Annotated in this window: 54 protein-coding genes and 1 pseudogene (1 of these 55 running past the window's edge); 25 read left to right on the plus strand and 30 right to left on the minus strand. The window is 44.0% G+C overall.

Annotated elements, in window-relative coordinates:
* From DVG78_RS20505 to DVG78_RS20525, 5 genes and pseudogenes are all read right to left on the minus strand, one after another.
* Positions 1 to 1,267 (minus strand): annotated as a pseudogene (locus DVG78_RS20505) (hypothetical protein); the annotation flags it as partial.
* Between the two features lie 236 nt (positions 1,268 to 1,503).
* Positions 1,504 to 1,719: a hypothetical protein gene (locus tag DVG78_RS20510; RefSeq protein WP_147277131.1), complete on the minus strand. Its 216-nt coding sequence runs from the start codon at positions 1,717 to 1,719 to the stop codon at positions 1,504 to 1,506.
* A gap of 51 nt (positions 1,720 to 1,770) precedes the next feature.
* Positions 1,771 to 2,856 (minus strand): vitamin K epoxide reductase family protein, encoded by a 1,086-nt coding sequence (locus DVG78_RS20515; protein ID WP_158550065.1) that lies wholly within the window; start codon positions 2,854 to 2,856, stop codon positions 1,771 to 1,773.
* Entirely contained in the window at positions 2,745 to 3,434 is a 690-nt protein-coding gene (locus DVG78_RS20520; RefSeq protein WP_114462916.1) for a cysteine peptidase family C39 domain-containing protein, read from the minus strand. Before DVG78_RS20520 ends, DVG78_RS20515 begins: the two co-directional genes overlap by 112 nt.
* Positions 3,435 to 3,474: 40 nt before the next feature.
* Entirely contained in the window at positions 3,475 to 4,920 is a 1,446-nt protein-coding gene (locus tag DVG78_RS20525) for a glycosyltransferase (RefSeq protein ID WP_114462917.1), read from the minus strand.
* 305 nt (positions 4,921 to 5,225) lie between these two features.
* Between DVG78_RS20525 and DVG78_RS20530 the strand changes: the two genes are divergently transcribed.
* A complete protein-coding gene (locus DVG78_RS20530) occupies positions 5,226 to 5,636 on the plus strand; it encodes a helix-turn-helix transcriptional regulator (protein ID WP_114462918.1) in 411 nt (136 codons plus the stop codon).
* Positions 5,637 to 5,681: 45 nt separating this feature from the next.
* Here DVG78_RS20530 and DVG78_RS20535 read toward each other — a convergent pair whose 3' ends face one another.
* The 4 genes from DVG78_RS20535 to DVG78_RS20550 all read right to left on the minus strand — a co-directional run bounded on the left by DVG78_RS20535 (position 5,682) and on the right by DVG78_RS20550 (position 11,463).
* On the minus strand, positions 5,682 to 6,926 hold the full coding sequence (locus DVG78_RS20535) for a PSP1 domain-containing protein (RefSeq protein ID WP_114462919.1): 1,245 nt from the start codon (positions 6,924 to 6,926) through the stop codon (positions 5,682 to 5,684).
* 98 nt (positions 6,927 to 7,024) lie between these two features.
* Positions 7,025 to 8,314 carry a phosphoribosylamine--glycine ligase gene (purD, locus tag DVG78_RS20540; RefSeq protein WP_114462920.1) on the minus strand — a complete coding sequence of 430 codons (1,290 nt, stop codon included), beginning with the start codon at positions 8,312 to 8,314 and terminating at the stop codon, positions 7,025 to 7,027.
* Positions 8,315 to 8,416: 102 nt separating this feature from the next.
* A complete protein-coding gene (gene recQ / locus DVG78_RS20545) occupies positions 8,417 to 10,657 on the minus strand; it encodes a DNA helicase RecQ (RefSeq protein WP_114462921.1) in 2,241 nt (746 codons plus the stop codon).
* A 332-nt stretch (positions 10,658 to 10,989) separates the two neighbouring features.
* Positions 10,990 to 11,463 (minus strand): DUF4293 domain-containing protein, encoded by a 474-nt coding sequence (locus DVG78_RS20550; RefSeq protein ID WP_114462922.1) that lies wholly within the window; start codon positions 11,461 to 11,463, stop codon positions 10,990 to 10,992.
* Positions 11,464 to 11,670: 207 nt separating this feature from the next.
* On the opposite strand from DVG78_RS20550, the gene DVG78_RS20555 reads away from it, so the two are divergent.
* Complete coding sequence (locus DVG78_RS20555; protein WP_114462923.1) at positions 11,671 to 13,212, plus strand: YifB family Mg chelatase-like AAA ATPase; 1,542 nt, start codon at positions 11,671 to 11,673, stop codon at positions 13,210 to 13,212.
* Between the two features lie 36 nt (positions 13,213 to 13,248).
* On the plus strand, positions 13,249 to 14,946 hold the full coding sequence (locus DVG78_RS20560; protein WP_114462924.1) for a DUF262 domain-containing protein: 1,698 nt from the start codon (positions 13,249 to 13,251) through the stop codon (positions 14,944 to 14,946).
* Positions 14,947 to 14,957: 11 nt separating this feature from the next.
* On the opposite strand, the gene DVG78_RS20565 is transcribed toward DVG78_RS20560, so the two are convergent.
* Both DVG78_RS20565 and folK read right to left on the minus strand, forming a co-directional pair.
* A complete protein-coding gene (locus DVG78_RS20565) occupies positions 14,958 to 16,328 on the minus strand; it encodes a flavin monoamine oxidase family protein (protein ID WP_114462925.1) in 1,371 nt (456 codons plus the stop codon).
* A gap of 78 nt (positions 16,329 to 16,406) precedes the next feature.
* Complete coding sequence (gene folK, locus DVG78_RS20570; RefSeq protein ID WP_114462926.1) at positions 16,407 to 16,895, minus strand: 2-amino-4-hydroxy-6-hydroxymethyldihydropteridine diphosphokinase; 489 nt, start codon at positions 16,893 to 16,895, stop codon at positions 16,407 to 16,409.
* Between the two features lie 83 nt (positions 16,896 to 16,978).
* On the opposite strand from folK, the gene DVG78_RS20575 reads away from it, so the two are divergent.
* The 15 genes from DVG78_RS20575 to kdpA all read left to right on the plus strand — a co-directional run bounded on the left by DVG78_RS20575 (position 16,979) and on the right by kdpA (position 32,103).
* On the plus strand, positions 16,979 to 17,884 hold the full coding sequence (locus DVG78_RS20575) for an alpha/beta hydrolase (RefSeq protein WP_114462927.1): 906 nt from the start codon (positions 16,979 to 16,981) through the stop codon (positions 17,882 to 17,884).
* Between the two features lie 167 nt (positions 17,885 to 18,051).
* On the plus strand, positions 18,052 to 18,570 hold the full coding sequence (locus tag DVG78_RS20580) for an RNA polymerase sigma factor (RefSeq protein ID WP_114463002.1): 519 nt from the start codon (positions 18,052 to 18,054) through the stop codon (positions 18,568 to 18,570).
* A gap of 160 nt (positions 18,571 to 18,730) precedes the next feature.
* Positions 18,731 to 19,291: a hypothetical protein gene (locus DVG78_RS20585; RefSeq protein ID WP_114462928.1), complete on the plus strand. Its 561-nt coding sequence runs from the start codon at positions 18,731 to 18,733 to the stop codon at positions 19,289 to 19,291.
* Between the two features lie 30 nt (positions 19,292 to 19,321).
* Entirely contained in the window at positions 19,322 to 20,134 is an 813-nt protein-coding gene (locus DVG78_RS20590) for a hypothetical protein (protein ID WP_147277132.1), read from the plus strand.
* 20 nt (positions 20,135 to 20,154) lie between these two features.
* Positions 20,155 to 21,603, plus strand: a complete 1,449-nt coding sequence (locus DVG78_RS20595) for a hypothetical protein (protein WP_114462930.1) — start codon at positions 20,155 to 20,157, stop codon at positions 21,601 to 21,603.
* Positions 21,604 to 21,615: 12 nt separating this feature from the next.
* The gene (locus tag DVG78_RS20600; protein WP_114462931.1) at positions 21,616 to 23,073 is read left to right on the plus strand and encodes a hypothetical protein; all 1,458 of its coding nucleotides are present in this window, start codon (positions 21,616 to 21,618) and stop codon (positions 23,071 to 23,073) included.
* 156 nt (positions 23,074 to 23,229) lie between these two features.
* Complete coding sequence (locus DVG78_RS20605; RefSeq protein WP_114462932.1) at positions 23,230 to 24,165, plus strand: homoserine kinase; 936 nt, start codon at positions 23,230 to 23,232, stop codon at positions 24,163 to 24,165.
* A 12-nt stretch (positions 24,166 to 24,177) separates the two neighbouring features.
* Positions 24,178 to 25,674, plus strand: coding sequence for a M28 family peptidase (locus DVG78_RS20610; RefSeq protein WP_114462933.1), 1,497 nt, complete (start codon positions 24,178 to 24,180; stop codon positions 25,672 to 25,674).
* A 42-nt stretch (positions 25,675 to 25,716) separates the two neighbouring features.
* Positions 25,717 to 25,944 carry a DUF8507 family protein gene (locus DVG78_RS20615; RefSeq protein ID WP_114462934.1) on the plus strand — a complete coding sequence of 76 codons (228 nt, stop codon included), beginning with the start codon at positions 25,717 to 25,719 and terminating at the stop codon, positions 25,942 to 25,944.
* Complete coding sequence (locus DVG78_RS20620) at positions 25,941 to 26,351, plus strand: putative toxin-antitoxin system toxin component, PIN family (RefSeq protein ID WP_114462935.1); 411 nt, start codon at positions 25,941 to 25,943, stop codon at positions 26,349 to 26,351. The genes DVG78_RS20615 and DVG78_RS20620 overlap by 4 nt, the downstream gene beginning before the upstream one ends.
* 15 nt (positions 26,352 to 26,366) lie before the next feature.
* Positions 26,367 to 27,239: a UTP--glucose-1-phosphate uridylyltransferase GalU gene (gene galU / locus DVG78_RS20625; protein ID WP_114462936.1), complete on the plus strand. Its 873-nt coding sequence runs from the start codon at positions 26,367 to 26,369 to the stop codon at positions 27,237 to 27,239.
* Positions 27,240 to 27,307: 68 nt separating this feature from the next.
* Positions 27,308 to 28,663 carry a DUF6563 family protein gene (locus DVG78_RS20630; protein ID WP_147277133.1) on the plus strand — a complete coding sequence of 452 codons (1,356 nt, stop codon included), beginning with the start codon at positions 27,308 to 27,310 and terminating at the stop codon, positions 28,661 to 28,663.
* Between the two features lie 37 nt (positions 28,664 to 28,700).
* Positions 28,701 to 30,032, plus strand: a complete 1,332-nt coding sequence (locus DVG78_RS20635; RefSeq protein WP_114462938.1) for a sigma-54-dependent transcriptional regulator — start codon at positions 28,701 to 28,703, stop codon at positions 30,030 to 30,032.
* 279 nt (positions 30,033 to 30,311) lie between these two features.
* Complete coding sequence (gene kdpF / locus DVG78_RS20640; protein ID WP_114070236.1) at positions 30,312 to 30,392, plus strand: K(+)-transporting ATPase subunit F; 81 nt, start codon at positions 30,312 to 30,314, stop codon at positions 30,390 to 30,392.
* A 16-nt stretch (positions 30,393 to 30,408) separates the two neighbouring features.
* On the plus strand, positions 30,409 to 32,103 hold the full coding sequence (kdpA, locus tag DVG78_RS20645) for a potassium-transporting ATPase subunit KdpA (protein WP_114462939.1): 1,695 nt from the start codon (positions 30,409 to 30,411) through the stop codon (positions 32,101 to 32,103).
* On the opposite strand, the gene DVG78_RS30660 is transcribed toward kdpA, so the two are convergent.
* From DVG78_RS30660 to DVG78_RS20655, 3 genes are read right to left on the minus strand one after another with little or no spacing between them, the layout of a single operon-like run.
* Positions 32,090 to 32,284: a toxin-antitoxin system TumE family protein gene (locus DVG78_RS30660; protein ID WP_374755725.1), complete on the minus strand. Its 195-nt coding sequence runs from the start codon at positions 32,282 to 32,284 to the stop codon at positions 32,090 to 32,092. The two genes, kdpA and DVG78_RS30660, sit on opposite strands and share 14 nt — an antisense overlap.
* A complete protein-coding gene (locus DVG78_RS20650) occupies positions 32,242 to 32,445 on the minus strand; it encodes a hypothetical protein (protein WP_114462940.1) in 204 nt (67 codons plus the stop codon). Before DVG78_RS20650 ends, DVG78_RS30660 begins: the two co-directional genes overlap by 43 nt.
* Entirely contained in the window at positions 32,445 to 32,744 is a 300-nt protein-coding gene (locus DVG78_RS20655; protein WP_114462941.1) for a hypothetical protein, read from the minus strand. The genes DVG78_RS20650 and DVG78_RS20655 overlap by 1 nt, the downstream gene beginning before the upstream one ends.
* Before the next feature lie 35 nt (positions 32,745 to 32,779).
* On the opposite strand from DVG78_RS20655, the gene kdpB reads away from it, so the two are divergent.
* The 5 genes from kdpB (at position 32,780) to DVG78_RS20680 (ending at position 39,489) form a co-directional block, all read left to right on the plus strand.
* Positions 32,780 to 34,834, plus strand: coding sequence for a potassium-transporting ATPase subunit KdpB (gene kdpB / locus DVG78_RS20660; protein ID WP_114462942.1), 2,055 nt, complete (start codon positions 32,780 to 32,782; stop codon positions 34,832 to 34,834).
* Between the two features lie 101 nt (positions 34,835 to 34,935).
* Positions 34,936 to 35,496 carry a K(+)-transporting ATPase subunit C gene (locus tag DVG78_RS20665; protein ID WP_114462943.1) on the plus strand — a complete coding sequence of 187 codons (561 nt, stop codon included), beginning with the start codon at positions 34,936 to 34,938 and terminating at the stop codon, positions 35,494 to 35,496.
* Positions 35,497 to 35,529: 33 nt separating this feature from the next.
* The gene (locus tag DVG78_RS20670) at positions 35,530 to 36,606 is read left to right on the plus strand and encodes a porin (protein WP_114462944.1); all 1,077 of its coding nucleotides are present in this window, start codon (positions 35,530 to 35,532) and stop codon (positions 36,604 to 36,606) included.
* A 5-nt stretch (positions 36,607 to 36,611) separates the two neighbouring features.
* The gene (locus DVG78_RS20675) at positions 36,612 to 37,739 is read left to right on the plus strand and encodes a sensor protein KdpD (protein ID WP_114462945.1); all 1,128 of its coding nucleotides are present in this window, start codon (positions 36,612 to 36,614) and stop codon (positions 37,737 to 37,739) included.
* 52 nt (positions 37,740 to 37,791) lie between these two features.
* Positions 37,792 to 39,489: an ATP-binding protein gene (locus tag DVG78_RS20680; RefSeq protein WP_114462946.1), complete on the plus strand. Its 1,698-nt coding sequence runs from the start codon at positions 37,792 to 37,794 to the stop codon at positions 39,487 to 39,489.
* 7 nt (positions 39,490 to 39,496) lie between these two features.
* Here the strand turns inward: DVG78_RS20680 and DVG78_RS20685 are convergent, their stop codons facing one another.
* The 3 genes from DVG78_RS20685 to DVG78_RS20695 form a co-directional block, all read right to left on the minus strand.
* The gene (locus tag DVG78_RS20685; RefSeq protein WP_114462947.1) at positions 39,497 to 40,231 is read right to left on the minus strand and encodes a DUF8737 domain-containing protein; all 735 of its coding nucleotides are present in this window, start codon (positions 40,229 to 40,231) and stop codon (positions 39,497 to 39,499) included.
* 120 nt (positions 40,232 to 40,351) lie between these two features.
* On the minus strand, positions 40,352 to 41,221 hold the full coding sequence (locus tag DVG78_RS20690; RefSeq protein ID WP_114462948.1) for a LytTR family DNA-binding domain-containing protein: 870 nt from the start codon (positions 41,219 to 41,221) through the stop codon (positions 40,352 to 40,354).
* Between the two features lie 29 nt (positions 41,222 to 41,250).
* Entirely contained in the window at positions 41,251 to 42,234 is a 984-nt protein-coding gene (locus tag DVG78_RS20695; RefSeq protein ID WP_114462949.1) for a Gfo/Idh/MocA family protein, read from the minus strand.
* A gap of 403 nt (positions 42,235 to 42,637) precedes the next feature.
* Here DVG78_RS20695 and DVG78_RS20700 point away from each other — a divergent pair, with 403 nt between their 5' ends.
* On the plus strand, positions 42,638 to 44,566 hold the full coding sequence (locus DVG78_RS20700; RefSeq protein ID WP_114462950.1) for a sensor histidine kinase: 1,929 nt from the start codon (positions 42,638 to 42,640) through the stop codon (positions 44,564 to 44,566).
* 58 nt (positions 44,567 to 44,624) lie between these two features.
* On the opposite strand, the gene hemJ is transcribed toward DVG78_RS20700, so the two are convergent.
* From hemJ to DVG78_RS20735, 7 genes are all read right to left on the minus strand, one after another.
* The gene (gene hemJ / locus DVG78_RS20705; RefSeq protein WP_114462951.1) at positions 44,625 to 45,158 is read right to left on the minus strand and encodes a protoporphyrinogen oxidase HemJ; all 534 of its coding nucleotides are present in this window, start codon (positions 45,156 to 45,158) and stop codon (positions 44,625 to 44,627) included.
* A gap of 87 nt (positions 45,159 to 45,245) precedes the next feature.
* Positions 45,246 to 46,679 (minus strand): lytic transglycosylase domain-containing protein, encoded by a 1,434-nt coding sequence (locus DVG78_RS20710; protein ID WP_114462952.1) that lies wholly within the window; start codon positions 46,677 to 46,679, stop codon positions 45,246 to 45,248.
* Positions 46,680 to 46,742: 63 nt separating this feature from the next.
* The gene (gatA, locus tag DVG78_RS20715; protein WP_114462953.1) at positions 46,743 to 48,194 is read right to left on the minus strand and encodes an Asp-tRNA(Asn)/Glu-tRNA(Gln) amidotransferase subunit GatA; all 1,452 of its coding nucleotides are present in this window, start codon (positions 48,192 to 48,194) and stop codon (positions 46,743 to 46,745) included.
* Positions 48,195 to 48,338: 144 nt separating this feature from the next.
* On the minus strand, positions 48,339 to 48,542 hold the full coding sequence (locus DVG78_RS20720; protein WP_114462954.1) for a Sec-independent protein translocase subunit TatA/TatB: 204 nt from the start codon (positions 48,540 to 48,542) through the stop codon (positions 48,339 to 48,341).
* 180 nt (positions 48,543 to 48,722) lie between these two features.
* Positions 48,723 to 49,163 (minus strand): YkvA family protein, encoded by a 441-nt coding sequence (locus DVG78_RS20725; protein ID WP_114462955.1) that lies wholly within the window; start codon positions 49,161 to 49,163, stop codon positions 48,723 to 48,725.
* Positions 49,164 to 49,274: 111 nt separating this feature from the next.
* On the minus strand, positions 49,275 to 49,811 hold the full coding sequence (locus tag DVG78_RS20730) for a YfiT family bacillithiol transferase (RefSeq protein ID WP_114462956.1): 537 nt from the start codon (positions 49,809 to 49,811) through the stop codon (positions 49,275 to 49,277).
* Between the two features lie 39 nt (positions 49,812 to 49,850).
* Positions 49,851 to 50,357 (minus strand): cupin domain-containing protein, encoded by a 507-nt coding sequence (locus DVG78_RS20735; protein WP_114462957.1) that lies wholly within the window; start codon positions 50,355 to 50,357, stop codon positions 49,851 to 49,853.
* A gap of 86 nt (positions 50,358 to 50,443) precedes the next feature.
* On the opposite strand from DVG78_RS20735, the gene DVG78_RS20740 reads away from it, so the two are divergent.
* Positions 50,444 to 51,256, plus strand: a complete 813-nt coding sequence (locus tag DVG78_RS20740; RefSeq protein ID WP_114462958.1) for a UDP-2,3-diacylglucosamine diphosphatase — start codon at positions 50,444 to 50,446, stop codon at positions 51,254 to 51,256.
* 3 nt (positions 51,257 to 51,259) lie between these two features.
* On the opposite strand, the gene DVG78_RS20745 is transcribed toward DVG78_RS20740, so the two are convergent.
* The 6 genes from DVG78_RS20745 to nusA form a co-directional block, all read right to left on the minus strand.
* Positions 51,260 to 51,988: a carboxypeptidase-like regulatory domain-containing protein gene (locus tag DVG78_RS20745; RefSeq protein WP_114462959.1), complete on the minus strand. Its 729-nt coding sequence runs from the start codon at positions 51,986 to 51,988 to the stop codon at positions 51,260 to 51,262.
* Positions 51,989 to 52,041: 53 nt separating this feature from the next.
* Positions 52,042 to 52,875: a phosphatidate cytidylyltransferase gene (locus tag DVG78_RS20750; protein ID WP_114462960.1), complete on the minus strand. Its 834-nt coding sequence runs from the start codon at positions 52,873 to 52,875 to the stop codon at positions 52,042 to 52,044.
* The gene (locus DVG78_RS20755; protein ID WP_114066937.1) at positions 52,856 to 53,068 is read right to left on the minus strand and encodes a putative signal transducing protein; all 213 of its coding nucleotides are present in this window, start codon (positions 53,066 to 53,068) and stop codon (positions 52,856 to 52,858) included. Before DVG78_RS20755 ends, DVG78_RS20750 begins: the two co-directional genes overlap by 20 nt.
* Positions 53,058 to 54,029: a CPBP family intramembrane glutamic endopeptidase gene (locus DVG78_RS20760; RefSeq protein WP_114462961.1), complete on the minus strand. Its 972-nt coding sequence runs from the start codon at positions 54,027 to 54,029 to the stop codon at positions 53,058 to 53,060. The genes DVG78_RS20755 and DVG78_RS20760 overlap by 11 nt, the downstream gene beginning before the upstream one ends.
* A 156-nt stretch (positions 54,030 to 54,185) precedes the next feature.
* Positions 54,186 to 57,449 carry a translation initiation factor IF-2 gene (gene infB / locus DVG78_RS20765; protein ID WP_445508809.1) on the minus strand — a complete coding sequence of 1,088 codons (3,264 nt, stop codon included), beginning with the start codon at positions 57,447 to 57,449 and terminating at the stop codon, positions 54,186 to 54,188.
* A 208-nt stretch (positions 57,450 to 57,657) separates the two neighbouring features.
* A protein-coding gene (gene nusA / locus DVG78_RS20770; RefSeq protein ID WP_114066940.1) for a transcription termination factor NusA crosses the window boundary here: on the minus strand, positions 57,658 to 57,671 show its end. The gene runs 1,231 nt beyond the window's last position; the window shows 14 of its 1,245 coding nt (coding positions 1,232–1,245); its start codon lies off the right edge, out of view; the stop codon is at positions 57,658 to 57,660.

The following is a 57,671-nucleotide window of genomic DNA, read 5'->3' on the forward strand; positions in this document are numbered from 1 at the left end:
TTGACTGTGCAAAATCGTTACGATTTGCTCCTCTGTAAAATTGCTTTTTTTCATTTGGATACCGTTTAAAAGTGAAATTTATAATTTTTTCTACTTTTAAATGGATACGGTTCGGGGAATGAGGACAATTTAGTTTTTTTGACGCAGCCATTTCTGCGCGACATGGCCGACACCAAGAAGCCCAAAAATCTACATATATAATTTTAAAGTTGTTTTTTCTTATTACATTATCCCAAGAGTAAATTATAGTTTTATCATTTATATTTATCAATGATAGTTTATCAAACTTTAATGCCTCAAGCTGAGGTTGATAGTTTTGAATAGCATAGCTCTTAAAAACTGGATGACTAGCATCGTTCAAGTATGATTGATAAATAGGGAATGCCAAACTTTGATTTTCTTTAAAAGCTAATCGCAGGATATCAAAAAGTAAGATTTCTTTTGTGTTACCAGTCAAGTTATTTAGAACAGTATTATAAAGCTTTCCCCAATCAGTAGGTCTCTCTTGTTTTGCCAAAAAAACTACGTAATTTAAAATTGATGAACGATACTCTGGGTGGTAATAAAAAGCTTCATCCATCTTAATGAGTTCAAACATTTTTTTTACAATTAAAGAATCTTCTTTTTTTCGAGAAGTTACATACGGCGAATAGTATGGAAAAGTAATATTACTCAATGACTGATAATAAAAACTGTTTTGAATTTGCAATTTAAAAATATCTCTAATTTTATATTTTAACGAATAATTTTCCAAAAACTCCACTCGTTTTTTGTATAAATTTTCTTGAATATTAATACGCATATTAGATGATGTTGAGAACGGCAATTCTCCTACCATAAATCCTTCAAATTCTCCAACGTTCTCATTCAATTGCCTAAAAAAATCAAGTTCATTAGTTCTTACTTGACTATTTTCACAATAGAATATTGTTTCGTCTTTAGTATTTTTTGAAATAACTACTGTATCATTAGGGTAAACCACAAATGAAGTATATTTATTCGGCCGTGTTCCTTTGCTCCCGTCAACTGTAATGATTCTAATCGGAAAATCAGTTTCAATTGTCTGTATTTTTTTAGTACTCTTTTCAAATACAAACTGTTCTGGTTTCTCGTAAAAAGCATTTGTCCAATAAAATATTAATGGAGAATCACTCTTCTTATAGTCAATAAATAACTTAATTTCTCCATTTTTAACTTTAGATTGCGAGTAACAGCAAAACGAAAGTAAACAGTTAAAAACAACATTTATTAAAAAGTTCTTTTTCATGTGCTTTTTGATTTTAATTTTTTCGAATGAAGCTGTTTAAACTTTTATTTTTTAGTCTAAAATTAGTTAAATATGCACTAAGTTTAGACTAAAACTTAGCTTTCATGTTTTGATAAATAGCGATAATAATAAATATAGACTCAAGCAAATCTTTAAAAATCAGCCTTGAGAAAAGTTCAAACAACTTCGATTAATATATTTTAGGGAAGGTATATTAACCCCTCCCTAAAAATCAATTAGCATCCGCTATCACAACACCAGCCATAACCTGCACCATATTGGAGGTTATATTGTTTCGATTTTTTCTTCGCTTGATTTTTACTCATTGAACCTGGGGCTAAGTGCATTTGGCCATTAGAGTCCAGACTCCATAAATAACAAGCTCCTCCCTTTACACTTTTCATTTCAGCCCTCGTAAGAGCTGAATCCATAAAATTTGATAATCTGTTCATGGTTTTCATTGAGCGGCTTACCGCCATTGTTAAATTGTTTAAAAAATTGATTTATTTGAATTGGCCAATTCCAACATTAGAATAATAAGTACAGAGTTTAGGCAACTCTCGCACTTGGTAAAATTTAGGCAGCTCTACTGCATTTAAAAAAGTAGTAGGGGCTGTCATTACTCCTGCTAATTCAAGCCAACGAATATGTAATTGCAGCTGTTGAATAGCAGCCTCGCTTAGATAATCACCTTTCGTTTGCTCACTCCATTCATCATAATATCTTTCGCTTGTTCCAAACCAATGATGTATTGCGTCTTGCATCTGATCAGTGGGCAAACTCAGTATTTGTCTCGCTACTTTGCTTGCTACATAATCATCTAAAAAACCTGCCGCCAAAATGATTTTCACCTGCACTGTATCATTTGTTTCAAGCCATTTTTTGAGTTCCAAATAATTACGTCGGCAAGCTGCACAGGTGGGGTTTGTGACCATAATCAACGTATTTTCAGCCTCAAGATTCCCCAATGTAATTACCTGCATCCCTTCAAAAATCGGTGGTAATACACGCTGCTTGCTCATTAACCCCTGCAAATAATCCGGGTCAAATTTTAGTTTTTGAAATTCCCGAAATAAGGAATCATAGCGGGTAGATTTCTGTAAGTGTCCTTTAAATAACGCCCAAGGGGCAGGTACAACAGCAAAAGCACCTAACAAATACACTATCGAAGCAGACGAAAAATCAAACATCAGCAAAGGTTGTCCTTCATCGGAGAAAAGGGCAGAAATTCCCAACCCAAACTCTATCCAAAGCAATCCCTGAACCGTCAAACACAACACACACCACTCCCGCGCTACACGCCATTGGTAGTAAACAGACCAAAAGGTATACGGCAAAGAAAGAAGGGTCAAAATGAAAAGTGCTGTGTGTAAAATAGTAAGCTGTATACTGTTCCCTGTCCACATACCTGTTGCCAAAGCTATTAGGCTGCCCGTAAAATAAAACAGCCCTATCTCACTCCAACTCAACCACTCGGTTACTTTAGCAGCGGGTGATTGAAGGATATTTTGGCAATTACTACGGCTATTGATTTGGCATACTTTCTGTAAAAAAGAGTTTTGGGAGTCAATGCCGTACCAAACCAACATCCGCTCACAATGGTTCCTGCTAATTTGGTCGCTAAAAGGCCATAATAGGAAAGATGGGAGGTAAAAGGGAATTTTTGAAGCAAACTCCACAGAACTACACCTAAACATACCAATATCGCGCTCATAATGAATGGAATACGTAAAGACCCAATCCATTCTCGACGACGGTTTTTGGTATACTCACGCTCACCCGAAGTTGCATCGGGTGCTATCAATAAGGCAACGCCCGTCCATTTATGTACAAAATCGTTGTAACTATCTGTTTGCCAACCACGTTGGGAATGCAGCCACTCTACGGTGCTGCCAACTTTTCGGACGGGCACAAACACTCCACTATCAACCTGCAATTGCGCCAAAGCAGGAAGGGGTATTTCAGGCAAACGGTCGGGTGTAAGGCGCGTAGCCATATTGGGTACGTTGAAATCGGTCAATACATCACTCAGCGCACTTAGGCTTGGGAAATCAGGATGTTGCCATAGCGCATTGCGCAAACTACGCGCCGTAACGCGTACCTTACTCAGGTAGAGGAGCATATTGGTAGCTTCAAAGGCGTTTTTTTCAGAAGGGTTTAGTTTCATAGATTTTTATTTTTATCACCCTGCAAGGGTCTAAACTATCTTAGGCCAATACCGCTGAATACTTATCCACAAGAAGGCTCTGCACTGCCCCTTTTATTTTCTCTTCCTTGTATTCGTCTACTATTACTTCCCTAAACTGCCTCACTTTCTCGCGAAATGTTTTTTCTTCCAACAATCTTTCAAGCTTCTTTTTCAAATCCCCAACACGCTCATGCGCAAAAGCACCGCGCAGGCCCAGGCCATGATATTCTATTTTGAGGGCATTACCGTTTTGGTCGTAGTGGGGGTCGAGGGGATAGGCCAACATCGGTACGCCGTAATAAATACTCTCTTTGATAGACCCAAACCCCGCGTGAGTAATAAACACGTCGGCGGTGGCCAATACCCGCAGTTGCGGCACTCGGCTAAAAAAGTGCGTGCGGTCGGTGAGCAGTTTTCGGGCGCGGAGGGTTTCTATCACGTATTTGTTTACCGAGCATACTAACCGAACATTCGGCAATTCATTAACCACTGCCAATAAGTTGGTTACAAAGCGTAATAATGTGGCGTCGGCCCCTTCGTGAAAGGTACCAAAACTGCAATAGATCAGCCTCTCGGCAACGGCCGCTCGGCCTAAATCCCTTTTAAGGGGAGGGACTTTATTTTGCTGTAGTCGTAAGTTCACGATATGCTCCCAAGCTTGCTCAAATACGGGATCAAGCTCAGTATCTTGCCGATGCTCGCGCATACACAGCCCCAAATAGTGCTGATTAGGCTTGCGTATTTCGGGGGCAAATTCAAACTCCAACGGAGCCAATATCAATTCGGGTACGTTGGCAATCACCTGCGTCACGGTCGCATTTAGGGCCAAGGGATAATCAGGCAGCGCCTCCGCCAACTGCTGTATTCGTTGTCGATGGCGAGCAATAGTCCATTGTATAAGCCAATACCTCACCCCAACCCCTCTCCATGTTGGAGAGGGACTTTTTTTTCTTTTCTTTTCCAAATGAAGAAGGGGTTGGGACGGTACGCCGCGCGGAATGAGGTAACGATCCGGTACACTCGGCCAATCCCGCACCCGATAGGTAGAAGGCATGGGATTGAAAAACAATAACTTAAACTCACTTCGGCGTGGGTTCAACACCCAGAAATCGGTACAGACAAACAAATCTATCAAAATGGCTGATGGGCGAATCTCATCAATGAGCGCGTCTAATTCACGCTTACGCTCCCAATACAATTCGTCGGTACGGTAGGCTTTCAGCAGTCGCCAATAAGTGAGCTTTTGTTTTTTGGAAGCCAAAAAAGAGGTTTCCATGTGGTAACCTATTCTATACCCTGAATTCTTTACGGCTTGGTAGCCGTTCTTCACCACGATTTCGGCCAATACTTGGCTTGTTACGGCATAGTACACTTCGTATTCATCCGCCAACAAATCCGCCAAGTACAGCGAGGGCAATACGTGGCTTCGGATGGCGGCAGGAAGAATCAATACGCGGGGTTTCATGTGGTAGTTTTTTCAACCTTCAACCTTGATAAGGTTTAAAACCTTATCAAGGTTAGGTTAGCACACCACAAAAGACTATACTTTTTTCAAGAAACAGTATCGGTTTTCCGATATTTTCAATCGGTTTTCCGATTTTTTTTGCTTGAAGACCGTTTGATAAGTTTTCGATAAAAGGCATACATCATCTATACGATTTTTTTATCTTGCGACGTTACACAGCTATAGCCGTCCCTACTTTAATTATACGTGAACGTTATGGACTACTCTCGAAAGAGCGTATCTATCCACTATTTATCGATATATGTATGACACTTGGGACCCTTTTACTAAACCTACGCCATGAGCACAATTTATCGCAGAAAGACGTAGCCGCCGCCGTCAACGTGGCGCAAAGCACCTACTGCGACTGGGAAAGTGATAAACACTTGCCCAAAATCGCCTACATTCGGCCATTGGCCGCCCTTTTTAAGGTAAAAGAAGAAGTGCTCCTGCACAGGATTTATGGGCAAAATGCCGCTACCGAAACAGAGCTACATCGCCTAAAAACCGAAAACGAGTATTTACGCCAACGCGACGCCAAACAGGAAGAAACTATCCAGGTATTGGAAAATACCATAAAGAAGCTTTCTCAAACCAATTCTTCAAATGGAAAAATAAATGAACAGATGGGGGGGGGCGGCAACACCTTGATTTCCAGTAAATTAAAAAAGGGATAACCTGCTGAGGCTATCCCTTTTTTAATACAATTCGACCGAATTGGTTTACTTCTTTTCGCCGCCCCCTTTTGGTGGGTTGTTGGTTTTATTGGGATTGGCGGCATTGGCCGAAGGATTTCCTCCTCCTCCGCCTTTTTTCTTTTTATTTCTGTTACGATTACCGCTTTGTTGCTGGTCACGGTCGCGGCTGCTGAATTTCTTATCCATCTTCGCCAAATCGCTATTGATGCCGGGAGCAGGCAACAACGATACAAGCTCTTCGATTTCGAGCACTTCCAACGAAACGGGCTTTTGTCCTTTGGTATTAAGGCTCAATATCCGATTGACGTTTTCTAGCGAAATTGGGTGCCAAGTGGTGCTGTCATTCTCGTAGCCAAACCACATGATTTTCTTGAAAATATCCGTTTTTTGCAGGTGTGCTTTTCCCTTTTGGGTTTGAAGCGGCGCATCTACGTGCGGAATATCCTTGAGGGCATCAATGTAGGTTTCGAGTTCGTAATTCAGGCAGCATTTCAAGCGCCCGCACTGACCCGACAATTTGGTCGGATTCAGCGATAGGTTTTGGTAACGAGCCGCCGAAGTGGTGATATTTTTGAAATCGGTCAACCACGTAGAGCAGCATAACTCACGGCCACAGGCTCCGATACCACCCAAACGTCCCGCCTCTTGACGAAGGCTAATCTGGCGCATCTCGATTCGCGCCTTAAATTCTCCCGCCAATACTTTGATTAATTCACGAAAATCGACGCGCTCGTCGGCTGAATAATAAAAAGTAGCTTTGGTATTGTCTGACTGAAACTCTACATCTGAGAGTTTCATATTAAGTTTCATGTCTTTGACCAACTCTCGGGCGCGGTACATGGTGGTGAGGTCGCGGGCGATACTTTGCTCGTGCTTTTCCAAATCGCGCGGAGTGGCTACGCGATAAATGCTCTTCAGGTTTTCGTCGTTGGCCACTTTCTTTTTGACCATTTGCAGGCGAACCAAATCTCCCTGCAATGATACTGAGCCAATATGATAGCCCGAGGCCATCTCGCACACGACGTAGTCGCCAGTGTGCAAATCGAGTTGATTTATGTTGCGAAAATACTCTTTACGTCCGCCCTTAAATTTCACTTCTACGACATCAAACCGTTTCATCACTGGCACGTCCATGTCGCTGAGCCAATCAAAAACGTTCATTTTATTACAGCCACCTGTTCCACAAGCGCCATTATTTTGACAACCGGACGTTTTTTCAGTCAAGCCACGAGTACCGCAGCCGCCGGTTGAACATGATTTACAACTCATAGTATATAGTTTACACGGGGCCGCCCGTGCGGTTAGCAGTTGGCAGTTTACAGTCAGTAAGCAATGAATCTTTGCCTACTGTCCACTGCTTACTGCCCCTAGTCGTTATAACGGATCAAATCCAATCCAATATCTTTGCGATAATATTTACCTTCAAATTGTACCGTTGCTGCTGCTTTCTGAGACTTATTAACGGCTCCTTCGAGCGAGTTTGCCAAGGCTGTTAAAGTCAACACACGGCCTCCGTTGCTGAGTACCTCGCCATTTCCATTGGAGGCGGTCCCAGCGTGGAAGACGAGCACGTCTTCTATTCTTTCTAACTCTGCAATTTTCTTGCCTTTTTCATACGCTTCAGGATACCCCCCCGACACAAGCACCGTGGTCACGGCCGTTTGCGCCGAAATCAGCAAATCACTTTCCGCCAATTTTTGGTCGGCGGCGGCGAGCAGAAGCGTCACGAAATCGGACTGAATACGCGGCAATACCACCTCGGTTTCGGGGTCGCCCATGCGCGCATTGTATTCAATCACGTAAGGTTCGCCTTTTACGTTCATTAAACCGATAAAAATAAACCCAACATAGCGGATTCCTTCGGCCTGTAAGCCCGACAAAGTAGGCTTAACGATTTTATTTTCTACCTTCCGCAGGAAGTTTTCATCGGCAAACACAACCGGTGACACCGCCCCCATTCCGCCCGTATTGGGGCCCGTGTCTTTTTCTCCGATTCGCTTGTAATCTTTTGCCTCTGGCAAAATTTTATAGTTGATACCGTCCGTCAATACAAAAACAGAAAGTTCGATTCCTCTTAGAAACTGCTCAACGACCACTTTGTTTCCAGCATCGCCAAACTTGGCATCTACCAGCATATCTTGCATGGCGGCTTTGGCCGTGGCGATGTTCTCCGCAATAATGACTCCCTTGCCAGCGGCTAATCCATCGGCTTTCAAAACAATGGGTAAAGCGTGTGATTCCAGAAAGGCAAGCCCTTCTTCGAGCGTTTCGGAGGTAAATGTGCGAGAAGATGCCGTAGGAATCCCGTACTTCAACATGAAGTTTTTGGAGAAATCCTTACTTCCTTCCAGTTGGGCGCCCAGTCGGTCGGGGCCTACAATTTTGACTCTTGAAAGCTCAGGGCGTGCTTTCAAAAAATCAACAATTCCATTGACCAGCGGCTCTTCTGGCCCCACAATCACCAATTTAATTTTTAAGTCCACAATTGCTTTCGCAGTTGCTTCAAAGTCATTATAGCTAAAGGGGAGATTGGTCGCTACTTGAGCGGTACCTGCATTGCCAGGGGCTACATACAACTCATCACAGTGTGGGCTTTGCGCAATTTTCCAAGCAAAAGCGTGTTCACGTCCGCCCGAACCAAGGATTAGAATGTTCATCTTTTTAGTATAAAAGGGATCGCTACGAGTACAATGTTGAGTAATCATAAAATTAAGAACAAACGCGGGTTTGTTCTTAATTTTATGGGGTTAGCTTTCCACCTAGTTTGCTACTTCTGACAAGAATTTGATACGCATCAATCGGAGTTCGTCCTCGGTGACATCTTCCTCCGCCAACTCATCCATGGCCACTGCGATACTATCGGTTTCGGTTGCCATGAAGTAATCGTAAATATCCCGTTGGCGGTCACGGTCCATAATCTGATTGATGTAGTAATCCAGGTTTAGTTTTGTACCGGAGTAGCAAATGTGTTCAATCTCCTCAATCAACTCGTCCATCCCAAGCCCTTTTGCTTCCGCAATCTCATCCAAATCCACTTTTCGGTCTATCTGCTGAATAATAAAAATCTTCACTTTAGACTTATTAGCTGCTGATTTTACAACTACGTCTTTGGCGGTTTCTATCTCATTTTCTTCAACGTATTTGGTGATTAAATCAATAAACGGTCGTCCAAATTTCGACACTTTTCCCATTCCAACCCCATTAATTTGGGCCATTTCCTGGGACGTAGTGGGATAAGTAGTGGCCATTTCTTCCAACGACGGATCTTGGAAAATCACGTACGGAGGAAGGTTTTTTTCTTTCGCCAGTTTCTTACGCAGTGCTTTTAATAAACCTAAAAGCGCTTCATCGTAGGCATTGCCCCCACCAGCAGGGGCAAGATCCGTTACATCTTCTTCATCGTTTGCTTTCTGAATCTCACTTTCATCAAACGTATGGTCTTTTGAAATCGTAATCGGATAAGGGTCTTTGATAAATTTACGTCCCTTTTCCGTCATTTTTAAGACCCCGAAATTTTCGGAGTCTTTAGACAGAAATCCAAAAATCACCAGTTGACGAATCATGGAGCGCCAGAACTCTACTCCGTATTCCTCTCCTTCTTCTTCATCTTTGAATTTACCAGCGCCGTACATTTCGAGCTTGTTGTGCTCGTAGCTTGTTACATAGATGTTGTCGGTCGCCGTAATCAAGTCGGCAATATGGTCTCCGTCAAATCGCTCGTCCGTTTGGTCGATGGCTTTAAGGACCAAAACTGCCTCTTCCTGAATCCTCATCCGCTGGGTAGGCTTAACGCAATTGTCGCAAAACCCGCAGTCTTTTTCCATGTACTCTCCAAAATAACTCAACAACTGACGGCGGCGACACGCGCCGAGGTTGGCGTAGGCCACCATTTCATTGAGCAAATGGCGCGCGTTGTCACGTTCGGTAACGGACTTATCTTTGTTGAATTTCTCCAGTTTCTGAATATCGTCGATGCAGTAAAACATGACGCAATTTCCTTCCAGGCCATCGCGTCCAGCACGTCCTGTTTCTTGATAATAACCTTCCAGCGACTTGGGCGCGTCGTAGTGAATCACAAAACGCACGTCGGGCTTGTCAATGCCCATTCCAAAAGCAATCGTTGCCACAATCACATCGGCTTCCTCATTGAGAAAGGCATCCTGATTGTGCATCCGCGTCGAAGAGTCCAATCCTGCGTGATAGGGCAGTGCCTTTACATCATTCACATTCAGCAAATTGGCTACTTCTTCCACCGTTTTACGGCTCAGACAATAGATGATACCTGATTTACCTTTGTTGTTTTTAATGTATTTGATGAGTTGTTTATTAACATCTCCTAATTTAGGACGAACTTCGTAGTATAGGTTTTTACGGTTAAACGACGTTTTAAACATCGCCGCTTCTTCCATCCTTAAGTTTTTGACAATATCCTGCTGTACTTTAGGCGTAGCGGTGGCAGTCAATGCGATAAGTGGCAACTCAGGGTTGATGTTATCAATAATTCCTCGGATTCGACGGTATTCAGGTCGAAAATCATGGCCCCACTCAGAAATACAGTGCGCTTCGTCTACCGCCACAAAAGAAATATTGGCTCTTTGCAGAAAATCAAGGTTCTCCTCTTTGGTCAACGATTCTGGAGCAATGTATAACAGTTTTAGTGTCCCGTCTAAGGCATCTTTTTTAACCTTATTAATTTCAGCCTTGTTGAGAGTTGAATTCAAAAATTGGGCATTGATTCCGAAAGCATTGAGTTGATCCACCTGATTTTTCATCAACGCAATAAGGGGCGAGATAACGATAGCAATGCCTTCGGTTGTTATCGCTGGCAGCTGATAGCACAGGGATTTCCCAGCACCAGTAGGCATAATAACGAAGGTGTTATTACCGCCCATGATGCTATTAATGATAGCCTCCTGCTCTCCTCTAAACTGACTGTAACCAAATATTTCTTTGAGTCGCTCTTTAAGCGTATGCTGTACGCCTGTGTCTACCTGAATCATCCTCGTGACTTATAAATTTTAGTGGCTTTTACTCTCCTGATTTACAGGGATTTGTATAGCTTTTGTGGTGAGTTGGAATGTAAAAGAATAACGATTATCAAGAGTTATGCCAATCCGTTGTAATCGGACCCTGAACTCCAGTATCTAAGTTTGAAATTAGTAAAAATTATCAAATTTGACACAACAAATTTTTATCCGTAAAAAAAACATTTTTTTTTACCGAACTACCCAAAATGACTAACAACCTACTGACAGCCAAAACCTTGCAGGGTTTTTATTTAGTAAAATAGGCAGAAAATTTGTTTAAAAATATCCATAATACGTCCGTTTATTTATCGCATCCGCTCCTGCGAACGAACAAATTTCTCGTCGCGACGTATAAAACGGTTGGCAAGTACGTTGGCCAACATGGCTAATATAAGGGAATAAAAACCAAGTCCGAAATCTCCATTGGCGGCGGGATCAAAAAGATTTTTAGCTTTTCCAAACACAAAATACATGACCAAACCCATTATAATCGTCATAAGGACGGAGTTGGCAGCACATAATCCCGACTGGAGCAAACGGTTTTTGTATTGAGACAACGCAAAAGCAGCCAATGCGGCCACCAATGCCCCCAGCAAAGTAAGGTACCACACTGGCGTAATAGCCGCGCTAGTGCCTTGCTGATGGATCAGCCGCAGGGCCGTCAAATGAACCGATTGAGTTGTATCTAATGCTGTTTTATCCCAAATAGGCAGAGAAATCATACCGCCCATTCCTACGGCAACCAAAGCTAAAAAAAGTGACTGAATACGCTGTAACATAACTCGTTAGTAGTTATTCTTATTTGTTTTTAATGATTTATTTACTAATAAAGGATGGCAAAGGTAATCAATTGACTATAATTTTGATACACCCACCAGAGGGAAGATTTCAAACCGTCTTACCAACGCAAACGTTGGACCACAGCACATCATTTTGATAGATAAACTTTATTTTTACGAAAAAATCAGCTTTTAAAAGAATCGAGTATGCTTTCAAAAACGTTCGGCAGTGCAGTGTATGGCGTCAATGCCACCATCATTACCATTGAAGTAACAGTAGGTCAGGGAATGCGTTTTTTTATGGTGGGATTGCCCGACAGTGCCGTCAAAGAAAGTGAGCAACGCGTGGAAGCATCTCTGAAATACTTTAATTACCGTATGCCTCGCCAAAAGGTGGTCGTCAATCTGGCACCTGCGGATATCCGAAAAGAAGGCTCGGCCTATGATTTACCTATTGCTCTGTGTGTACTTCAAGCATCCGACCAATTGGTTGCCCAGAAAAACTTGGAAGACTATATTATCATGGGAGAGCTTTCACTAGATGGCAACCTCCGACCCATCAAAGGGGTATTACCCATTGCCATCGAAGCCCGTAAATTAGGATTCAAAGGATTTATTCTTCCCGCCGCCAACGCCCACGAGGCGGCGATTGTCAATAACCTAGACGTCATTCCTGTCGAAAATCTTAAAGATGCCATCGAGTTTTTTGAAGGCACCAAAGACATCACACCCGTAACCATTGATACCCGGGATATTTTCCTGAGCACCCACAACGAATACGATGCTGATTTTGAGCATGTTCAGGGACAGGAAAACATCAAACGCGCACTCGAAATTTCGGCGGCGGGCGGACACAATGCCATCATGATTGGCCCTCCGGGTTCGGGAAAAACCATGTTGGCCAAGCGAATTCCGTCCATTTTGCCTCCTCTAACGCTCCACGAAGCCCTCGAAACGACCAAAATTCATTCTGTAGCGGGGAAATTGGGGACAAAAGCCGCGCTTATTTCACGACGTCCGTTTCGGGCACCCCACCATACCGTAAGCGACGCCGCCTTGGTGGGTGGCGGTTCGTTTCCCCAACCTGGCGAAATCTCGCTGGCGCATAACGGAGTGCTATTTTTGGACGAACTTCCCGAATTCAAACGTACAGTTTTGGAAGTGATGCGACAACCGCTCGAAGAACGCCGCGTAACCATTTCACGTACGAAATGGGCCATTGAATTTCCTGCCAATTTTATGCTCATTGCCAGCATGAACCCTTGTCCGTGCGGCTATTATAACCATCCCGAAAAAGAATGTGTCTGCCCACCAGGAGCGGTACAGCGCTATCTGAACAAAATCAGCGGTCCCCTCCTCGACCGCATTGATTTGCACGTAGAAGTCACGCCCGTTTCGTTTGACCAAATTGCCTCTACCCGCAAATCCGAAAACAGCGTCGCCATCCGCGAGCGCGTCATCAAGGCGCGCGAAATCCAAACCGAGCGTTTTAAAGAAAATACGGGTATTTACTGCAATGCCATGATGCCATCGCAAATGGTGAAAGAAATTTGTGACATTAATCCTGCGGGCAAGATTCTGCTCAAAACCGCCATGGAACGCCTCGGACTTTCGGCGCGGGCATACGACCGTATCCTGAAAGTATCACGCACTATTGCCGACTTAGCCGCCAGCCCAGACATCAAAATTGAACACTTAGCCGAAGCCATTCAGTACCGGAGTTTGGATAGAGAAAGTTGGGCGGGGTAGAGCTATATTTGTTTTAATGGTTAAATTTGCGCTACTATGTCAAAAATATTCTTCGAACAATCGAGACCTACATTTTCGGAAATTATAGGGAACGGAAAAACCTTTGAAGTTCCTAATTATCAACGAAATTATAGTTGGCACTATGATGAGTGGGAGGATTTGTGGTTAGATATTGAAGAGCTCAACTCAGACGACAATCATTACATGGGTTATGTGGTTCTAAAGCGTACGCCCAATCCTAAACATTATGAAATAATTGACGGGCAACAACGAATTACGACGCTAAGTATTATTTGTTTGGCATGTATCAGTCTGTTACAGGATTGGATAAACGACGATATTGAGGCTGAAGACAATCGAAAAAGATTAGAATTAATACGAACAGGTTATATCGGCTTTTTGGAAGGGCGTACGCTGGTTACTAAAGCAAAGCTTAGATTAAACCGGATTAACGAATATTTTTTCAGAAGTTACTTGGTCCAGTTGCGTAAACCCAGTAATATAAGCAGCGAAAAACCTTCCGTTCAAAAATTGTACAAAGCTTTTACTTATTTTAAAAAAAAGGTAGAAGAAAAGTTTGAGTCAAATAAATCTGGTGCGGCTTTGTTTGATTTTGTAGACGGTAATTTAGGCAGCAATTTATTTTTCACACTTATTGAAGTAGGTGATGATACAAATGCTTACAAAATTTTTGAAACTCTTAATGCAAGAGGGGTAAAACTGTCGGCTTCTGATTTACTGAAAAATTATTTATTTTCTCTTATCTTATCTGATTCACCTGCATTGGTAGAAGATTTAGATATGAAATGGGACGCCATAAACGACATCCTTGGAAATACAGAAGTTACCACCTATTTACGCCATTATTGGAATGCTCGCCAAAATAAAATCGAACGAAAATCCACCTTATTCAAGGCGTTAAAAAGAAAGGTGGCCAAGCAGCAGGAAGCATTGGATTTATTAAACAGCTTGGAAGAAAATGTAAGTGTATATGCAGCATTAAGCGATGAAAATAATGCATTGTGGTCGGATGATGAGAGAAAATCCATTAAAGAGCTGAATTTATTTGACGTAACTCAGTGCTACTCTTTATTGCTTGTAGCGAAAGAGAAGTTAGCACCTAGCGAATTTGTAAAGCTACTTAAGGATATAGTTGTTATAAGTTTCAGGTATAATATCATAGGCGGACAAAATCCCAATGAGTTGGAAAGGGTATATAACGACACTGCCAACAAAGTGTTCAGGGGAGAACTAACAACCGCAAAGGCAATTTTTAAATCATTGGAAAGCGTATATATAGCGGATACAAATTTCAAAAATGACTTTGCTACAAAATCAATTAATACAAATAAAGCAAATCAACTCGTTAAGTATATCCTCTCAAAACTTGAAAGGCAATACGGAGGAAACGAAATAGATTTAAACGATAAGTCGGTAACGATTGAACATATTCTACCCGAAAAGCCCACGGATGAGTGGATTGAAGCGTTCCACAACACAGATACTTCCCAATATATCTACCGAATTGGAAATTTAACGTTATTAAAAACCAACACCAATAATACTGTTGGAAGAAAACTCTTTGGAGATAAATACTCTGAATACAAAAAAAGTGATTTTAAATTAACAAATTCACATCTTGAGTATGATAAATGGGATGCAAGTACAATAAGCAGCAGGCAAAGAGACATGGCTACCAAAGTTATCTCCATTTGGAAAATAAATTATTTATAGCCAATTCTCCCCTACGTCACATCCCTATACAGCTCCTCCACAACCCTGCGGCCTGATTCAATCGCGCCGTGAACGGTGCCGCTGTGGCCGCCGTAGTGCGTAGCCTCCCCTGCAAAATAAACTTTGCGCTGCACGGGCAACGACAGCGTTTGGCGGGTCAGGAGTCCGCCGCCACCCACGATGGGATATGAGTAAGCACCCTTAATAAAAGGGTCTTTGCCCCAATCCATGAGACGGGCATTCGTAAGGGCACCAGAGGCAACGCCTTTCCCATAAATCACATCCAACTCTTTGATGATGCTTTGAATCGCCGCCGCGCTCGATTGCGCACTGAGGGCTTCGGCTCTTTCACCCATCGTCAAGCCCGTCAAAACAAAGGATTTTGTGCTGCGCCCGTTTGAACTTACCCGGTATTCAGGCACTGCGCCCGATGTATACACCGAATCTGTGGCGGCATCCCAAAAACGTCTATTGAACTCCAATATTACTTTCATTCCCGCCCCCATACCAATACTCCTAATGGAAGCAATCTTAGATTCTGGTAGCGCGGGAGTAAACTGTAAATCAGTGCTTTGCAGCACAGCGAGCGGCACCGTTATAATCACCTTGTCTACGTAGCGCCGCTGGGCTTGGGCATCTTCCAGCATGATGCGTTCGTTGGTATAATCAATGCGCTTGATTTGCGTATTAAGGACAACCCTTGGCAGTATATTTTTGAATTTTTCTTCTAAAACAGAAGTTAACGACCGATTTGCGAGCAAGAACTCTCCCTCTCCCGCAGACCAAGCTTGGCGCTCCTCGGTTGTGCCCAAAACACTCAGGCGGTTGGCCGACGTACCGTGGGCATTGGCCACCAAGGCATCGGCGATGTGCCGCACTCCAGACGCTAATTTGGCCGATTCCATGTATTGAAGCAAGGTAGTGTCGGCCCCCGAATAATTCATTGCCTGTTGAACCAAAGACACCGCCGCTTTAAAATCAGCGTTATTGCTCCATTGGGATTCGGAAAGAACCTGATTACCAATTTGATAGAAATCTGTCGAGATGTTAGGCACAAAAGGCGCCCCCGATTCTTTGACCCAATCGCACCAGAGCGAGCGATTTCCCTGAATTTTTTCGGCTCCCAGCTCAAGGTCGAAATCTGTAAAACCTTTCAACGAACGAATGCGCCCGCCAATTTGGTCGGCCGCTTCATAAATGGTATAATTTGCTTTCTTTTCTGCCAACAAATAGCCGGCATACAGTCCCGCCGCCCCCGCTCCGATAATGGCAATCTGTCCTTTGTACTCACGCTCCGCATAGGGGTCTTCTTCTTTACAACTGCCAAAGGCAATGGCTCCAGTGGAAAGGACGGTATTTTTGATAAAATCGCGACGTTGCATAGTGGTGAGTTAATGAGGATTCAAGAGTACTTTTGCATGCTTTTAAAAGTTCCCGTTCTCTACTTTTCAATTACACATTTATTCAAAAACGCTTACTTGGCTATCATCCGTACATTCGTTAAGCAATTCTTGGTTGGTTTTGCGTAAAACAGGATGCACAAAATCAGGGGCGATTTCGACCAAAGGCACCAAGGTAAAACGACGTTGGTGCAATCTGGGATGAGGTAAATGTAGGTTTTCTGTATCCAAAATCAGGTCAGAATAATACAGCATGTCAATGTCTATCACTCTTGCCCCCCACCGTAAACGCCGTTCGCGTCCCAGTTGTTTTTCAATTTCAAGCGTTTGATTCAGCAATTCTTCGGGCGTCAAAACCGTTTCAATTCTAATTACCTGATTCAAAAAAGCGGGCTGGTCAGTCACGCCCCAAGGAGCCGTTTCGTACAAATGCGACTGCAACATAACGGGCGCAATTCGTTCCGAAATCAAGTCCGTTGCTTTCGCTAAGGTAGCTTCTCGTTCGCCCAAATTTGCACCTAACAATAAAAAAACTGATTGCTGATTCATGCCGTAAAGGTAGGAAAACAAAAATAATGAAAAGAAACGGCCGCCTTTTGTCTTTCAATAAAAATTGCTAACGCTTTACACACATGAACATTATTACTAAAATAAACGTAACGGTCTTTGGTATTTTGTCGGCGCTGTCCTGCCTTGCGCAGCAAGAAATCGCACTTTATCCAGACGCCGTTCCCAACGCAAAAGACGTTGTGAATGAAGAAGTAAAAACGGCTTCAAACATCGTTTCCAAAGTTTCTCAACCTACCCTCACGGTATTTTTACCTCCAAAAGACAAAGCTACGGGGGCATCCGTAATCATCTGCCCAGGAGGCGGTTATGGTGTTTTGGTCATCAAAAGAGAAGGCTACGATGTGGCCGAGGCTTTTACCAAGCAGGGCATAGCGGCATTTGTGCTTAAATACCGACTACCCAGCGAAAAAACCATGATTGACCCTTCTATCGGGCCACTGCAAGATGCCCAGCAGGCCATCAAAACCATTCGTCAACGCGCCGGTGAATGGAACGTTGACCCCAAGAAAATCGGCATTATGGGCTTTTCCGCAGGTGGTCATTTGGCGGCTACGGCAGGCACGCATTTTGAAAAACCCGTCCTTGCCACGACCGACGGCATCAGCGTTCGACCAGATTTTATGATTTTGGTGTACCCCGTCATCAGTTTCATGGATGGCATCGGCCACAAAGGGTCGGGGGTAAATCTTCTGGGCAAAAATGCTTCTTCTGCGCAAATCAAGCTTTTTTCAAACGAACTTCAAGTAACTTCTTCAACTCCACCGGCTTTCATCACCCACGCCAGCGACGATACCGTGGTGCCCGTTTCCAACAGTCTGCTTTTTTACGAAGCCCTCCAACGAAACGCGGTTTCGAGCGAACTGCACATCTATTCAAAAGGGGAACATGGCTATTTGAAAGTTCCCGCTTTTGACGAGTGGTTTGGCCGTTGCCTGCATTGGATGGGAACGGCAGGTTTTGTTAAATAGGCTGCGCGAGGTAAGAAATACGAAGTAAGAGGTAAGAAATAAGACCCTTAGACTACTTTCCTCCCACTTCATACTTCCCAACTCTTACCTCCTATTGCAAATTTTCCATTTCTCCTTTCCAACCTTTTCCTTCCGTTGGCTGCTCTTTGAGATTGAAAGCCAAATTCATGACCGAAAAAGAACTGATTCAACGCTGTCTTTCCAACGACCGGGCCGCCCAACGTCTTTTGTACGACCGTTATAAATCGGCCATGTACACGTTGGCCTACCGCATCAGGGGCGATTTTGACGAAGCCAACAGTGCCTTGCAGGACACGTTTTTGTCGGTGTTTCGCAACTTGGCCCAATATCGTGGTGAGGCTACGCTAGGCGCTTGGATTAAGTCGATTTTGGTTCGAAAGGCGTATCACAATGCCCAAATAAAACGACAGTATATTTTGATGGATGAAATCCCGACCGACACCACAACCATCAATTGGGGAAACGATTCTATTGAGGCTGCGCATTTGGAAAAAGCCATTTTGAACTTGCCCGAAGGCACACGAACCGTATTTGTATTGACCGAAATCGAAGGCTATACGCACCGCGAGGTAGCCGAAATGCTGGGCGTGTCGGAGGGAACCTCTAAGTCGCAACTATTTTACGCAAAAAAACGGCTGAGAGAAATGTTGAAAAGTACACTGTAGGGGCAGGGCTTGCCTCTGCCCAAAGAGTGGATTGGGCATTGAGAGTGGATTGGGATTCTCAAATCCCAACCGCCAGTTTCAAAGAAGCCTTTAAGGTTTTACAGTCAAGACAGTGCTTTCGGATTCTCAAATCCGAACCAATAAACAAACAAGACGCAGGATGAAAAATTCATTGAAAGATACACTTCCGCAGTATTCTCCGCCCGAATCGGTCTGGGAAAATATTGAGCAGACTCTCAATGAAGCGCCTTTGCAGGAAGCTATGGGCAAGCTACCAACCTACGAGCCGCCCGTTCAGGCTTGGGTTGAGATTGCCGCCCAACTGCCAAACCCGCCAAGAACGTGGTGGCGATATGCGGCCGCCGCCGCAGTGGTGTTGGCGGTAGGAATTGGTGGGTATGTAGCCATGCAACCAAACGCCGAAAAGGCAGCCATTTCGTATTCACAGGAAAAAATAAATCCCAAAACAATGGTCGCACCAGACAAGACCATTGACCAACAATACGCTCAATTACAGGCACTTTGCGAAGATAGGGTAACGGTTTGTGAAAAACCCGAATTTAAACATCTCAAACAGGAACTTGACAATCTCACAGCGGCAAGCAACCAACTCAAAGACGCGCTCGGCTCATACAATACCGATGCGACTTTGTCGGCCCAACTGTCTGAAATAGACCAGGAACGCGCCGATATTCTTCGAAAACTTAATGAAAGAATATAACCACTACAGCCAGCCACAACAAAAGCAGCCATGAAAAAACGAATCATTTTCAATCTATGGAGATTCCCCCCACCCTTTCAAAATGAATGGAAGCCATCGGGCCATTATCATTGCACCCGACGGCTCCTGTTCATTTTTACATTGCTCATTTTGCATTTTACAATTTGCGGTTTAGATGCTTCTGCGCAAACCCTGCAGGTAGTAACCAAAACGGTCGAGAAAACATTTGCGGCCGACCGATACCCCAAAGTTAGGGTGTGGGGCGAGCGCAGCGACATTGAAATAACGCCCTGGAACCACAATGAAATCAAAGCCGTCGTTGAACTGACGGCCAAACATCCCGACCAGCACACGGCCGAAAAAGACCTCGAAACCCTGCATTATACCGCCGACAAATCGGGCAGAACCGTGAGCCTGCACAATTTTGTGGTATTGACCAAAAACGGAGCCAAGCCTCAATCCAACCTCAAAGCACGTTTTACGCTGTTTGTTCCGGCAAATTGTGCGGTAGAAATTCAAAACAGTTTCGGCAAAACAACCGTCAAAGGACTCCAAACGGTAATGCAGCTGCAAACAGAATTTTGCACGGTAGAACTAACCGACCTGCGCGGAAACATAACCTCTCGCACGCAATTCGGCGCTTTGAAAGCCGACAACCTCAGCGGTACGCTCAGCGTAGTGGCGGAGCGCACCGACCTGCTGCTCCAACAAATCAAAGGCGAATGCCGCGTACGGGCGCAGTACGGAAGCCTTGACATTCAGACCGACAAGTCGCAGGTAAAACTGGACGTAGAAACCAAAAACACTGAACTCCGCAACGGCACCACCGTGGCCAAGCATTAACCCATTACCAGCTAACAACCATGAAAAAGTTAATTCATTTTCTGTTTTTTGTCATTCCGACGACAGGAGGAATCTCTATCGCCTTCGCCCAAAGCGACTCCGTCCGTATCACGCATACGCAGGAAACGGGAACGCTTGAAAAACAGCGGTTTATTGACCAGTATGATTATGTTTTTATGACTAAAGAGCCGACGAAGTGGATGCTGAAGGGGTATGGGAATATTAACAATCTCATCGGTTTCAACATTTTTCAAAGAGGGTATATAAAAAGAATTGTTGATTTTAAATTGGGCGTAGAGCGAAAGTTAAGCCCTTCATTTTCAATAGAAATAGACGTAGCGCGTGTTTCTAAGGTTCCTCTTACAGAAGCTGGCCTTATTGATTATTCGAATTTTTACTCATCAAATGGTGACAAACGTTGGGCTACATCCGCCGAACTGAGGTGGTACTATGACATGGCAAAGCGTATTCGAAAGGGAAAAAGCAGTAACAATTTTTCGGGGAATTATCTATCGCTCAGGTATGAAAGATTATGGCAAAATGAAAATTCAGTGGCTACGGGGCTTTCTGGTACAAATGGAAAATGGAATACCGACTATTTCGGCAGTTATTACCATTCTCAACTCAGCTTGAATTATGGAATCCAGCGACGCTTTTTCAGATACGGTCTCATTGATTTTTCAATCGCATTAAACCGCAACACGAATCAGCAAATCCACCGGAAACTTACTTTCTTAGACGGCGACAATTCAATCAAGCAACCAATGGACTGGAGCAATATTCAAGAAAGTATTACTTCAACTCCTCAACACAATTGGCTCATCACAACCAATTTCAAAGTAGGTGTAGCTTTGGCCGACTTCAAAAAAACGGCTAGAATCCCTGCTTGTGATGTATTTCAATGCTTTGAAAACGAGAACAACCTATGGAAAATCAGTTGGCCTCGGATTAGCCTCAGCACCTCTTTGCAGGCGCTTAATGGAAGTATTGGTTACGAACAAAAAATTGCCAAATCTGCATTTTCAATCAATACCTATCTGAACTTATATACCTTAAATGCAGTTCAAGAAAACGCTCAACAATATGACTCATTCACAGAGACTTATTTCACCAGTAACAGTCAAAGTCTAAGTCTGGGCGCGCAGTTATACATTCAGCCACGCTGGTATTTTTTGATGAATCGTCAGGTTCGTTTGGGTAAATCAGGCAATAATTTATCAGGTGTTTATGCGGGTTTGAACAATGTTTTTTTTGGGTCATACGGGTTTATAAAAAACGACCGATATAAACACAATTTCGACTTTACTCCAATGTTTATAAATACGGGATTATTAATTGGCTATCAAAGGAAATTATTTAAAAATGGATTCATTGACCTAAATATTTCAAAAATGCTGTTGGACCGCCATCCCTATTCATTAGGTCCAAGCAACTTCATTTTTGACTTCAAACTCGGCTTTGCCCTCTAAACCTCCATAGCCATGAAAAAATTACTCCTCTTCCTTTGTTCGACTTTCTTTGTCATTCTGACGATAGGAGGAATCTCTACCGCCTTCGCTCAAAGCGACTCCGTCCGCATTACGCATTCGCAGGAGACAAATACCCTCAAAAATCAGCGGTATGTTGCTTCGTATGACTATGCTTTGCTGAAAAATGAGCCTACCAAATGGATGATAAAAGCCTACGGAATTCATTTAATTGATTATCGGCTTGGTGTGGAACGTAAACTAACAACCTCTTTTTCAATAGCCTTAGATGTTGCTCACAACAAGTCTGCAGATTTTGACCGCTATCTTAAACGCTGGGTTAGTGGAGCTGAAGTACGCTGGTATTATGATATAAAAAATCGTATCCGGAAAGGAAAAAGCAGTAATCAATTTTCGGGCAATTATTTCGCTCTACGTTACGAAACGGCCTGGAAAAACCCCGAGTCAGAAGCCGCGTGGAGAAAAGACATTAATAACCGAGAATTATACCCCGACAATAGTAATCTTTGGAAAACCGACTATTATTCAGACTACTACAATTCGCAGGTAAGTCTAACGTATGGGATGCAGCGCCGTTTTTTCCGTTTTGGATTCCTTGATTTTTTTGTCTCTTTAAATAATAGGATCGGAAGGCAAATCCACCGCAATGTTGTTTTTTTAGACGGCAATAACACTGGAGCTCCTCGAAATAGACCAGACCCCAATGACCTTTTTCAAACCGTTGAAGTCTCACCTATCAACTATTGGAACCTGACCACCGGATTTAAGTTCGGAGTTACTTTTGCTGATTTGAAAAAAGCCCGTCCAAGCCGCAAAGGTGAACTATTCAGTGTAGGCGAAAACGAACAAAAATTATGGAAAATCAATTGGCCTGTTTTAGAAATCACGTCTTCTTCTCAATCGTTGAACAGCAGTATCGGCTATGAGCACAAAATCGGCCAATCGGCCTTTTCCATTAATACCTATCTTGATTTGTTCTTTTCTAAATTTTTCGGTAAAAATGCACGCCTATACGACACGGCTACCCAAACAGAATTTATAACCAATGTCCGAGAAACCAGCATTGGCGGCATTTTATCAATTCAACCGCGCTGGTACTTTCTAAAGAATCTTCCAGCCCCTTTGAGGCCGGAAGGCAACAATTTATCAGGTGTTTATGTTGGGAACAACACCACTTTTTGGGGTTTATATGGGCTCTCCACAACCAACCGTTATTCAAATAAATACAGTGATAAACCTCAATTTATAAATACAGGACTACTGTTGGGCTATCAACAAAAACTGTTTAAAAATGGGTTTGTAGACTTAAATATATCGAAAGGATTTTTCAATAACCACCCCTACTATTACACTTACTATTTATGGATGCCCAATATGTTGCATTTATGGACGCCCCATTCATTCCTAAGGAACAATTTTATTTTTGACTTCAAACTCGGCTTCGCCTTCTAAATCATAAACAAACCACGCCTTCCCGAATGGTTTTCATGGAAATTTAACTTTATTGTTCAACCCTGAACCACCAACAAAAGCATCCCTGCGTTTTTTGGCGTTTTTATGTACTTTTGTCAAATCAATTACCGCCTTAACACCTGATTTGACGTAAGAATGAATTATATAAAAGCATTTGCCCCAGCCACCGTTGCCAACGTAGCCTGCGGATTTGATATTTTTGGATTTGCACTAGACGAGCCCGGCGACATCGTAGAACTCCGCAAACGCGACGAGCCTGGCGTAATTATCAAAGACATCATCGGCGACGACGGCCGCCTGCCGCGCGAACCCGAGCGCAACGCCGTGTCGGTGGTGATGCTTAAATTTCTGGAACACATCGGCTCTACCCAAGGGGTGGAAGTAACACTTCACAAAAACATGCCTTTGGGCAGCGGGATGGGCTCCAGCTCAGCCAGCTCGGTGGTGGGTATTTTTGCCATCAATGAGCTGTTGGGCCGTCCACTTACGCAACGAGAATTGCTGCCATTTGCGATGGAAGGCGAGCGCATCGCCTGCGGTGCGGCCCACGCCGACAACGTAGGGCCATCCTTGTTGGGTGGGTTTGTCGTTATTCGCAGCTACTCTCCACTCGATGTCTTCAAAGTAAAAGTTCCAGACGAACTGTATTGCACCTTGGTCCATCCCGACGTAGAGGTCAATACCAAAGATGCCCGTTATATATTGCGTAACGAGGTTTCGCTCAAAAATACCATTTCTCAAATGGGCAACGTTGCGGGGCTGATTGCGGGGCTGATGCAGGAAGATTACGACTTGGTCAGCCGTTCGATGGTGGATGTCATCATCGAGCCAGTACGCTCTATTCTTATTCCTGAGTTTGACCACGTAAAACAGGCCGCCCTCGACAGCGGCGCGTTGGGGTGCAGTATTTCTGGTGCCGGCCCGTCCATGTTTGCTCTCAGCCGTGGCCGCGACACCGCCGAGCGCGTAGCCAAAACCATGAGCGAAGCCTTCGGCAGCGTAGGCATTACCACCAAAAGTTACGTATCTCAAATCAACCAACAAGGCCCCAAAGTGCTGGAAACAGCGTAAACTCTATTTGTCATGCTGAAAGCATCTATAAAATCGCTCATTGCAGTTTCATTCGTCACCTCTTTCCTTTCGTTTTCTGTTTCTGCTCAATCCCTCAAAAAACTGCCCGAAACCAAGTATTCACGGGCCGAAGTAGAAATGAATATGCGCTTTTTAGCTTCTGACGAGTTGCAGGGGCGGCGCACGGGCGAACAGGGCAACTTGGTCGCCGCGCGGTACCTCGCGGAGCAGTTTCGGTACTTGGGCATCAAGCCCGCTCCCGGCCAAACGACCTATTTGCAACCCGTTCCGTTTGTGATTCAAAAAAGCGCCAAAGAAGGCCTTTTAATTGCCAACAGTGATACCTTACACTCGGGCAAAGAATTTGTCATTTTGGGAGGCGGCCCCGCCAACTTCAGCGCCGATGTGGTTTTTGTGGGCTATGGCCAAGCCGCTGATTATACAAAAGATGTGAAAGGCAAAATCGTAGTGGCGCAGGTAGGAACGCCCGAATCAAAAACGCCACAGGAAATCTTTGCCGCCGCCAACGATAAACGCAAACTTGCCACCGAAAAAGGAGCCGCCTTACTCATTGAATTATTTACCGCCCAAATCCCGTGGAATTTTGCCTCTCGGTATTTCGGAAATGAAAAACTGAGTTTGGACAATGGCGGAAGCAACGGAGTAACGCACGTTTGGGTCAATGGCCAGCAAAAAAAATACGTGGATTTATTCAAAAGCGGTGCCACCTCAGCCAAGTTTCAAACCACAGGCCGTGACCAACAAAATATCAATTCCTATAATGTGGTAGGAGTAATTGAAGGAACCGACCCCGTGCTCAAAAACGAATACATTGTGGTGTCGGCGCACTTTGACCACGTAGGCATGGGCAAAAAAGGTGGCAATACCTACACCCCAGCCGACAGTATTTTTAACGGTGCCCGCGACAATGCTTTCGGAACGGTAGCCATGCTGACCGCCGCCAAGACTTTATCTATCCAACCCGCAAAACGTTCAATTTTATTGATTGGTTATACGGCCGAAGAAGTGGGATTATTGGGCAGCAAATATTATGCAGAGCACCCGTTGGTTCCGCTGAATCAGTGCGTGTTTAACCTCAACAGCGACGGCGCTGGCTACAGCGACAAAACGCTAGTTTCGGTCATTGGTCTCGACCGCACCAACTGCAAAGCGGAAATCGAAGCGGGTTGTAAAGCGTTTGGATTAGGCGTTTTCGGCGACCCTGCGCCCGAACAGGGCCTTTTTGACCGCTCAGATAACGTAAACTTGGCGGCCAAGGGCATTCCCGCCCCCGATTTTGCCCCTGGATTCAAAAGTTTTGACGGTGAGATTGCCAAGTATTATCACCAAGCCACCGACAATCCTGACTCGGTTGATTTTGACTATCTGTTGAAATTCTGCCAATCTTTTGCCTATTCTGCCCGACTCATTGCCAACAAACCCGTTCGCCCTTACTGGATTGCGGGAGATAAGTATGAGCCCGCCGCCAAGGCGCTTTATGGGAAATAAGTGATTGTTTTTTGCTAATTTTGTTAAAAAACTCATTCATTTATGAAAGCAGTTGACCAATTGCCGCTTAACGAAGTTCAACTCAGTCTACTCAGGATGTTTGCACGCCCTATGTCAGAAGAGCAAACACTGAAAATAAGAAGAGCGCTTGTTCAGTTTTTATCTGATGAATTGGATGACGAAATTGAGAAAGTTGTCAAACAAAAGAATATTACAGAGAAGGATTATGATAAACTGCGCAATCAGCATCAACGCACACCTAAGCAATGAGAGTTGTTATTGATACGAATGTCTTACGTACAACCATAAAAAAAGGAAACTTTGAACGATTTATTTATGATGCCTTTAGAGCAGAAGTTTTTGAATGGGTAGTGAGTACAGAAATTTTAAATGAGTATCCCGAAAAACTAACTGAATTTTATTCATCCGAAACCGCAGATTTGGTTCTAAATATCTTGATGGCTGCCCCTAATGTAATTCTTACCGAACCTGCCTTTCGCTGGAATCTGATTAGTGACGACCCCGATGATAATAAGTTTGCTGACTTAGCGATTTCTACAAATGCCTTTTGTTTAGTTACTTACGACCGTCATTTTAATATCTTCAAAGGGATTTCTTTTCCAAAACTTAAAGTCGTTAAACCAAAAGAATTTCAAAAAATAATCAATTGGCCTTAGTGCTCTTACTCCCACATGATTCGTAAAGCCGTTATACCTGCCGCTGGTTTAGGAACTCGCTTCTTACCCGCAACCAAGTCTCAACCCAAAGAAATGCTCCCCATCATCGACACGCCCACCATTCAGTACGTGGTGCAGGAAGCCGTCGATTCGGGCATTGAAGACATTCTTATCATTACAGGTCGCGGTAAGCGCGCCATCGAAGACCACTTTGACCGTAATGTAGAACTGGAAGCCAAATTGGAAGAAAAACAGGATGAACTCCTTTGGAACGAAATGCGCCGTTTGTCCGACATGGCCAATATCCACTACGTTCGTCAGCGTGAAACCAACGGCCTCGGCGATGCCATCTATTACGCCAAACAACACGTTGGCAATGAACCCTTTGCGGTACTCTTGGGCGACACTATCATGGATTCGGTCATCCCCGTTACGCAGCAATTGATTGATACCTACGAGCAATACCAAAGCACCGTGATTGCGGTCGAAACCGTGCCACGCGAGAAAGTCAACCGCTACGGAATCGTAGGCGGAACGGCACTGAGCGATACCATCATGCAGTTGGACGCCCTCATCGAAAAGCCTTCCATTGAGGCCGCACCTTCTACCCTAGCCATTGCGGGACGGTATATACTTTCGCCCGAAATCTTTACGGCGATTGAACAAACGGGCAAAGGTAAAGGCGGCGAAATCCAACTCACCGACGCCTTTCAAATCTTGCTGCGCCGCGAAAGCATCTACGCCCACCGCATTGAAGGCGAGCGCCACGATATTGGAAATAAACTTGATTTCTTGAAAACAACGGTAAAATTTGCCCTTAAACGCAAGGAATTTTCGGCTCCGTTCTTGAAGTTTTTGAGAGCAACTTTGGCCGAGTATGAGAAATAACCATGACCGAGTGAAAATATATAAAGTCTGTGTAGACTTCCCTCTGTTCGTTCATAGCTAGCGTCTTATTGGCTTTAGGTTTCATGTTAATATATTTCTCCATTTTAATCTTAAAAACAACGCGACTGCCAGTGGTCTCTGGGTTGATGATACCACTGGCAATATTGTTTATTTTTAGTGTGCCCTCACACGCCCAGTTAGTGGAGCTGGATTTAAAGCCTGATACGTCATTATTGGGAAAATATTCTTTTTATGTCCAATCAGTAGAAGATGTTAGAAGAGACCGGCTGAGCATTGGTTTTATCCGCTCAGACTCAACAGGTCGCTATTTTTTTGCCGATTTGAAAGGGGGGCTTGTTCCTTCTTTGGAAAATTTCTTAAAATATTCGATCAAGATGGATGAGGTTAGTTTCTCGATTGTCTTAGCCATCACCAAACTTAAAATAAACGAATATAAAACAGAATATGGGGAAAAAGGACGAATAGATTTAGGGTTAGTATGGATTGAACCTGACAGTATCAGGAAAAATATTTTGTATGAGTCAAATCAGTCTATCGAAATAGAAGGAAATGACGTAACTCCATTTTGGCTTGAAATAATCAAAGCAGGGATAAGAACTGGTTGTATTGAGTTTGATTCACTCTATCGTCATCATAAGCTTCCTGTCCCAAAAACCCTTCAATCATTCGATGAATTAATTTTAACGGCTGACCCACCTGCGGTTACAATTCAAAACCCTGAATTGCACATCTCAACGGCTTCACAACTTAATGAAGGTATTTATACTAATTGGAACGAAATGGCTACCAACAGTCCTTCCAACAAAAGTAAATTTACTTACACCCTGAGTTCGGGAGTTTTAATTGAGCTTTATAATGAGAAAGACCAAAGAATTACCAAAGCATTTGGTTTTTCAATTGACAATAAGCTGTATGTCAACAAGAAAAGATATATTCAGAAAGAAGGGTATGCACGGGTAGTAGAAGTAGGTCGGTATTTGGCTTGGTATGACGATATAAACGGAGCCCCCTTGATAAAAGACCCACTCTATAAGAATTCCACAAAACCCGTTCTGATGGCTTATCCTTCTTCCTTATCCAAAACTATGTCTTCATTTGCCTTACAACGTGTTTTTACCAAAGCGTTGCCAACGGGTGCCAGTGCATTGTTGGGAGTAGCAGGTGGGATTGCGTTTATTGTAGCGATTGAAAGGAATGCACTGGAATGTATTATCATGGATACGGAGACAGGAGCCGTATTACCACTCAATACGGTCCAATTTCAAAATTTAATACGTCAGGATGAAGTTCTTTGGAAGGATTTTCAAGAAAATAACTCTAAAATACGAAGAGCTCAAAAACAAATTGAATGGATAAAAAAGTTTAATCAGAGAAATCCTTTAGTTAATATCAGTTCAAAATAACCACTCGCAGGCTCACAACAGTCAATGACAAAATTTCATGCCCAATCTCCTCCTCATCGACGATGAAATCAAACTCCGGGGGCTGCTCAAACGCATTCTGGAGCTAGAAGGCTATCACGTGAGCGAAGCCGACAATGCGCATTCAGCTTTTAAGATTCTGGAAAAACAAGACATTCAGGTGGTGGTGTGCGACGTAAAACTACCTGATGCCCACGGTGTTGAACTTACCCAACGCCTCAAAACGCAATTTCCGCTTGTTGAAGTTATCCTGCTGACGGCCTACGGCACCATAGCCGACGGGGTACAGGCCGTAAAAAATGGTGCATTTGACTACCTTACCAAAGGCGACGACAACGACCGCATTGTGCCGCTGGTAGCGCGGGCCACCGAGAAAGCCGAGCTTCGGCAGAAAGTCCATCGGCTAGAGGAAAAAGTAAGTCAAAAATTTGGGTTCGGAAGTATCATCGGAACCTCAAAACCTATTCAGGAGGCCATAGAATTGGCCCAAAAAGTAGCCGTAACGGATACTACGGTGTTGCTTTTGGGCGAAACCGGCACGGGCAAAGAAGTATTTGCCCAAGCCATCCATCAACAAAGTCCACGACGCGATAAACCTTTTGTGGCGCTCAATTGCAGTGCATTCAGTCGCGAGATATTGGAAAGCGAACTCTTTGGCCATCGCGCGGGGGCTTTTACGGGTGCGCTAAAAGACAAAAAAGGCTTGATGGAAGAAGCCCATGGCGGCACGTTGTTTCTGGATGAAATCGGAGAAATGAGCCCCGATTTGCAAGCCAAGCTCCTGCGTGTTCTGGAAACGAATACGTTCTACAAAGTAGGCGACACCAAGCCCACCCAAGTCAGCGTTCGGTTTGTGGCTGCCACCAACCGCGACTTACAAAAAGAAGCTGAAAGCCAACACTTTCGCCTCGATTTATACTACCGTTTGTCAGTTTTTGAGATAAAACTTCCATCTCTTCGCAGTCGCGTTGAAGATATTCCATTATTGGCCGCGCATTTTGTCCAAATCTATGCGGCTAAAATGAACCGCCCAGCGCCCAAATTAGCTGTGTCATTTTTAGAAAAGCTAAAGCAAAGTGCATGGAAAGGCAATATCCGTGAGTTGAAAAATGTGATTGAACGCGCCGTTATTCTGGCCAACCATGATGAATTAACCCCTCGGGAGCTTCCTTTTGAAATGCAGTTTGGCACCGCCAATTTCACCCCAGGTGTAGCAACATTGGCCGAAATTGAAAAACAGCATATTGACTGGATGTTGCACCATACCCAACACAACAAAACCGAAACCGCCCGCCTCCTCGGCATCGGTCTCACGACGCTGTATCGGAAGATTGAAGAATATGAATTGTAGCGCCGCAAAATTTTGCGGCGCTACCCTATCAAAATGAAAACCAACCCTTCCAAAATGGAAGGGTTTTTTATTTTTTAATTTATAAAAAACACCATAAACTCCTCTTTTTTAATACCTTAACTACTTCCCTTTTCGTCAGGCACAGCTTTGGCATACCTAAGTGTGTCTCATTAAAACAAATTCTCATTATGGGTATGCTTATCATTCTTCTTTTCACGGGCATTGGGTGCTTTGTCCTGTTCTACGGTTCTATTCGATTCTTTGAAAAAATCTAACGCTATGTTCACCGCTCTATTCATCCTTGCTTTGGCTGTGTTTGGCTACTTGGTGTACGTCTTACTTAAGCCTGAAAAATTCTAGAAACCTCATTAAAATCATGTTACAGGAAATTCTCGGTATCGGTTTAATTTTTGTCCTTACGGTTTTGTTGGCGCTGCCTTTGGGACGCTATATTGCCAAGGTGTATTTAGGCCAACCTACGTGGCTAGACTTTATGTCGCCGCTCGAAAACTTTATTTATAAAGTATGCCGCATCAATCCCAAAAAGGAAATGACGTGGCAGGAAAATTTGGCTGCCCTTTTGACCATTAATTTTGTCTGGTTTTTCTGGATGATGTTTATCTTGATGAATCAAGGATGGCTACCGCTCAATCCAGACGGTAATCCATCGATGAGTGCTGATTTAGCGTTTAATACCGCCGTTTCCTTTTTGGTCAATTGCAATCTGCAACACTATTCGGGCGAAACGGGGGTCACGTATTTTTCGCAGTTGGCGGGATTGATGTTTATGCAGTTTGTAACAGCAGGAACGGGCATGGCGGCGGCGGCAATGGTATTTAAAGCCATGAAAGAGCACCAAACCAGTCAATTAGGCAATTTTTATAGTTATTTCCTCAAATCATGCACCCGTATTTTATTACCTGTCGCGCTAGTATCCGCCGTTATTTTGGTCTTCAACGGAACACCCATGAACTGGGAGGGAAAGGCGAATATCGTTACGGTGCAGGGTGATTCGGTACAGGTATCACGCGGACCAGCGGCAGCCATGATTGCCATCAAACAGGCAGGAACCAACGGCGGTGGGTATTTTGGGGTCAATTCAGCGCACCCGCTGGAGAATCCGAATTACTTAACCAACATCGTCGAAAACATACTTATCATCCTCATTCCCATTGCTTTTGTGTTTGCGCTCGGCTTTTATCTTAATCGAAAAAAACTCGCGTGGATGATTTTTGGCGTAATGACCCTCGGCTTTTTTCTCCTGCTGAGCGTCTCCGTTTATTTTGAAATGCAAGGGAACCCCGCCATCACAAAAATGAATATCAACCAATCATTGGGCAGTATGGAAGGCAAGGAAATACGGTTTGGCGCGGCGGCTTCTGCTTTTTGGGGCATCACCACCACCACTACTTCCAACGGCTCGGTCAACGCCATGCACGATAGCATGACGCCGCTTTCGGGGGCCATGCAACTCATTGATATGATGATTAATGCCCTGTATGGAGGCGTCGGAGTTGGCTTTCTGAACTTCTACATTTTTATCATCATTGCGGTCTTCATTTCGGGATTGATGGTAGGACGTACGCCCGAATTTTTGGGTAAAAAAATCGAAGCGAAGGAGATGAAAATTGCCACCATCATCGCGTTACTGCACACCTTTTTGATTCTGTCTTTTACGGCACTTTCAAGTTATGTATTTACCCAAGACCCAAGCGTGGGCTGGCTCAACAACCCTGGCTTTCATGGATTTTCAGAAATGCTGTATGAATACACTTCTTCTTCGGCTAACAATGGATCAGGTTTTGAGGGCTTGGGCGACAATACTCCTTTTTGGAACATTACCTGTGGTATTGTGCTGATTATGAGCCGTTATCTACCCATCATTGGGCCGATTGCAATTGCGGGTATTTTGGCAAACAAGAAGTACATTCCCGAATCAGCAGGAACGCTCAAAACTGACACCGCTACGTTTGGATTTATGGTTTTTGCCGTGATTTTCATCATCGCCGCGCTGTCGTTTTTCCCTGCATTGGCGCTGGGGCCGTTGGCGGAGTTTTTTAGCCTTCGCTGAGTTGGGACGCAATATAGGTCAAGACCTTTTCAATGGTCATTGTCTCGGAGGGTAACACATTGGTTTCGGAACCGACGTGTTTATGAAAAGGAGAAGTTGAAAGATGTGGATAATCATGGGCATTATCCCAGCGGAGAATCAGAGAAGCATCAGCTCTTTGCCACTGATAAGCGTAGTCAATTTTATTTTTTCAAAAACAGTTACCTCTTTAACATATAAAATGCTATCGGTAACCAATTCAACCTTATATCTTAAAATATGAATGCGCGGGGTGATAAGTTCTTTGATTAAAATGGATTTTGTGATAATCGCATCAAAAGCTGCTAAATCAGGTAAAGGCATCAGTCTTCTAACGTTTTCAGTTTGCTTTCTACCAATTCAATCGCTTTTAAACAAACCCTCCATTCCATTTCATCATCTTCTTTCTCAAATAAACCAAACTTGATAATTGAATCAAACTTTTCAAGAAATGACTGAAAATTCTTCTCATACTTATTTTCAAACTCAGTTACTTCCTGCTGATAAATACCTATTTCGTTACGCAAAGCCTCTTTGGCTTTTTCCAAAGCAAATGCATCTACTGAATCATACCCTAATTCATGAATTGCGGCAGCCAATGCTTCGGTTTGTTGAATAGACATAGCTTACTAATTTTTTCTTCAAAATTACAAAAAATATGAAACGTTCTCAATCCACCTCTCTCTTTCAGGGAGGTATGGCAAAAACCGCTCTTTTAGAGTCGTTTATCAAACTCAATCCCCGTGTCATGTTCCGTAATCCTGTCATGTTTGCGGTCGAAATCGGAACACTTGTGATGCTTTTGGTGTGCCTGCAAATTGCCGTTGGCGGTGCCGCTTCCCAAGGAAGTTTAGTCTATAACGTTATTATATTCTCGGTTCTTTTGCTCACCTTGCTTTTTGCCAATTTTGCCGAAGCACTGGCCGAAGCACGCGGCAAAGCCCAAGCCGACAGCCTCCGCAAAACCCGCGAAGAAACCCCCGCCAAGGTCATCCGAACCCTCGGTCGACTAAAAGTGAACGAACTTCAAATCATTCCTTCCTCCCAACTTGAAAAAGGCGATGTGTTTGTGTGCGAAGCAGGCGATATTATTCCGACCGACGGTGAAATCATCGAAGGACTAGCCACCATCGACGAGTCCGCCATTACGGGAGAATCCGCGCCTGTGATTCGCGAAGCGGGCGGCGACAAATCGTCGGTGACGGGTGGCACAAAAGTGCTTTCTGACCACATCAAAGTAAAAGTAACAACGCAACCCGGAGAGAGTTTTCTGGACAAAATGATTGCTCTGGTCGAAGGTGCATCTCGTCAGAAAACACCGAACGAAATCGCGCTAACTATTTTATTGGCAGGCTTTACGCTCATCTTCGTCATCGTCTGCGTTACGCTCAAACCCTTTGCCGATTATTCCCACACATACATTCCCGTTTCTGCCTTCATTGCGCTCTTTGTCTGCCTGATTCCTACCACCATCGGAGGTTTACTTTCAGCCATCGGGATTGCTGGGATGGACCGCTCCCTGCGCGCCAACGTAATCACTAAATCGGGAAAGGCCGTGGAAACCGCAGGCGACATTGATACACTTTTATTGGACAAAACAGGAACCATCACCATCGGGAATCGCAAAGCAACAAACTTCTGGCCCACGACAGGTATCAGTGAAGAACGCTTTACAGCCTCTGCGCTGTTTTCTTCTCTAGCCGACGAAACCCCCGAGGGGAAATCCATTATTGAGTTAGGTCAACAAAAAGGGGGAAAACTGCCCACGATGCCCCAAAATGCCGAAATGATTACATTCACCGCCGAAACTCGCTCTTCTGGAATTAATCTGCCCCCCAATATCCGCATCCGAAAAGGCGCGCAGGATTCGATTCGAATGATGGTGGAAAGAGCAGGCAACATATTTCCAGATGATACGGCCCAAAAAGTGCGCGAAATTGCCACAAACGGGGGTACGCCGCTGGTAGTTTCAGAAAACGAAAAAGTGTTGGGCGTTATCGAATTGCAGGATGTGATCAAACCAGGCATTCAGGAGCGTTTTGAACGGTTACGCAAAATGGGTGTCAAAACGGTCATGGTCACAGGTGATAACCCACTCACGGCCAAATACATCGCCACCGTAGCGGGTGTGGATGATTTTATTGCCGAAGCCAAACCCGAAGATAAAATGAACTACATCAAAGCCGAACAAGCCAACGGCAAACTCGTAGCCATGATGGGCGACGGCACCAACGATGCCCCAGCCCTAGCCCAAGCCGACGTGGGCGTAGCCATGAACAGCGGAACACAAGCGGCCAAAGAAGCGGGCAACATGGTCGATTTGGACAATGACCCCACCAAGCTCATTGAAATCGTGGAAATCGGCAAACAACTGCTGATGACACGCGGCACGCTTACGACCTTCTCCATTGCCAACGACGTAGCCAAATACTTTGCGATTGTGCCCGCATTGTTTATGACATCTATTCCAGCCTTACAAGCGCTCAATATCATGCATTTGGCCAGTCCAGAAAGCGCCATTCTGTCGGCGGTGATTTTCAACGCCATCATCATTCCATTGTTGATTCCATTGGCTTTGAAAGGAGTGACCTACAAGCCCATCGGAGCAAGTGCGCTGTTACGCCGCAATTTGCTGATTTATGGCCTCGGCGGGTTGATAGTGCCGTTTATTGGCATCAAACTCATTGATCTGATTGTAGGAAGTTGGCTGTAATTGGTTAGTGCTGTTGGTAGTTAGTGTTGTTGATTACTCCAACAAGGGTTTCTCAAAACCCATTGCATCTTTCAAGTATAATTTAATTCAAAAGTATTCAAATGAAAACACACATCGTACCCGCCTTATTAATGACCGCTACTCTGTTTGTATTGCTGGTGGTTATCTATCCCTTAATTGTATGGGGATTTGCTCAATTTGCGCCCGAAAAAGGTCAGGGCGAAACAGTTTCGGTCAATGGCAAAGTCGTAGGTTTTGCTAAAGTAGGCCAAAAATTTACAGAAGATAAGTACTTTTGGTCACGCCCATCGGCGGTGGAATACAACGCGGCCAGTTCGGGAGGCTCCAACAAAGGCCCTTCCAATTCTGATTATTTGGCGCAGGTACAAGCTCGGATTGACACGTTTTTGGTGCATAATCCAACCATCCCCAAATCAGCTATTCCCGCCGAACTCGTGACGGCTTCGGGAAGTGGACTTGACCCCGACCTATCGCCACAAGGGGCCGAGGTACAGGTTGCCCGAATTGCAAAAATCAGAAACCTCCCTGAAGATAAAGTCAACGAATTGGTTAAAACACATACCCAAGGCCCACTTTTGGGCTTATTTGGGCCTTCGAAAGTAAATATTTTGGCATTGAATTTGGCTTTGGATAACTTGTAACCAAACGGCAGTTGCCAAAAATCAGAAATTACCATGAAAAAGTTTGTAACTGTCGCACTAGCCTACGTGCTGTGCACACCCTTATTTGCCCAAACCATTGATTCTACGGCCAAGCTTGTCCTATCTGGCTACGTAGAAGCCTATTACAGCTATGATTTCAACCAGCCCGCCAACAATGACCGTCCACCGTTTGTATACAGTCACAATCGACACAATGAATTCAACCTCAATTTGGGGTTTATCAAAGCCGCTTACGTTGACGAGCGAATTCGCGGAAACATTGCCCTGATGGCGGGAACTTACCCCAACGCAAATTTGGCCGCTGAGCCTGCTACCTTGCGCAATATTTTTGAAGCCAATGCCGGCCTTAAACTCGCAAAAACCAAAAATTTATGGCTCGATGCAGGCGTGTTTGCTTCACACATCGGTTTTGAAAGCGCCATCTCAAAAGATTGTCGAACGCTCTCCCGCAGCCTCATGGCCGACAATACGCCTTATTATGAGACTGGCGTTAAAATTGGCTATACCACCGACAACGGAAAATGGTTTTTATCTGGATTGGTACTCAATGGTTGGCAACAAATTCGACGGACTGATGAAAATACCCGCTTGGCCGTAGGCACCCAAATCACCTTTAAACCAAACGCTAAGGTTACGCTCAATTCCAGTACTTTTTTGGGCAGTCGCCCCGACAACACTAACCGCAATCGTTTTTTTCATAACCTCTACGGAATTGTTCAATTAACCAAAAAATGGGAGTTAATTGCCGATTTTGACTACGGAATAGACCAACAACAAACTCGTTCGTCTATTTACGACGCTTGGACAAGTTGGGCGGCTATTTTAAAATACCAACTCAGCTCAAAAGTGGGCGTTGCGGGGCGTGTTGAAAATTATAGCGACCCCAAAGGATTGGTCATCACCACTACCTCACCAAACGGTTTCCGCGTCAATGGCTATTCATTCAACCTAGACTATGCCCCTATTTCGAATGCATTGTGCAGGATTGAAGCCCGTAGTTTGACGGGCAAAGACGATTTGTTTGAAAAAGCAGGCCGAAAAACCACCACCGATTTTATTATTACTACCTCATTGGCCGTGTCATTCTAAAAACAATGCCTAATTCTACCGAACAAAACGCCCAGTATTTCCTCGACCTCATCAAAAAATCGCGACGGGGTAAGTTGAAGGTTTATATTGGCATGAGTGCAGGCGTGGGCAAAACCTACCGAATGTTGCAGGAAGCCCACGCACTTTTGCGCAATGGGGTGGACATTAAAATCGGCTTTATTGAAACCCACCGACGCACGGATACGCACGCCCTGCTCGACGGCTTACCGCTCATCCCCCATCGTAGCGTTTTTTATAAGGGGAAAGAAATGGAGGAAATGGATTTACAGACCATTCTTAACTTTCATCCCGAAGTAGTGATTGTGGATGAACTCGCACATACCAATATCTATGGCTCTAAAAACGAGAAGCGTTGGCAGGATGTATTAGATATTCTGAATGCAGGAATCAACGTTATTTCGGCCGTCAATATTCAGCACCTCGAAAGCCTTAATAATGACGTTTTTCGAATCACGGGGATTGAAGTTAAAGAAACCGTCCCCGATAGTATCTTGCAGCAAGCCGACGAAGTGGTCAACATTGACCTCACCGCCGATGAACTCATTGCCCGCCTCAAAGAAGGCAAGATTTATGACCCTACTAAAATCGAAACCGCGCTCAATCATTTTTTTAAGGCCGAAAAAATCCTGCAACTACGCGAACTGGCCCTGAAAGAAGTGGCCTCGCAGGTGGAACGAAAGGTGGAATTGGAAGTGCCAAAAAATGCAAACTTGCGCTCCGAACGATTTTTGGCTTGCATCAGTTCTAACCACGAAATAGCAAAAAAAATACTGCGTAAAACCGCGCGTTTAGCGAGTTATTACCAAGGAAAATGGTATGTATTGTACGTTCAGACTTCGGCGGAAGATACCGACAAAATCGGTCTTGCTGCCCAACGTCATCTTATCAATAATTTTAAATTAGCTACCGAATTTGGGGCTGAAGTGATTCGGGTCAAAAGCAACGAAGTAGCTCAAACCATTTTTGACACCGCACAAAAACATAACATTACAACCGTCTGCATTGGAAAACCTCACGGCAATTTTTGGAAAAACATTACAGGCAACTCCTTATTTTTCAGCCTATTGAACAAAGTTTCCGATACTGACATTGATTTAGTAGTTATCAGTTAAAAATTATAAATACCCGCTGGCCCCAGCCGATGCGGAGGGTTAGAGTGAGATCATGAAACTAAAAACCAAACTTCGACTTGCGCTTACCTTTTTGTTTGCCGTCATCGTATTGCTCGGCAGCCTAGGGGCTTGGTACCTCAAAAAACTCTCCTCTGAAGCGCAGGAGATATTGAAAGACAATTACATCTCGCTCGAATACGTACGCAACATGCGCAACGTGATTGACGAAAACGCCTGGAAAAACGAAGACATTGCCCTTTTTGAAAAAAGCCTTGTTTACCAAGAACAAAACATTACCGAAATAGGCGAGGCCGAAACAACCCAGCAGCTTCGAAGCCACTTCAATGCTTTCCGCAAAAGCCCCGACAGTAGCCGTATTCTCCTGATTACGAAACAGTTAACCAAAATTGCCGATGTCAATATGCAAGCCATTGTGCGCAAGAATGAGCAGGTAAAAAAAACGTCGGATGAGGTCTATTCTTACATGGTGCTCATTGCCACGGTATGCGCGTTGGTGGCGTTTTCGTTTATCATCAACTTTCCTAATACCATCGCTGAGCCCATCCAACAATTGACCGAAGGCTTGCAGGAAATCAGCCGTAAAAACTACGAGTCTCGGCTCGGCGTGGAGCGTAAGGACGAACTCGGAGAAATGGCGCGGGCTTTTAACCTGATGGCCGAAAAACTGGACGAATACGAACACAGCAGTTTGGCCAGGGTGCTTTTCGAAAAACGTCGCACCGAGACCATCATCAACCAAATGAACGACGCCATTGTGGGCTTGGATGAAAGCGACCACTTACTTTTTATCAATTCAATTGGAGCCGACATGCTCGGTCTGGATGCTTCTCAACTGGCAGGTAAATATGCCCCCGATGTGGCCCTCAAAAATGATTTATTGCGAACATTATTAAACGACACTACCCCGCTCAAGCCCCTCAAAATAGTAACAAACGAGCGGGAAAGCTATTTTACCAAAGAGGTTTTAGACGTAAAAAATGGTGAACAACGCATCGGGAAAGTAATTATCCTTAAAAACATTACGCCCTTTCACGAACTTGACCAAGCCAAAACCAATTTCATCGCCACGATTTCGCACGAATTGAAAACGCCGATTTCGGGCATTAAAATGAGCCTAAAACTTCTTGAAAATGAGCGCATTGGACCATTGAATGAAGAACAAAAATACTTAATTAACCAAATACAGGATGACAGTCAACGGCTGCTCAACATTACGGGCGAGCTCCTTGACCTGTCGCAGGTAGAAACGGGCAACATTCAACTCAATTTCAGAAGCATCCTACCACAGGAAGTTATTAAGGCAGCTACCGAAGCGTTACTTTTTTCGGCAGAGCAAAAACAGATAGAATTACAGTGTCAACTTCCTGCTGATTTACCCGCTATTCAGGCAGATTTAGACAAAACGATGTGGGTTTTGATGAATTTTCTTTCCAACGCGATTCGATATAGCCCCGAAAAATCAACCATTACGGTAGAGGCTCAGGTCAGCAATGACCAAAAACACGTGCTTTTTTCGGTACAGGATTTTGGAAAAGGAATTGAGTCAAAATACCAAGAACGCATCTTCGACCGCTATTTTCAGGTTCCAAACAACGGCCAGTCTAAATCAGGAACGGGGCTTGGGTTGGCCATTTCCAAAGAATTTATCGAAGCACAAAAGGGACGTATCGGCGTTGAAAGTGAATTGGGCAACGGCAGTCGTTTTTGGTTTCAACTGCCGTTGGCTTAGCCGATTATCAGGACGGTTCATGGTCGGGTCGAGTATTTACCCAAAGCCGCCGAATCGATATCAGATGCGCAAAAAGCACGACAGGCACTACAAAACCGGGAAGCCATATGAACGAAGGTTTTAATACAGCCACATTGGGTTGCTCAAAGCTCAATTGCTGAAATGGAAATGGTGCCGCCAATACTGCGGTAGTGACGATATTGATCAACAACCCTAAAGCACCGATATTCCACCAACCTAACACTTTGGCAGACCACTTTTTTTGATAAAAAACCATAAAAATCATGAGCGGAGCGGTTAAGCCCGCCCAAATATCCCAATTACGCCCTTCAAAAGTCATCACTTGCGGAATTTGTCCCGCCACAAACAATTTAAACAACAGCAACTCCACGCCAATCCGCAGGATATGGACCCACGTCAGCGAACGAAGCGATAAACGATCCATCCATTGTCGGCCCTTTGCCTGTCCAAATACCATGACTATAAAAAGCAAAGGAGGAATAACTGCAATCAAAAAACGTGGAGGTGTCGCTGCTATATCCAGAAAAAAAGTTTTTTGGGCGGCAAAATAAAGTAAACCCAACCACAAAATACAACCTATGAGCGTAAAAGCGGCTTGTTTTGGCGCTACCCTGCGAATTGTAAAGTAAATACCAGCAACGAGTAAAATGACCAACAAAGCAAAGCAGACGGAGAGCAAAGCGGGAATCTGTACGTGAAGATAATCAAGTTTAGGAGACATGGTTGTTAAAATTAAAGCTGGGCAAAACTACCCGGCCACAAAGAAAACATGCCTGATGGATGGATGGATAAGGCCAAATCCATTTTTAAAATGAATGGTACAGTATTTCAGAATGAATGGTCAGTTGCCTGCAGCGGCTTGCAACCACTTCCTAAATTCAGCACTTCGATAACGGCTCACCACGACTTGTTCTGTCGGCTGGTGTTGGTGCATGGGAGGGAACAGGGATACAATCAATTTGCGATTTACATCATCCTTTACTTCTTTCACCGCCCCCAAACCCGCTAGGATCTGCCGATTCAGCGGGAAGAAATATTGCCCCGCAAGCCGTTCCGTGAGCTGGGTCAGCGACTGATAACTTGTGGCCATCTTTGTGCCATCGGTCTTTACCAAAAGGACCATCCCGCCCGTAGAATAGAAATACGCGATCTCCGTAGGTTGCAGAATGAGCTGGCTGTGGTTGACTTCCACCCGAATCAGGTGCGGTGAATTCATTGTCGGTTCTTCTTTCCTTTGTCTGTCAAGCTCAGCCACCGACTTATCTTTTTGCCAATAAATTGTTCGAACCAAATACAATCCGATAAAAGACCCGTTGACGATCGTAGCGATGGTCGCACACACCACCGCCCCCGTCATGAACACCGAAGCGGCGGGCCAATACCCTGCGTAGACAAATTGTGACAAAGGGAATACCAACAGAAAAGTAAACAAAGTCGCCATGCCATTGACGACCATTTGGCGCCCTATACGTCGTACAGGATTGACATGAAAGGGCATTTTGGAATCCATCCATCGAAAAAGACGGACATTGACCTCCCAACACGAAAACATCACCGTCAGGACGGTCAAGAAGTACGGAAGCGGAAATTGGTAGGAAACATGCCAGGGAAACTGCTTTGTAAACACAACATGTGACGCCACCAAAGCCGCAATCGGAATGGCAATTGCCCTTGCGGCCCGGTCCTGTCGTTGCGAAAATGCCTTTTCCATATGGCAAACGTTACGGCAATTTTGACACTTTATTCTTCGTCAAAATCCTTATACACCAGTCCAATCTCTTGCCGCACGGCATCCAGCAACGAAATCAGGTTCATGCTATCGGTCAACGACCAGCTCTCGCTTTCCAGTTTACCGGCGCTTAAACACGCATTTACCTCTTCTATTTCATACTGATACCCCCAAGTTGGGCGGTCGAAAGTAAAGGTTTCGGTAGTTTCGTCGTCATAAGTGACCGTCACCGCCTTGCTTTCGTGCCAGCGCGAATCAATGGCTATGCTCCCTTTTTCTCCATATATAAACGCCTCGCATGGCGTATTGGCCATGAAAGTACAATCCAAAAAGGCAAACTGTTCGCCGGCATAGGTCAACGTCATGCCTGTCGATTCATCCACTTTTGTGGCGCCAAAAATAGCCTGCGCCGTAATTTTGGTTGGTTTTCCCAAAATCAGGTATGATAAAAACAACGGATAAATCCCAATGTCCAGCAGTGCGCCTCCTCCCAAATCCTTGTTAAAAGTCCGTTTGTCGACGTCGTAAGGCGCTTTAAATCCAAAGTCGGCCTTCACCCCCAACATTTTGCCAATGGCCCCAGATTCAATAATTTCGAGGGTTTTGAGCGTAGTAGGTAGAAACCTTGTCCATAGTGCTTCCATCAAAAACACATTTTTCCCACGTGCGGTGTGAATCATTTCACTCACTTGGGCAGTATTCATGGCAAAGGGTTTCTCGCACAAAACAGAAATACCAGCGTTGAGGCACAACAACGTATGGTCAAAATGGCCGATGTGCGGCGACGCAATATAGACTGCATCCAATTCTGGGCAATTGATAATTTCTTCGTAGCTGCCATACGTATACGTAGCGCCGTACTCGCGTGCAAACAGCTGCGCCCGGCCCAAGTCGCGGGAGGCTACCGCCGTGAGTTTGGCGTCTGCTACCTGCATTAAGTCTTGGGCAAATTTATGGGCAATGCGCCCCGGCCCGATGATTCCCCAACGTGTCATGTGGATTTTGGTTTGAGTTTAAACAAAGAAACCAATTACAATTTATAACTGCTAAAAAATACCAAAAATTATCATAAGAGTTGCAGAAAGCAACGAATTGCCCTAATTCTATGACAAACTTCCACAAGAATTACCCTAATTTTGTACAAATGTATCAATTACCAATGGTAGCTCCATTGAAGGCAAACCGTATTATTTACTGAATTTACCCTACTATTTAGCCACCCAAATTGACAACTATTTGGCATGGTTCCAAACTCAAATTGGACTTTAGAGGCGATTAATAAAACCTTAAGCATTTCTTTTGCTAAAAATAGCCGCTAAACGATACTGTAAAAAATACCCGTCGGAGGAGGTATCTGTTAGAAATTGTCTAGCTTTGTTAGAGACCTGCATACGTTAAATGAATAAGCTCATTATTATTTTACTTTGTTGTTTTGGGGCAGCAATGGCGCAGCTAAAACCTATCTCCAAAGAGGATAGCTTGCTGAGGTCCTCCAAAAAACAATGGCTAGACTCTCAAACTAAGCCCGCCCAAAAAGCCCAAGCCCTTCAAAGTATCGTTATTTCCTACTTTCAGAGTCAATCTTCTGCCGACTCTCTTGCTTTTTATAATGATTTATACCTCCGTTACGCGTTGCAGCACAAGCTCAACACTTTTATTGTTGACGCTTATGTTCAAAAAGTCAATGCCGAGCGCGGGCGAGGCGATTGGATTGCGTTGATAAAAACCGGACAGGAAGCTCTCCACAAGATAGATTCACTAAAAATATCCGTCTCTGCGCATCACAAAAGCCTTATCATTGATGAAATGGTATATGGGTACATTTTTTTAAGTGATATAGAAAACGCCGTTTCTTATACCCAACAGAGTATCGAGTCCCTCCAAAAAGAGAACCAAAACGGTGCAAACAACTTACAGATTTCGTTGATGTACCTGACTACCGCCCGCGCTTTTGGCTACACCAACGACTACCTTACATCTAGCCGCTACCTAGACAGCTCGCTGGTGTATATCAACCAAACTGACGACATATTACAAAAACACTACATCCTCAACGACTGGGTAAGCATCAAAATTGACCTTAAAAAGTACGCGGAGGTACTTCCTACCGCTTATCAGTGCCTGCGTTTCTTCGAAAAAAACACCAATAATCGCGGCTTGACCGAGATTCAGATGCTCATGGGTCGCCTCTTTTTAGGGTTAAAAAAGTACGATGAAGCGATTTATTTCAGTAAAAAAAACATTGAAAAAATCACCAATGCCCGGATTTTGTACCGGTTGTACGAAACACTGTACCACGCCTATAAAGCCAAAAATCGGTTGTCAGAAGCCCTCATTGCCCACGAACACTACATAGAGTTTAAAGATAAACTATTCAATGAACAAGTCGCTAACGCCAAGGTAGCTTTAGAAAGAAGATTCGCGGAAGAAAAAGCGGCTGTTTTGCTCAACAAAGAAAAGGCCGAAGTGGCGATTCAGAAACGTTATAGAAATTATTTCATTGCAGGCGCTATTCTATTGGCGATTGTCTCGGCGGGTTTGTTTTTTAATCGGAGGCTACTACAAAAACAAAGCCAAAAGATTGAATACCAAAGAGATACAATTGAAAAACTCAACGTCAATCTGGAAGCAAAGGTACAGAGTAGAACTGCCGAATTGCAAAAAGCCTACGACGAAATCAAAGACGCCATGCAACGCGGCCAGAACCTTAAACACAGGCGAATGGCCGCCGACCTGCACGATAACCTTGGGAGCCTTCTTAGCGCAATCAGTATTTCATTGGACAACATCGACCCTCAGCACCTCAATCATCGTGAAAAAAAAATCTACACCAATATCATTTCAATGACTGAAAATGCCTACTCAGAAATCAGGCTCCTCTCCCACAACCTTATGCCCGAAGTGCTCGAAAGAGAGGGTCTACCGCAGGCATTAGAACAGCTTACGAGAAAGCTTAACATGAATCAAAAAATTCATTTTTACCTAAAAATCAGAACGTTACCCACTCTTAACAAAACAGTTTCTCTGAATGTATACGCCATTTGTCTAGAACTCGTTCAGAACATCATCAAACACTCAAAAGCCACCGAATCTACCATTTGCATCTTTGAAAACGGCACAATATTGTGGGTAGAAGTAACCGACAATGGAAAAGGCTTACCAAACAACCAACATAAAGGCTTCGGAATCGGCAACATTCAAACGAGATTGGAGGCAATTAGGGGTGAGTTTTTGATTGATAAGGGCTATTCTAGAGGGACTAAAATTGTAATTTCAGTCCCCTTGGAGGATGATAAAATGGAGAATCCCGAAGTTATTAAATTGTAAATCACAAAATAAATCCTGATTTTCAAAGGTAGTTATGGTAAGCAGTCCACAAACAAAATTATCCTTCCCGCCGCTTTTTATACGCTTTGGCGAAGAAAAACAGCACGACGCCAAACAGCATTACCCCTCCAAAAGCGTACAAAAAGTCAAGCATATCTTTTAAAACCCCCAAAAGTACAATGCTAACCAAAAAGATGGTAGGAAGCTCATTGAGCAGACGAAACTGAAAGGAATCGTAAGGTTTTTGGCCTTTTTCGAGTTTGATGATAATACGTTTACACCAAAGATGATAAATCGTCAGAAGAATGATGATAGAAAATTTGACGTGGAACCAACCCATTTGCCAATAGGCAGGATTGAGAATGGTCATGGTCAGGCCGCAGGTCCAGGTGAGCATCATGGCAGGATTACAAATGATTTTGTAAGCACGCCACTCCATAAGTCCGAATTGTTCCTTAAAAGGTTGACGTAAATGCTCGGGTTTTTGGTCAGCTTCGGCGTGGTAAACAAACATCCGAACCAAATAAAATAAGCCTGCAAACCAGGCTACAGCACCGATAATGTGAAAGGCTTTGATGTAAAAAAGAGCCATGACTTGATGTTAATTGTTAATCGAAATAGAGTAATTTCAATAAAACCCCAAATAACGATTAACAATTAACAATTAACAAGTTTTGGACTATCCAACCAGTAATTTTTGGCCTTTGCGAACCATATTACCCCGTAAGCGATTGATTTTTTTCAAACGAGCTACATCTATTCCGTAGCGTTCGGCAATGGTAGACAAAGTATCTCCATGTTGTACACGATGATACCGAATTTTAATTTTTGCCTGAGCTTTTGCTTTAGAAGGTGCGGCAGCTACCTGCGGTAATGCCTTAAATTCTTTGAGAACAACCAGTCGTTTGCCTCGCTGAATGGAATTTGAACGCAGTTTGTTCCATTTTTTCAGCTCACTTGCACTTACACGATAACGACTGGCAATTTTCCCCAGCGTTTCGCCCTTGCGAACCGTATGGTATACTTTTTTGGTTTTAAGAACTGTATCGGTCTCATCAGCTTCTCCTTCCGTCTCCTCACCATTTTCCAAAACACTACCATTGGAAGCGAGCGCACCAACAGCACTAAAAGGCGATTTTGAAGCAGAATCCCAAATCATTTGACGGTTTTCGGTCAAATAATTATAACAATGATTAGGAACCCGCAACACACAATTCTTCGTTTTTGAGGGCAATTCAGTGTTGATAAGCATAGGGTTCAGCTTATACAGCTCATCCATTGTCATTCCCCCCAACTTTGCGAAAGTCATCAGATTAAAATATCCTGAAACCTGAATCGTATCCGACACCATTGGAAATTCAGGAACATCCGGAAACAGTCCGTGATCGGCATGGTAGTGCATCAAATAAGTCATTGCCACAAACTGAGGTACGTAATGGCGTGTTTGTTTGGGCAGGAAATTATAAATCCCCCAGAATGAACTCGACCCCGAACGGCGCATCGCGCGCTTTACGTTTCCAGGGCCTACGTTGTATGCGGCCAAAGCCATTTCCCAATCCCCAAATGCATTATAAAGGCGTTTTAAGTAACGACAAGCGGCGTCGGTCGATTTTACGGGGTCAAAGCGCTCATCTATGTAATCATCCTGATGCATTCCGTATTCGCGCCCCGTAGCGGGCATAAACTGCCACAAACCACCTGCTCCTGCGTAGGAGATAATGCGAGGATTCAGCCCTGACTCTATCAATGAGAGAAATTTCAACTCACGCGGCATGCCGTATTTTTCCAGGGTTTGCTCGTAGAGTGGAAAAAAAAGATGCATCTGCTCCAGCATTCGCTTAACGAAGTCTGGCTTGCGATAAATAAAGTGTTCAACAAATTGATGTGTAACCTTATGATACCTCAGCGGAATCTCGTTTTGTAACTTGGCCAAACGTTCTCGAATCACCATTTCAGGCACCGTCGAATCCGCGAAGGCTTCCACCTGCAACAGTTCTTCTTCTCCCGTGTTGGTGCTTGTTTCTACATTTTGTGAACGACCGGATGTGCCGGTTCCAAGCCAAAACATTCCCATCAACATTCCTATCCCCGCGATTCGCTTCAATTCCATCATTGCTTTTGGTATTTTCTCGTTAGGTTTTACATTTGTTTTGTTTCGTTTTTGATGGCTGTGTATCTACGCAACAGATGGTTGCGCTGTATTTGTTTCTGTTATTTGATTTGAAAAAGCCAACAATTCGGCCTCTCCAAAAGGTTTTCCCATGATTTGCAATCCCATGGGCAATCCCTGCGCATCTACTCCGTTGGGAATGGAGATGGCGGGATTTCCCACTACATTGGCCTGCACCGTAAAAATATCTGCCAAATACATTTGCAACGGGTCTTCGGTTTTATCCCCAATCGGAAAGGCCGTGGTGGGTGTAGTTGGCATCAGTAAAAAATCATATTTTTCAAATACCCGGTCAGTTTGTTCTTTCATCAACCGACGTACTTTCTGGGCTTTGGTATAATATGCATCATAATAACTCGCGCTCAGTACAAACGTTCCGAGCATAATCCTACGCTTCACTTCTTTTCCAAAGCCTTCACTGCGTGATTTCTTGTAAAGAGAAGTTAAATCTTCCGCATTGCTACTTCTATGGCCGTAACGTACCCCATCAAATCGGGAAAGATTTGAGCTGGATTCGGCCGTTGTGAGAATATAATACGTGGGAAGAATGTACGAAAGTAAATCAAAGTCTACTGGCTCTACCGTATGGCCCTGCTCGCGAAGCACTTCCAATTTAGCCAACATGGCTTGTTTCATTTCTGGCTGCAATCCTTCACTTTCTACCCCCTCGCGCAGGTATCCAATGCGCAGAGGATGTTTGAGAAGGCCCGATAAATGCGTATAATCACCAACGGGTTGCGTTGAGACAGTACTGTCGAATTCGTCAGCACCCGCCATGATTTCTAGCAGTAGTGCCGCATCTTCCACACTTTTGGTGATGGGGCCTATGCAGTCAAACGAAGAACCATACGCCACCAAACCCCAACGCGAAATGCGTCCGTAAGTAGGCTTAAAACCAACCAATCCGCAAAAAGCCGCTGGTTGGCGCACAGAGCCACCCGTATCAGACCCCAGAGAAGCCAAACACATATCGGCCTGCACAGCTACCGCTGACCCTCCTGAGGAGCCACCCGGCACGCGGGTAACGTCGGCGGCGTTTCTAACTACCCCAAAGGCCGAGTTTTCATTGGAAGAGCCCATGGCAAACTCATCGCAATTCTGACGACCGATGATGATGGCATCCTCGTCCAAAATTCGCTGCACGGCAGTTGCCGTAAACTGCGACACGAATCCATCCAGAATGTTACTACCTGCTTGTAAGCCGTGGTCTTTATAGCACAGTACATCTTTGATTCCAACCACCATCCCAGCCAATCGCCCTGCTTTTCCTGCCGCAATTTTTAGGTCAATCTCTTCAGCCCGCTGCCGAGCCTCTTCCCCATAAACTGCCACAAAAGCATTCAATTGAGCGTTTTTCTCTTCAATATTTTTTAGATAATACGCTACCAACTGACGACACGAAACGGAACCGTCATTCAAATCTGCCTGTATTTCACGAAGCGATGTGTAGTACTTCAAAACGAAAGGGGATAAGTAAGATAAACTTAGGTTGGTACAAAATAAAAAATCGGCAGTAGTGCTAACACTACTGCTGATTTTAGGTGTTTGAGCTTATTTTACATTGTAACGTTGAAAAAAACGCCCAATGTATCAAACTTTGTCCTAGCGACTTACGTCATCCAGTCCTTTTTCGATGTTTTCTTTTACCTCTTTAGAGGCATCTTTAAACTCACGAATGCCTTTTCCCAACCCTTTCATGAGTTCAGGAATTTTTTTCGCTCCGAAAAGCAATAATACGATAAGGCCTATCAGAAGGATTTCTTGTCCTCCTAAGCCTAAAATCAAGAAAATCGAAAGCATATTCATCAGAAAAATACAGTTAGTGATTGTTAGCTATGTGTTATTTGAAAACTGCGTTCAACTTTCAAATAACTATTTTATTACTTCAATAAAACGAATTAAGGGGTCAATTTTACCTTATATTTTTAAAATTTAACCCATTTTTAAAATTCTGTTCTGCAAAATTAACAACAATTTCTCGAAATATCAGTCTATTGAGATGGTATTTCGTTTAGATTCCCATTCACGGAAGTCATTCAAGTCGGTGCCAATAGCATTAAAAAGCCATACAATGAGGGCAATATCGTCGGTAAAACCCACCACCGGCAAAATATCCGGAATAAAATCAATGGGCGAAAGAAAATAAATCAACACGGCAATAATGCGCGTCAGTGTTTTCCAAGGCACAATTCTATAATCTCCCGTAGCATAGGCCTTAAGTAATCGTGTCAAAACCCCAACTTTTTCCCTCAAGGCTTCATAGCCCGCCCCTTTCAGCGCGTTGGTTTTGTTTAAAACATCACGTAAAAGTTGCAAAAGACTACCCGTGTTGCGCGCATAACGGCCCGCTTTGCCCGTAGCAGTTTTAAAAAAGACAGACTTCAATACCCGTACAAGAATATTATCAGTAGTAGACCCGGAAGGCATTTTTTACTTAAAAGTTTAATGTTTAAAAGTTATTTTAATCTAAAACCTATAAACGTTAAATACCTTAAAAAGATTTATAAACCCTCTAAAATTAAATTTCACAAAGGGTTATTATTCCGAAATCCATCTTTCACGCAGGCATAGTTGATGAATATGCTCATAGTGGTGCTCGCTGTGCCAAGCATACATAGCAACCACTTCTTGCAAGGCAAATACTCGCTTTGTTTCGGGATGAAAATAGGTACGCTGCAACTCTGCTTCGGTCAGTGAATTAAGCAGCATGACCCAACGCAAATGCAGGTATTTTAGCAACTGCAACGACCAATCTAAGGGCGCGCCTTTCCCATCAGCCAGCTCCGCCCAAAGCGCCTCTTCATAAGGTTTTATGAAGGGGTTGTCTTCGGTCAGTGCCAATTTAAAACGAATGTAGGCATTCATGTGGCTATCGGCCACGTGATGCACTGTTTGAGCAATCGTCCATCCGCCAGCGCGATAGGGGGTCTCTAATTGGCTTGCACTTAACGGATTGACGATATTAAACAGTTTGGAAGGCAAAGCACTGATGGTCTGAATCTGTGATTTGGTTTCAGCCATTGTGTATGTTTTACCAGTTTGAAACCGACCGATAGGATATTTGAGTGATTCCATGCGCTTTTAAATTGTCATTTTAACGAACTGCTGTTTTATTTATCTTCCAAAATCATCCTGCACCCGTACGATATCCTCTTCATCTGAGGGATTTGTGGCATCGGTGTGTTGCCAAATTTCGGCCAAAATCCCCCATTCCGCCAGCCCAACCAGTCGATGACGTTCTCCTTGTTTCAACACAATCAACTCACCAGGCTGATAAGATTTTACTTCTGTTTCCTCGTCGGTTTCACTCGTCACAACGCCAACTGTACCCGATACTACCCGCCAAATTTCGGCGCGGCGGTGGTGGTATTGCCACGAGAGTCGCTTTTCGGGAGCTACTACCAGAATTTTGGGGCTCAATTTTTGGGTAATTTGCAACGAAGAAAGCTCTACAGTTGGAAAATACGTAGCCGCAAATTGAGGGGTTTGCGACTCATCCAAGACAAAAAAGCCTCCCCAAGGGCGAGTCTGGTCTTCTTTCACAACGTTGAATCCTTGCTCAGCCAACGAGGCCGCAATCTTCGAAAATACTTCCTGTTTTGTGGGTACAATCGGTTCCATTAAAAAAATGATATAGGTGAAGCGTAAAGTTAGAAAAATCTTGTAAAGTAATCTCCGTATTTTTGCCCGAATTTTAAACTATTCTCATGTCTTACCCACAGCTAGAAGTCTCATTACCCACCCATAAAAAAATTTATTTTGCCTCTGATTTCCACCTCGGTGCCCCAAATCATACCGAAAGCATGGTTCGTGAAAGACGATTAGTACGCTGGCTGGAGTCGATTCGGCATGATGCCCAAATGATATGCTTAGTGGGTGATTTGTTTGATTTTTGGTACGAACACCGCCGGGTCGTTCCGCAAGGCTTCGTGCGGTTTATGGGAAAATTGGCAGAGCTTACCGATGCGGGAATTCAAATCATTGCCTTCCCCGGCAATCATGACATGTGGATGAGCGGATATTTTGAAAAAGAATTGAATATTCAAACGTTTCGTGAGCCGCTCGAATTATCGGTCAGCGCTCAAGGCAGCACAACTCGTTTTTTTATCACCCACGGCGATGGGCGCGGCCCGGGAGACCATTCGTATAAAGTACTTCAACGAGTATTTGAGAGTCGGTTGGCTCGGTGGTCTTTTGGCAATATCCTTCATCCTGATTGGGCACTTTGGCTGGGGCAAACCTGGGCAAGTCATAGTTGGCGCAAAAACGACAAAGAAATCAAACCTAAGTTTCTGGGTGAAGAAAAGGAATGGTTATTGCTGTACGCCAAAGAAGAGGAGAAAAAAGCACACCACGATTATTATGTATTTGGCCACCGACACATTGAGTTGGATTACCCCGTCAATGACCAAAGTCGCATTTTTATCTTGGGGGATTGGATAGTTGACAATACCTACGCCATATTTGACGGTAAGGCCATGAAGTTGCATAATTATCCCCACCACAGTCCTGAAAAGTAATCGTTATTTTTTCATAACATCCTGACGAGTAATGCTTTCCCTTGGAGCTTGGTTGAGAATCGAACGGTATTCTTTCTTTTTGAGGTCACCGTTTTTGACGGAATTGATGAATTTAGCCCAAGCAAAGGGATTTAAAAATGGAATTGCCGTGGTAAAACTTCGGTTGGCGGCATTTTCACGACCAAAGATTTGCTGATCCATAAAGTTTCGATAGTTGCCCGCCGCACTCAACGGCGTCACCGCCGCCATCTGCATTAGCAACTCCTGACGGGTGTTTTGTTCAAGATTTGCCCGTTCAAATTCATCAGGAAGTTTCATGGCGACAAACGCCTTCTTAAACTCCTCCTCGGTAGCATACGGATAAACCTTTACTTCCGCCAACGTTTTTACGTCTTCTTTCATCAGAATAATGGCCGAATAAGACTCCTCCATGTGCCGACGTGGAATAATGTGGTATTGCTTTTGGTAACCCAAATAACTGAACACAATACTATCGCCCGGAAATACAGGTAACGCAAAGTAGCCACCTTCATCAGCCAATGTACCCCGGCCAGCCCGAGGTATTAAAATATAGGCTTTGCCCAAAGTTTGTGTTCCTTTTACACCTACTACCCTTCCCGTAAACATGATACTTTTGACCTGGCCTTGTGCTTTTACTTCCGACGAAGTTACTGCACTCACCAGTATCGCCAAAATCAAAATAAGGAAGTTGTATTTTATATTAAGTTGCATGATTTACTTTTTATATTCCCGGCCCAAACGTCCTATTTCTTTAACGCCTGGGTTTAGGAAAAAATTTTAACAAATGTCACAATAAAGGGTGTGGAAAGCAATAACCCATCAAATCGGTCTAAAAACCCCCCATGTCCAGGAATCGTACTTCCAGAATCTTTGATTGCAATACTCCGTTTGAACAACGACTCCACAAGGTCACCTAAAGTGCTTGAAACAACCATGAGCGCCCCAATGCAGTACCACTCCCATGGGCGGTGTGATGTAAAATAAGTACCCAGTGCAAACGCAACTACTCCCGCCAACAAGGCACCTCCTGCGGCCCCTTCCCAAGATTTTTTGGGAGATACGCGTTCAAACAATTTTCGTTTTCCAAAATAAGTCCCTGCAAAATAAGCTCCGATGTCAGTAGACCAAAGCAGCAACAAACACCCCAGCACAATTTCATAGTTGTACGTACCACCACGCATGGCCAGTACGCTTAAAAGAGAAAAAGGAATGGCGACGTAAATAATACCCAAAAAAGTGAATGCAATATTCTGAAAAGGTTTGAGATCCCGTTTTTTGTAGAGCTTAATAAAGAATATCATCGTCACCATCGGGCTGATGAGAAAATAATTTTGAAAATCAACGATTTCTTTCTCAATCAAAAATGTAATGACGTTGATAAACACCCCACACATTGTGCCATAATACGTCAGCGGTTGATTTCCATCCAACCCAAGAAGTTTATAAAATTCGAGTTGGGTAAAGATACTTATGCCACAGAAAAGCAACAGGAACGTCCAGTCGGCGTATAAAATTGCGCCCACGATGATGGACACCCCAGCTATGGCAGCAATGATGCGTTGTTGTAAATTTGAAAGACTATCCAAACGAGATTTCATTCACTACAATTGTTTTGGCAATGATAGCATCTTTCACGGGAACATACAACTCACATTTTCCAAAATGGTAACTGCTATCCTGTTTATTGATGATTACAGCGGAGATTCCTTGCTGTTCCAAATATTCGCGCACAATTTCGGCACGGTGCTGAAAACTTGTTTCAAACACTTTTTCCCAGTTGCTAGGTACCATTCGTCAGATTAGTGCTTCGTTGAGAAACTACCTTTAGATTTAACAACAGTGCGGCCGTAAATATCAGCGAAAGAACCGCTCCAATCCAAGATACCGACGATTCTGCTGAGGATATTTCAAAGTCAAGCACTTTGCGGTGAGACAGAAATATGGCTAAAACCGTGAGTCCATTATTAATAAAATGAGCTAAAATAGGAGCCCATAAGTTTCGGGTCCAAAAATACAAATAGCCAAACATTGCCCCTAAAAGCAATCTGGGCACAAATCCATAAAATTGGAGGTGAATAGCGCTAAACAAAGCCGCAGTCAGCCAAACAGAAGCATGTACATCCCTAATTTTATGAAATATTTTCCGCTGAATAATTCCTCGAAACAGTACTTCTTCACCAACGGCAGGAATCACGGCAATGACACACAAGGCAACGACGAATTTCAACCAGGAATCAAAATCGGTCAAAAATTGCGTCATGCCCGCCAATTCATCTTCTTTGTACCGCATCCAATTTTCAACCCGCTGTAGGCCTTCGGGCAAATGAAGGTGGCTGTTCCATTCAATAATCCAACTGTTGAGGGGCAGAAAAGCAATGACTGTAAATAAAACCATCGCCAAAGTCAAAAAGGAGGGAGCAGGTCGACTTATAAACTCTTCCACTCGGTGCTGTTCGGACCAACGCCAATAAACAACGCCAGGAATCAGAAAAGTAAAAAGGTGGGAAACGGAGTGAAGTATCATTAAATACCACCATGCATGAAGAAACAGCTGCGGTTCCTGAATCATCTGCGAAATTTGCTCTAAGTTGCTTGGCCCTCCGAAGAGCACGCCAATCAGAAGAATCACAAGCATAGCCACAATATTACCAATAGACATCCCAAGCAAAACCAGCCCAAGCAATAACATTACATTACGCCAAGGAGGACGTTGCGGAACGCTATGAATAATTTCTGGCTGAATCTCTTCCACAGGTTAGGGTTTTAAACGTACGCAAATATAATATTACCCACAAAAATACGATACCTCTATCTATTTATAAGTTTAAATATACAGAAATACAACGTTTCAATAAAAAAGCAGGCTTCTAGAATCCCTAAAAGCCTGCTTAATATTATAATTGAAAATTTATAATGTTCGTTTTACTTCTTTCATTTCAAAGCTTTCAACAATATCCCCTACTTGAAGGTCATTGAAACCTCTGATGCTAAGTCCGAATTCGAAGCCTGATTTCACTTCGTTTACATCATCTTTGTAACGTTTCAGCTGTGAAATATCGCCTTCGTGTACCACGATAAAGTCGCGGATTACTCTGACTTTATTGTTACGTTTGATAATACCATCAGTTACATAAGAACCTGCTACGGTACCTATCTTACTGATTTTGAACACCTCACGTACTTCTGCGTTACCCACAATTGCTTCTTCCATCGTTGGTTCTAGCATACCCGCCATGGCATCTTTTACTTCGTTGATGGCATCGTAGATAACCGAATACAAACGAATTTCGATTTGCTCCTGCTCAGCGAGTTTTTTCGCATTGTTTGACGGGCGAACCTGGAATCCAACAATGATTGCATCGGAAGCAATCGCTAGGTTAATATCTGATTCTGCAATCTGACCAACCGCCTTATTGATGATATTTACCTGTACTTCTTCCGTCGAAAGTTTGAGTAGCGAATCGGAAAGTGCTTCTACCGAACCGTCCACGTCACCTTTGACGATAATATTCAATTCTTTAAAGGTACCAATTGCTTTTCTTCGGCCGATTTCTTCCAACGTAATGTGTTTACGGGTACGGATGGTTTGCTCACGCATGATTTGCTCACGCTTATTAGCGATTTCACGCGCTTCGCGTTCGTTCTCCATCACGTTAAATTTATCACCCGCTTGAGGAGCACCGTTCAACCCTAAAAGTTGTACAGGGGTCGATGGGCCTGCTTCTTTAAGACGTGCCCCTGTGGCGTCAAACATGGCACGAACCCGTCCAAAGTGCGCACCCGCCAAAATCACATCACCGACTTTCAAGGTACCTGTTTGTACCAAAATCGTTGCCACATATCCACGACCTTTATCAAGCGATGCTTCGACTACCGTTCCAGAAGCTCTACGGTTCGGATTTGCTTTCAGTTCGAGCAAGTCGGCTTCCAGCAACACTTTTTCCATCAAGTCAGGAATACCTACCCCCGATTTTGATGAAATTTCCTGAGTTTGGTATTTACCGCCCCATTCTTCCACCAAAATATTCATGTTGGCTAATGCCTCACGTATCTTTTCGGTGTTAGCTCCAGGCTTATCTATTTTACTAAATGCAAATACAATCGGAACGTTGGCATTCTGAGCGTGATTTATTGCCTCTCTCGTTTGAGGCATGATAGAGTCATCTGCCGCAATGACGATGATAACAACATCCGTCAATTTAGCTCCACGAGCACGCATGGCCGTAAACGCTTCGTGACCTGGTGTATCTAAGAACGCGATTCTACGTCCGCCGTCTGTTTTTACACTGTAGGCGCCAATGTGCTGCGTAATACCCCCTGCTTCACCCGCCGCAACTCGTGTACGACGAATATAGTCAAGCAATGATGTTTTACCGTGGTCAACGTGACCCATGATGGTTACAATCGGTGCACGTTCAAGCAAATCTTCGTCCGCATCTACTTCTACTTTTACATCTCCCTGAATTTCTTCTTCGGCAGATATAAACTCGACTTCATAACCAAATTCATCGGCAATCAGCGTGATACTTTCCGCATCCAAACGTTGGTTGATGGAAACGAACATACCCATGCTCAAACAAACCGAAATTACTTCCTGCACCGATACGTCCATCAAAGATGACAGTTCGTTAGCCGAAATAAACTCTGTTACTTTCAACACTTTGGCATCTTCCTGCTCCTGCATCATGCGCTCTTCGGCAGCATCTGCCCGCAAACGACGACGTTCACGGCGCTTATCTGCGCCAAAGTTCTTACCACTAGTAGTACCGCTCAAGCGGGCATAAGTAGCCTTGATTGAGTCAGCCACTTCTTTGTCGCTGATTTCATCTTTACGCTCTCTACGGCCATTACCGCCTTTTTTATTGGCATTCGTATTCGTATTGTTGGTCGCTGGTCCTTTTTTAGCAGCTCCACCAGCGGTATTTGCATTAGGTGCTGTTGTATTAGGCGTCGCGTTGGCATTAGGAGTTGCATTTGCCGGAGCATTGGTTTTTGAACCATCCCGTTGGCCATGTTGGTACTGCGTGATGGGCCGGTCATTCTGATTCTGTTTTCCCTTATTAGCAGGGTTATTGGGATTAGCTGCCGGGGCATTGTCAGTAACTTTCTCTCCTTTGCGCAACCGTTTACGTTTGCGTTTTTTGTCCTTGTCTTTATCTCGATTTCCTCCGTCACCACCTCGGCGCTCGGTAGGAAGTTCAATCTTTCCTAGAATGGTGAGTCCTTTCAAGGTTTCACCTTTTGCTTCAATCAATACCGGCTCGGGTTCTGGCTCAGGGGCAGGAACTTCTTTAGGAGGCTCGGGTTGTTTTACCTTAACAGGTTGTTGAGGGCGTTCTGTCCGAGGAGTAAACGGCTGTGGTTTAGCAGGTTCTTCCTTGGGTTTTGGTTGAGGTGCAGGTTTGAGTTCCACCACTGGTTCTTGTACCACTTCTACTTTGGGTTCTATGATTGGCTCTACTTTTGGCTCTGCTTTCGGTAACTCCTCAATAGGCTTAATTTCGGGTACGGGTGCGGCTTCCACAGGCAGGACAACTTCTGCTTTGATTTCAACCACAGGCAATGCTACTTCCTTCACAGGCTCTGGCATCGTTACTTCCGGCTTTTTCTCTTCAACAGGTTTTTCTGCCACCGGAGTCTCTTCTATTTTCTTCTCTTCAACAACCACTTCTGGTTTCTTCTCTTCAACAATAATCACCTCTGGTTTTTTCTCTTCAACAACGGGAGGTGCCAGCTTAAGCTCTTCCTCAGGTTTTGGTGGAGTCGGAACGGGTACATTAATTGGTTTGGGAGCATCCAAATCAATTTTCCCAACGACTTTCAGTCCAATAATTGGTGTTTCGGGAAGCTCAGATTCCAGAAGTTTTTCTTCTTTTTCTGGCTGTGGTTCTGAAACAACTGGTTTAGGAGCATTGGCAGCCGACTGCGATGTACGAAAATAAAGTACAGGGCTATCTTCTGACTTAGGTTGTGGCGCAGCAGGTTCCTCTTTTTTGGGGGCAATCCCCCCCAACAGCGCATCCACCTTGAACTCTTTAGACAGAAATTCAAGCTGTTCAGCGTTTAACTTTGTATTGGGATTATTATCAACCTTAAAGCCTTTAGCACCCAAAATACTGGCAACCGCAGCGTGGCTACGATTTAGTATTCGAGCTGCTTGACTAAGGCGCATACTTTTTTCTTCCGACATACTGGAAATAGACGTACCGAAGTACGAGTTATTGGTTATTCGTTATTAGGGAAACCCTGGAAAATTAACCCAAAGATACAGATTTATTTTTCAACTACGTTTATCTGTTCTCTGTACGTCAAGTATAGTCAGCAATTAACTCGTAAATGTCCCTCTTTCAGTGAGTCATTTTGTCCCAAACTGACTACATTTATTCAAATTCAC

This window comes from Runella aurantiaca (genome assembly GCF_003339505.1).
GTDB lineage: Bacteria > Bacteroidota > Bacteroidia > Cytophagales > Spirosomataceae > Runella > Runella aurantiaca.

Bases quoted from the DNA above. Each gene is read 5' to 3' on its own strand.
- DVG78_RS20510 (WP_147277131.1), bottom strand. From the start codon at position 1,719: ATGAACAGATTATCAAATTTTATGGATTCAGCTCTTACGAGGGCTGAA.
- DVG78_RS20515 (WP_158550065.1), bottom strand. From the start codon at position 2,856: ATGTTGGTTTGGTACGGCATTGACTCCCAAAACTCTTTTTTACAGAAA.
- DVG78_RS20520 (WP_114462916.1), bottom strand. From the start codon at position 3,434: ATGAAACTAAACCCTTCTGAAAAAAACGCCTTTGAAGCTACCAATATG.
- DVG78_RS20525 (WP_114462917.1), bottom strand. From the start codon at position 4,920: ATGAAACCCCGCGTATTGATTCTTCCTGCCGCCATCCGAAGCCACGTA.
- DVG78_RS20530 (WP_114462918.1), top strand. From the start codon at position 5,226: ATGACACTTGGGACCCTTTTACTAAACCTACGCCATGAGCACAATTTA.
- DVG78_RS20535 (WP_114462919.1), bottom strand. From the start codon at position 6,926: ATGAGTTGTAAATCATGTTCAACCGGCGGCTGCGGTACTCGTGGCTTG.
- purD (WP_114462920.1), bottom strand. From the start codon at position 8,314: ATGAACATTCTAATCCTTGGTTCGGGCGGACGTGAACACGCTTTTGCT.
- recQ (WP_114462921.1), bottom strand. From the start codon at position 10,657: ATGATTCAGGTAGACACAGGCGTACAGCATACGCTTAAAGAGCGACTC.
- DVG78_RS20550 (WP_114462922.1), bottom strand. From the start codon at position 11,463: ATGTTACAGCGTATTCAGTCACTTTTTTTAGCTTTGGTTGCCGTAGGA.
- DVG78_RS20555 (WP_114462923.1), top strand. From the start codon at position 11,671: ATGCTTTCAAAAACGTTCGGCAGTGCAGTGTATGGCGTCAATGCCACC.
- DVG78_RS20560 (WP_114462924.1), top strand. From the start codon at position 13,249: ATGTCAAAAATATTCTTCGAACAATCGAGACCTACATTTTCGGAAATT.
- DVG78_RS20565 (WP_114462925.1), bottom strand. From the start codon at position 16,328: ATGCAACGTCGCGATTTTATCAAAAATACCGTCCTTTCCACTGGAGCC.
- folK (WP_114462926.1), bottom strand. From the start codon at position 16,895: ATGAATCAGCAATCAGTTTTTTTATTGTTAGGTGCAAATTTGGGCGAA.
- DVG78_RS20575 (WP_114462927.1), top strand. From the start codon at position 16,979: ATGAACATTATTACTAAAATAAACGTAACGGTCTTTGGTATTTTGTCG.
- DVG78_RS20580 (WP_114463002.1), top strand. From the start codon at position 18,052: ATGACCGAAAAAGAACTGATTCAACGCTGTCTTTCCAACGACCGGGCC.
- DVG78_RS20585 (WP_114462928.1), top strand. From the start codon at position 18,731: ATGAAAAATTCATTGAAAGATACACTTCCGCAGTATTCTCCGCCCGAA.
- DVG78_RS20590 (WP_147277132.1), top strand. From the start codon at position 19,322: ATGAAAAAACGAATCATTTTCAATCTATGGAGATTCCCCCCACCCTTT.
- DVG78_RS20595 (WP_114462930.1), top strand. From the start codon at position 20,155: ATGAAAAAGTTAATTCATTTTCTGTTTTTTGTCATTCCGACGACAGGA.
- DVG78_RS20600 (WP_114462931.1), top strand. From the start codon at position 21,616: ATGAAAAAATTACTCCTCTTCCTTTGTTCGACTTTCTTTGTCATTCTG.
- DVG78_RS20605 (WP_114462932.1), top strand. From the start codon at position 23,230: ATGAATTATATAAAAGCATTTGCCCCAGCCACCGTTGCCAACGTAGCC.
- DVG78_RS20610 (WP_114462933.1), top strand. From the start codon at position 24,178: ATGCTGAAAGCATCTATAAAATCGCTCATTGCAGTTTCATTCGTCACC.
- DVG78_RS20615 (WP_114462934.1), top strand. From the start codon at position 25,717: ATGAAAGCAGTTGACCAATTGCCGCTTAACGAAGTTCAACTCAGTCTA.
- DVG78_RS20620 (WP_114462935.1), top strand. From the start codon at position 25,941: ATGAGAGTTGTTATTGATACGAATGTCTTACGTACAACCATAAAAAAA.
- galU (WP_114462936.1), top strand. From the start codon at position 26,367: ATGATTCGTAAAGCCGTTATACCTGCCGCTGGTTTAGGAACTCGCTTC.
- DVG78_RS20635 (WP_114462938.1), top strand. From the start codon at position 28,701: ATGCCCAATCTCCTCCTCATCGACGATGAAATCAAACTCCGGGGGCTG.
- kdpF (WP_114070236.1), top strand. From the start codon at position 30,312: ATGTTCACCGCTCTATTCATCCTTGCTTTGGCTGTGTTTGGCTACTTG.
- kdpA (WP_114462939.1), top strand. From the start codon at position 30,409: ATGTTACAGGAAATTCTCGGTATCGGTTTAATTTTTGTCCTTACGGTT.
- DVG78_RS20650 (WP_114462940.1), bottom strand. From the start codon at position 32,445: ATGCCTTTACCTGATTTAGCAGCTTTTGATGCGATTATCACAAAATCC.
- DVG78_RS20655 (WP_114462941.1), bottom strand. From the start codon at position 32,744: ATGTCTATTCAACAAACCGAAGCATTGGCTGCCGCAATTCATGAATTA.
- kdpB (WP_114462942.1), top strand. From the start codon at position 32,780: ATGAAACGTTCTCAATCCACCTCTCTCTTTCAGGGAGGTATGGCAAAA.
- DVG78_RS20665 (WP_114462943.1), top strand. From the start codon at position 34,936: ATGAAAACACACATCGTACCCGCCTTATTAATGACCGCTACTCTGTTT.
- DVG78_RS20670 (WP_114462944.1), top strand. From the start codon at position 35,530: ATGAAAAAGTTTGTAACTGTCGCACTAGCCTACGTGCTGTGCACACCC.
- DVG78_RS20675 (WP_114462945.1), top strand. From the start codon at position 36,612: ATGCCTAATTCTACCGAACAAAACGCCCAGTATTTCCTCGACCTCATC.
- DVG78_RS20680 (WP_114462946.1), top strand. From the start codon at position 37,792: ATGAAACTAAAAACCAAACTTCGACTTGCGCTTACCTTTTTGTTTGCC.
- DVG78_RS20685 (WP_114462947.1), bottom strand. From the start codon at position 40,231: ATGTCTCCTAAACTTGATTATCTTCACGTACAGATTCCCGCTTTGCTC.
- DVG78_RS20690 (WP_114462948.1), bottom strand. From the start codon at position 41,221: ATGGAAAAGGCATTTTCGCAACGACAGGACCGGGCCGCAAGGGCAATT.
- DVG78_RS20695 (WP_114462949.1), bottom strand. From the start codon at position 42,234: ATGACACGTTGGGGAATCATCGGGCCGGGGCGCATTGCCCATAAATTT.
- DVG78_RS20700 (WP_114462950.1), top strand. From the start codon at position 42,638: ATGAATAAGCTCATTATTATTTTACTTTGTTGTTTTGGGGCAGCAATG.
- hemJ (WP_114462951.1), bottom strand. From the start codon at position 45,158: ATGGCTCTTTTTTACATCAAAGCCTTTCACATTATCGGTGCTGTAGCC.
- DVG78_RS20710 (WP_114462952.1), bottom strand. From the start codon at position 46,679: ATGATGGAATTGAAGCGAATCGCGGGGATAGGAATGTTGATGGGAATG.
- DVG78_RS20720 (WP_114462954.1), bottom strand. From the start codon at position 48,542: ATGAATATGCTTTCGATTTTCTTGATTTTAGGCTTAGGAGGACAAGAA.
- DVG78_RS20725 (WP_114462955.1), bottom strand. From the start codon at position 49,163: ATGCCTTCCGGGTCTACTACTGATAATATTCTTGTACGGGTATTGAAG.
- DVG78_RS20730 (WP_114462956.1), bottom strand. From the start codon at position 49,811: ATGGAATCACTCAAATATCCTATCGGTCGGTTTCAAACTGGTAAAACA.
- DVG78_RS20735 (WP_114462957.1), bottom strand. From the start codon at position 50,357: ATGGAACCGATTGTACCCACAAAACAGGAAGTATTTTCGAAGATTGCG.
- DVG78_RS20740 (WP_114462958.1), top strand. From the start codon at position 50,444: ATGTCTTACCCACAGCTAGAAGTCTCATTACCCACCCATAAAAAAATT.
- DVG78_RS20745 (WP_114462959.1), bottom strand. From the start codon at position 51,988: ATGCAACTTAATATAAAATACAACTTCCTTATTTTGATTTTGGCGATA.
- DVG78_RS20750 (WP_114462960.1), bottom strand. From the start codon at position 52,875: ATGAAATCTCGTTTGGATAGTCTTTCAAATTTACAACAACGCATCATT.
- DVG78_RS20755 (WP_114066937.1), bottom strand. From the start codon at position 53,068: ATGGTACCTAGCAACTGGGAAAAAGTGTTTGAAACAAGTTTTCAGCAC.
- infB (WP_445508809.1), bottom strand. From the start codon at position 57,449: ATGCGCCTTAGTCAAGCAGCTCGAATACTAAATCGTAGCCACGCTGCG.